This window comes from Streptococcus mitis, from assembly GCF_901542415.1.
GTDB lineage: Bacteria > Bacillota > Bacilli > Lactobacillales > Streptococcaceae > Streptococcus > Streptococcus mitis_BL.
Genome location: NZ_CABEHV010000004.1, coordinates 1,347,501 through 1,405,171 on the forward strand (window position 1 = coordinate 1,347,501; position 57,671 = coordinate 1,405,171).

Sequence of the window (57,671 nt, forward strand, 5' to 3'; positions counted from 1 at the left end):
GTCTGTGCAACCCCACATCCTTTTCCACTTAACAATTATTTTGGGACCTTAGCTGGTGGTCTGGGCTGTTTCCCTTTCGACTACGGATCTTAGCACTCGCAGTCTGACTGCCGACCATAATTCATTGGCATTCGGAGTTTATCTGAGATTGGTAATCCGGGATGGACCCCTCACCCAAACAGTGCTCTACCTCCAAGAATCTTAATGTCGACGCTAGCCCTAAAGCTATTTCGGAGAGAACCAGCTATCTCCAAGTTCGTTTGGAATTTCTCCGCTACCCACAAGTCATCCAAGCACTTTTCAACGTGCCCTGGTTCGGTCCTCCAGTGCGTCTTACCGCACCTTCAACCTGCTCATGGGTAGGTCACATGGTTTCGGGTCTACGTCATGATACTAATTCGCCCTATTCAGACTCGGTTTCCCTACGGCTCCGTCTCTTCAACTTAACCTCGCATCATAACGTAACTCGCCGGTTCATTCTACAAAAGGCACGCTCTCACCCATTAACGGGCTCGAACTTGTTGTAGGCACACGGTTTCAGGTTCTATTTCACTCCCCTCCCGGGGTGCTTTTCACCTTTCCCTCACGGTACTGGTTCACTATCGGTCACTAGGGAGTATTTAGGGTTGGGAGATGGTCCTCCCAGATTCCGACGGGATTTCGCGTGTCCCGCCGTACTCAGGATACTGCTAGGTACAAAGACTATTTTAAATACGAGGCTATTACTCTCTTTGGCTGATCTTCCCAAATCATTCTTCTATAATCTTTGAGTCCACATTGCAGTCCTACAACCCCGAAGAGTAAACTCTTCGGTTTGCCCTCCTGCCGTTTCGCTCGCCGCTACTAAGGCAATCGCTTTTGCTTTCTCTTCCTGCAGCTACTTAGATGTTTCAGTTCACTGCGTCTTCCTCCTCACATCCTTAACAGATGCGGGTAACAGGTAGTACCTGTTGGGTTCCCCCATTCGGAAATCCCTGGATCATCGCTTACTTACAGCTACCCAAGGCATATCGTCGTTTGTCACGTCCTTCTTCGGCTCCTAGTGCCAAGGCATCCACCGTGCGCCCTTATTAACTTAACCTTATTTTTTGACCTTTCAGTCATAAACTCTTATTAATACTACAGCGTTTTCGGTTTATTTTCTTGTTACTATTTGATATAGATATTCAATTTTCAATGTGCATTACTTGGTGATCTCTCACCAATGGAGCCTAGCGGGATCGAACCGCTGACCTCCTGCGTGCAAAGCAGGCGCTCTCCCAGCTGAGCTAAGGCCCCACAAGACCTCTCAAGACTAAACAAGACCAATGCGCAGTTCCTTATCCTTAGAAAGGAGGTGATCCAGCCGCACCTTCCGATACGGCTACCTTGTTACGACTTCACCCCAATCATCTATCCCACCTTAGGCGGCTGGCTCCTAAAAGGTTACCTCACCGACTTCGGGTGTTACAAACTCTCGTGGTGTGACGGGCGGTGTGTACAAGGCCCGGGAACGTATTCACCGCGGCGTGCTGATCCGCGATTACTAGCGATTCCGACTTCATGTAGGCGAGTTGCAGCCTACAATCCGAACTGAGACTGGCTTTAAGAGATTAGCTTGCCGTCACCGGCTTGCGACTCGTTGTACCAGCCATTGTAGCACGTGTGTAGCCCAGGTCATAAGGGGCATGATGATTTGACGTCATCCCCACCTTCCTCCGGTTTATTACCAGCAGTCTCGCTAGAGTGCCCAACTGAATGATGGCAACTAACAATAGGGGTTGCGCTCGTTGCGGGACTTAACCCAACATCTCACGACACGAGCTGACGACAACCATGCACCACCTGTCACCTCTGTCCCGAAGGAAAGCTCTATCTCTAGAGCGGTCAGAGGGATGTCAAGACCTGGTAAGGTTCTTCGCGTTGCTTCGAATTAAACCACATGCTCCACCGCTTGTGCGGGCCCCCGTCAATTCCTTTGAGTTTCAACCTTGCGGTCGTACTCCCCAGGCGGAGTGCTTAATGCGTTAGCTGCGGCACTAAACCCCGGAAAGGGTCTAACACCTAGCACTCATCGTTTACGGCGTGGACTACCAGGGTATCTAATCCTGTTTGCTCCCCACGCTTTCGAGCCTCAGCGTCAGTTACAAGCCAGAGAGCCGCTTTCGCCACCGGTGTTCCTCCATATATCTACGCATTTCACCGCTACACATGGAATTCCACTCTCCCCTCTTGCACTCAAGTTAAACAGTTTCCAAAGCGTACTATGGTTAAGCCACAGCCTTTAACTTCAGACTTATCTAACCGCCTGCGCTCGCTTTACGCCCAATAAATCCGGACAACGCTTGGGACCTACGTATTACCGCGGCTGCTGGCACGTAGTTAGCCGTCCCTTTCTGGTAAGATACCGTCACAGTGTGAACTTTCCACTCTCACACTCGTTCTTCTCTTACAACAGAGCTTTACGATCCGAAAACCTTCTTCACTCACGCGGCGTTGCTCGGTCAGACTTCCGTCCATTGCCGAAGATTCCCTACTGCTGCCTCCCGTAGGAGTCTGGGCCGTGTCTCAGTCCCAGTGTGGCCGATCACCCTCTCAGGTCGGCTATGTATCGTCGCCTTGGTGAGCCGTTACCCCACCAACTAGCTAATACAACGCAGGTCCATCTGGTAGTGATGCAATTGCACCTTTTAAGCAAATGTCATGCAACATCTACTTTTATGCGGTATTAGCTATCGTTTCCAATAGTTATCCCCCGCTACCAGGCAGGTTACCTACGCGTTACTCACCCGTTCGCAACTCATCCGGAGAAGCAAGCTCCTCCTTCAGCGTTCTACTTGCATGTATTAGGCACGCCGCCAGCGTTCGTCCTGAGCCAGGATCAAACTCTCATTAAAAGTTTGAGTTCTCACTCATTTCTGTCACTGACAGATTTATTGTTTTTTTCATTGTTCAGTACTACAACCTTAGTTGTAGTGCCCTGCACATTGGTTCGTCTTGTTCAGTTTTCAAAGGTCTTTGTCACTTACTTCTCTCAAGCGACAACTATATTAGTATATCACAGTCGCTTTCGCTTGTCAACACTTTTTTGAAACTTTTTTAAAACTTTTTTCATCAAGTGTTCCAACCGCAACATACCATAGTCCGTACGGGATTCGAACCCGTGTTACCGCCGTGAAAAGGCGGTGTCTTAACCCCTTGACCAACGGACCTGAGTTGTTATTTTCAACTCTTACTATTATACCGACTTTTCAAACTTTGTCAACACTTTTTTTAAACTTTTTACAAATTTTTCAATTCTGGTAACTTCTCAAAGTAACTTCCACTTGCCTGACCAAAGTGGAAATTAGTCTAAAACGGATTTTTATGGTGGAATTAAGTGTGAGACGTTTGAGTTAGAAATGAGGCTCACTATGACAAAACATAAACACCTTACCCTTTCAGACCGTAATGATATCCAATTAGGCTTAGAGCGCAGTGAAACCTTCAAAGCTATTGGACAATCCATTCTAAAAGACCCGACTACTGTTTCTAAAGAAGTCAAACGAAACAGACAAATCCGAGAGTCTACATGCCATAACCTTCCTTGCCCTCTACTCGACAAAGCTCCCTTTGTCTGTAACGGCTGCCCTAAAAGAAGACAAAATTGTGGCTATAAGAAGATTTTCTACCTCGCTAAGCAAGCTCAAAAACAGTACGAACAAACTCTTATCGAAGCTCGTGAAGGAACTCCTCTCAATTCCAAGACCTTCTGGGACATGGACAAAGTCATTTCTGATGGTGTTAAAAAGGGCCAACACATCTATCATATCCTCAAAACTCACAACCTTGATGTCAGCTCCTCAACCGTCTATCGACACATCCGAAAAGGATACCTATCTATCGCTCCTATTGACCTAGCCAGAGCCGTTAAATTCAAAGAAAGACGGAAAAGTAAGCTACCTTCCATCCCTAAAGAAGCTAAAAAAGGCCGTTCCTATGAGGATTTCCAAAATTATTTGGCTCTTAAGCAACTGAACTCTTGGCTGGAAATGGACACCGTTATGGGCAGGATGGGAGGTAAAGTCCTACTCACCTTCAACCTGTCTTTCTGTAACTTTATCTTCGCTAGACTTCTGGATAATAAAACTACCCTTGAGGTTACCAAACACCTCTATGACATCAAGAACACTCTTCACCAAGCGGACAAAGATTTCTTCCAACTCTTCCCTGTCATCCTGACAGATAATGGTGGAGAGTTTGCCAGGGTTGATGACATCGAAATGGATGTGCGAGGAGAGAGTAAACTCTTCTTTTGTGACCCTAATCGCTCTGACCAGAAAGGGAGAATTGAGAAAAATCACACGCTGATTCGCGACATTCTACCTAAGGAAACTTCTTTTGACAACTTAACTCAAGAGGACATCAATCTCGTTTGTTCGCATGTCAACAGTGTCAAACGTGCTGCTTTGAATGGAAAGTCAGCCTATGAACTCTTTGCCTTTACTTACGGAGAAGAGATTCCTAAACTTCTAGGTATTTCTAAAATACCTGCAGAAGACGTCTGTCAGTCGTCTAAATTACTCCAACATAAGTTCTAAAAACTAACCTTTAACCGCATTCAAACGTCTCACACTAACTTCCACCATAGCGGAACTTAATCTGAAACGCTTTCAGATGAGGGGATTTTGTGCGCTCTTTTTTCTATTCATTTTGGCTACAAAAACGATGAAATCAAGTATTAGTAAAACCAGTGGAACTTACCCTGACACGGATTTCCACTGGTTTTTACGATTTTTATCAGACTAACTTCCACTTGGATTAACGGTGGAAGTTAGTTTGGGAATTTAGCATTTTTCAATTCTTTTTCAAGTAAAGTTTTTCAAATTATAGTAAAAAGAGCCAGAATTGTACTGACCCTTCTATTGCTCTTTAAACTTAGAAGCACGTTCTTCTCCCCACCAATAGGGTATTAATTCTGCGACTTTCACTGTCTTTCTTGTATCATAGTCCATCATGAATTCTGCATCTTTATTTTCAGCATTAAGCTCTAAAAGGAATTCTCTGCAAGCGCCACAAGGCATACCCGAACTTCCACCATAAGGTGGTTTGTCTCGAAAGGCTAATACTTTCTTAACCTTAGTTTGTCCCGAGAATTGATACATATTGAAGAGGGCCGCCCGTTCTGCGCAAAGATGGAAAACACCACAGGTTCCCTCCATACAGAATCCTGTAAATATTTGTCCATCTTCTGCTTCTACTGCAGCTACAACATGATTGGCATAAACAAAGCCTGATACTTCATGTGGATTGTATAGTTTCTGTGCTTCTTCGTACATCTTTTCCCAGATGTCCATTATTACATCCTTCTTATTTAGAGATTTCTTTTAACATATTTTCGATATGCTGAATTGATTTTTCACGACCTAACAAGAAGATCGTATCTGGTAATTCTGGTCCATGCATTTCACCTGAAACAGCGATACGAATAGGCATGAAAAGATTTTTCCCTTTAATACCTGTTTCTTTTTGAACAGCTTTGATTTGCGGGAAGATATTTTCTGTCACAAATTCATCATCTGTCATCGCTTCAAGTTTTGCTTTGAAGGCTTCAAGAACTGTTGGGACTGTTTCTCCCGCCATGACTTCGCGCTCTGCTTCTGTCAATTCTGGAAAATCTGAGAAGAAGAGATCTGTCAATGGGATAATCTCATCTACTGATTTCATTTGTGGTTTATAGAGCTCAACTAATTTTTCAGCCTTGTCAGTTAAACGGCCTGCTTCCTCTAAGAATGGTTTTGCCATTTCAAAGATAGTTTCTAGGTTTGCATTCTTGATATAATCATTGCTCATCCAGTCGAGTTTCTTCTGATCGAAGGCTGCTGGAGACTTGCTGAGGCGGTTTTCATCGAAAAGTTTAATGAGTTCTTCACGAGAGAAGATTTCTTCTTCGCCACCTGGGTTCCAACCAAGAAGAGCAATAAAGTTAAAGACTGCTTCTGGAAGGTAACCTTTTTTACGGTAGTCTTCGATAAACTGAAGGGTATTGGTATCGCGTTTAGACAATTTTTTCCCAGTTTCAGAGTTGATAATCAAAGTCATGTGACCAAACTCTGGAGCTTCCCAACCAAGTGCTTCATAAACCATAAGCTGTTTTGGTGTATTAGCAATGTGGTCGTCTCCACGGATTACGTGAGAAATTTGCATATCATGGTCATCGATGACAACGGCAAAGTTATATGTTGGGTAACCATCTTTCTTTTGGATAACCCAGTCACCACCGATATTGCCACCTTCAAATTCGATATCGCCTTTGACCATATCATGCCACTTGTAGATACCTGACTCATTGACAGCCAAACGAACCGTTGGGATGACCCCAGCTGCTTCACGTTCTGCGATATATGCTGCTTTCTCCTCTTCACTCATACCAAGATATTCATTGATGTAACGAGGTGTTTCCCCAGCTGCTTCTTGGCGTTCGCGTTCAGCTGCCAACTCTTCTTCTGTAACGTAAGATTTGTAGGCTTTTCCTTCAGCTAATAGTTGGTCAATGTATTTTTGATACAAGTCCAAACGCTCAGACTGGCGGTAATTTTCATGTGTTTCTGGGCTTTCATCCCAATCCATGCCCAACCAACGAAGATTTTCAAGCTGTGAACGTTCTCCATCCTCGACATGACGTTTACGGTCAGTATCTTCGATACGAATGATAAATGTTCCACCATGATGGCGTGCATACAAATAGTTAAACAATGCTGTACGGGCATTCCCGATGTGTAGTAATCCTGTTGGACTTGGTGCGTAACGTACGCGGATATCTTTTGACATAGTTTCTCCTATAAAGTCTCTAGGCATCTGCCTTTTTGCTCTCTATATTATATCACAAGTCTTGGCTAAGTCCAATTTCTATGAATAAAGAGAGTAAAAAGAGTGGGCAAACCACTCTTTTCTTCTATTTATAGACGTGCGTTAAGTTCTTTGCTTAATTCTTCAAATCCTGGTTTTCCAAGAAGGGCAAACATGTTACGTTTATAAGCTTCAACACCTGGTTGGTCAAATGGGTTGATGGCATTCAAGTAACCTGAAAGAGCGATAGCCAATTCGAAGAAGTAGATAGTGTAACCAAGAGTGAAAGCATCTTGCTCTGGAAGAGTCACATACATGTTTGGTACATCACCATCTGTGTGGGCAAGAAGAACACCATCAGTTGCTTTTTTGTTTACAAAGTCAACGTCTTTTCCTTGAAGGTAACCAAGTCCATCAAGGTCTTCTTCCAAGCTAGGGATAATCACGTTCTTACGAGGTTTGTCAACACGGACAACTGTTTCAAACATGATACGAGTTCCTTCTTGGATAAATTGACCCAATGAGTGCAAGTCAGTTGAGAAGTTGGCTGAAGTTGGGTAGATACCTTTTTGGTCTTTTCCTTCTGATTCACCAGCCAATTGTTTCCACCACTCTGAGAAGTATTGAAGTGATGGCTCATAGTTTACCAAGATTTCAGTTGCATAGCCTTTACGGTAAAGAATGTTACGAACTGCTGCGTATTGGTAAGCTTCGTTTTCAGAGATTTTGTCTGAAGTGTAGTCTTTGCGAGCTGCATTCGCGCCTTCCATAAGGGCTTTGATGTCAGCTCCTGATGCTGCGATTGGAAGCAAACCAACGGCTGTTAATACAGAGAAGCGTCCACCGATGTCATCTGGAACAACAAATATTTCCCAACCGTTAGCATCTGCTTCAACCTTAACAGCACCTTTTTGTCGGTCAGTTGTTGCATAGATACGTTTGTTGGCTTCTTCTTGACCGTATTTCTTAACCAAAAGTTCTTTGAAGACACGGAAAGCGATAGCTGGTTCAGTTGTTGTACCTGATTTAGAAATCACGTTTACTGAGAAGTCTTTGTCTGCAACATACTCCACCAAGTCAGCAAGGTAAGTAGATGAGATTGAGTTTCCTGCGTAAAGGATTTGTGGAGCTTTGCGTTCTTCTTTTGTTTGCAAGTTTGCAAAGTGGTGATTCAAGAAGTCGATTGCTGCTTTAGCACCAAGGTAAGATCCACCGATACCAATAACAACTAAAACATCACTGTCTGACTTGATTTGCTCAGCAGCTTTCAAGATGCGGTCAAATTCTTCGCGGTCATAGTTTTCAGGAAGATCCAACCATCCTAGGAAGTCGCTACCAGCACCAGTTCCTTTACGAATCATTTCGTCAGCAGCTGTAACTTGTGCTTGCATGTATTCCACTTCATGTGGTGCAACAAATTTGTCTAAAACTTTTGAATAATCAAATTTAATATGTGACATGTTATTCCTCCAATATTTCTTCTTTTCTATCATAACGCTTGCCTTCGTTTTTTTCAAGTTTTTTTGTCGAATTTCTCCAATTTTTATCAGAATTCAAACGTTTGCGTAAAAATCCCATATTCAAAAAATTGAAAAAATAAAAGAAAGAACGACTAGATACACCAGTCGTTACAGTTCATTCAATAAATACTCAAATAATTCTAAATTGCCATCTTCTTCATTAACCAGAAACTCTGGATGCCACTGCAAACCGATAATGTGGTGCTCATCTATAGACTCAATCGCTTCGATGGTTTGGTCTCTTGGATCAATAGCAGTTACACGGAAATTAGGTGCCAAATCTTTAATACTTTGACGATGGACCGAGTTAACCTGACTTTCTTTTCCAAATAGCTTGGCCACCACACTTCCTTCTACTGTCTCAATAGAGTGAGATGTTCCGAAAGGCAGTCCTTGCCAGTGACCTTCGATTTCTTGATTGAGGGTTCCCCCAAAGGCAACATTGACAAGTTGGACACCGCGACAGATTGCCATAATTGGTTTATTCTGACGAAGAGCTTCTTTCAAGAGCGCCAATTCAAATTCATCACGGACCAAATTGTAATCATCGCTCTCGATGGTCTTTTTCTCTCCATAAAACTGAGGATGGACATTTTGACCGCCTGTCAAAATCAATTTATCAATCATTTCTACATAATCGCGTACAACTGACTCATCACCAACAGGAATGACTAAAGGGAGACCACCGACTTGACGAATGCTCTCTGCGAATCTACAAGATACAGATGAATGAATGTTTTTGCCTTCTGCGTCTACGGGACATAGATTTGCAGCAACTCCTACAACCGTTCTAGCCATAATGCCTCTCCTTTCAAATGTTAATACTCTTCGAAAATCTCTTCAAACCACGTCAGCGTCGCCTTACCGTATATATGTTACTGACTTCGTCAGTTCTATCTACAACCTCAAAGCAGTGCTTTGAGCAACCTACGGCTAGCTTCCTAGTTTGCTCTTTGATTTTCATTGAGTATAACGATAGTCCTATCATATCACTCAAAATGACTTTCGTCTAATATGTTTTTTTTAAGGCTGTGATAAATATTTTTTATGGATAAGAAAAAACTGCCCGCATAGGACAACTTTTTTCTTATTCAAAGACAAATTGATTGTAATAGAGTTCTGAGTAGAATCCACCTAGTTTTAAGAGTTCATGGTGATTACCACGTTCAATGACTTCTCCATCTTTGAGGACAATAATCTGGTCTGCATTAAGGATGGTCTTCAAACGATGGGCAATGACAAAACTGGTTCTGCCTGCTACAACCGCCTCCATGGCATGCTGAATCTTGCTTTCTGTCACCGTATCTACGTTTGAAGTTGCTTCATCGAGAATGAGAACTTCTGGATCTGTCATCAGGGTTCGAGCGATAGAAATCAATTGTTTCTGCCCTGTCGAGAAGATGCTTTGATCATCATCGATAAGAGTATCGTACTTATCAGGCAAGCTTTCGATATAGTCGTGAATGTGGGTTGCCTTGGCGGCTGCCTCAACCATTTCTTGACTAGCATCTGGCACACCAAAACGGATATTGTCTCGAATCGTTCCACTAAATAAGACCGAATCTTGCAAGACAATCCCCACCTTGCTTCTGAGACTATCCAAGTCATAGTCACGAATGTCTTTGCCGTCAAAATAAATACCACCAGCATCAACATCATAAAAGCGATTGATAAGGTTCATAATAGTCGTTTTCCCTGAACCTGTCGGACCAACAACTGCTGTCATCTGGCCTTTAGGGGCAGAGATACTGACATCTTTCAAAATTGGTTTATCAGGCAAGTATGAAAAATCAATATGACTGATTTCAACACCTTCTTGCAACTGAGTGAAGATTGGAGCTTTTTCAGGTCGGATTTCTTCCTCTGCATCAAACATTTCCTGAATTCGTTCAGCCCCAGTAAAGGCTAACTGAAGACTTCCCCAACTAGCTGCAACTTGAATAATAGGCTGGTAGTACTGCTGAGAAAATTGGGCAAACATAACAATCAAACCTAGGGCTGTACTTGTTTCAATAGCCTTATCATTCAAAAGTACAGCTGAACCAGCAAAGATGACGATGGCTGTATTAACCAGACTCATCCCATTCATGACAGGGAAAAGAATTCCTGAGAACATTCTTCCTTTAAAGGTTGCCTTGCGCACGCGCTCATTTTGTTCAAGAAATCCTGCCATCATATCCTCTTGAATCCCTTGCACAATCACGGCTTTTTGACCTGAGATACTCTCATCCATATAGGCATTGAGCTTTCCTACCTCTTTCTGCTGGAGGTTGGTGTATTTCCGTGCCATTTTCACGATGAAAATCAGCATAAGGAAGGTCACTGGTGTGCTGGCAATAGTGATAAGGGCCAGCGTCACATTTCTCGAAAACATGACAAGAATCAGACCAATGTATAAAACAATATTGCTCATGACCTGAATCAAGCTTTCATTAAAGGCTTGGAGGATATTATCCAAATCACTAGTAAAACGAGACAGAATATCGCCATCTTGTCGGCGGTCAAAGAAAGAAACCGTCAAACGAGCAAGCTTACCAAAGAGACCTTTGCGCATCTCGTTGGTCGATTCTGCAATCACGCGCGTCATGAGACACATGTATATCACACTAGAGATAAATAGAACCAAAACCAGCAGACCAAGATTGACCATGATTCCTGATAAACTTTGCCATACAAGTTCTGGATTGCCATTTTGATAAGCTTGAACTAAATTAGCTAGCTGCGTCACTGCTTGTCCAGAAAAGACCGGGAAGAGGGCTTGGGCAAGAGTTGCCAGAACAATCGTCAGGATGACAACTACAAATGATAGCTTATAGACTTTAAAATAATTCCAAAAAAATTGAACTGTCTTCATTTTACTCCTCCTTTCCTTTCTGTGTTTCGTAGATTTCACGGTAAACGGCATTGTTGGCAACCAAGTCTGCATGCGTACCTTGACCAATCAATCGTCCTTGATCTAGAACCAAGATCTTGTCTGCATGAACTACCGAGCTAATCTTTTGCGCAATGATAATGGTTGTTGTTCCCTTCAAGTCCTTATTCAAGGCTTCTTGCACTAGGCGCTCTGACTTGGCATCCAAGGCCGAGGTAGAATCGTCAAAAATCAGAATACGTGGATTGCTGACAATTCCACGGGCAATCGACATCCGTTGTTTTTGCCCACCAGAGAAATTGGTTCCCCGTTCCTCAACTGGACTTTCAAAGGTTTTCTCCATACGATGGATGAATTCACTAGCCTGGGCAATATTGGCTGCGCGTTCCATTTCAAATAGAGTAGCATCTCCCTTACCCTGTCTCAAGTTATCTGCAATCGTTCCACTAAAGAGAATGGCACGTTGGAGAACGATAGAGACAGCTTTACGCAGGGTCCCTTCACTCACTTCTCGAATATCCTTTCCTCCAATTTTGATGACCCCTTCCTGTGGGTCAAAGAGACGTGGAATCAATTGAGCCAAGGTTGATTTTCCTGCACCAGTGGCTCCAACGACACCAACCATCTGACCAGGTTCAATAGTAAAGCTCACATCTTTCAGCATCGGTTCCTTATCCATTGGATAGGTAAAGGTCACATTTTCAAAGCTAAGACTGCCAACCAACTCTTCATCTGGGACATCCTTGAAGGTCATGGCTGGCTCTGCGTCAAGAATTTCTCGAATACGACGCATCGAAATCATGGCACGGCTGACAGAATTTCCCAAAAATCCAACCATAACAATGGTAAAGATAATCTGGCTCAGGTAATTGACAAAGGAAGCAATGGAACCAACAACTGACGGATCCGACTGAACCATCCCAGCAACTAGCCAAATCGAGAGGAAAACCGCCCCGTAGCCGACCAACATCATAAAGGGTTCCACTACTGAAAAGGCATAACCGATGTAAAGATTTTGACCGAGAAGCTCGTCTGAAACCTCCGTAAACTTAGCAAACTGCTCTTTTTCTTGGACAAAGGACTTGACCACACGAACACCGCGCAGATTTTCCTTGGCAATGGCATTGATGCGTTCAAGCAGGGTTTGAAACTTGGCAAAACGAGGTCCCATCATCCCCATCATGACAGCAGTCAAGCCAAAAATCAAGACTACCATGAGAACAATTACCCACCACAGAGAAGGTAGGGTTTGAACCGCCAAGATAAACGAACCTATGAACAAGAGGGGAAGTCTGAAAAGAATTTGGAAGGTCATCATGACGACGTTCTGAATCTGGTTGATATCATTTGTCATTCGAACGACTAGATTTCCCGCATTAAATTGTTCAATATTAGCATAAGAAAAGGTTTGGATTTTACGGAAGGCATCCTCCCGAAGGTCAGATGAAACTCCTTGGGCAATATAGGCTGCAAGGACAACATTGAGCCCACCAGCAACCAGACCGACCAAGGCCACACCAATCAACCAAGCCCCGATGCTATAAATAGCTTCATATTTTCCAGCAAGGAGGGCGTCTAAGACTTCCTGCAAATAACGCGGTTGCAGAAGTGAACTAGCAACCATCAAGCCTGTCATCAGGAGCGAAGCCAAGGCCTGCCACTTGTAGGTTTTTATTTTCTGAATCAGCATACTTTCTCCTTAAAAAATAGACAAAAGGGAGCGACAATGCGTCAGATCCTTTTCATTCTGTTTGTGTGATGTTATTCTAGCAAAAAAGTGGGAACTTGTCAAAGAAGTCTCCTTGATATAGCTAGATTAACTAGTGAGTCTTGGCTTTATAGTTTCTGTTTTAACTCGACCAAGACATTCATAGCCTGCATAGGTGTCATATTGTAAACATCTAGTTTAGCTAATTCTGCTAGGATAGGATGGTCTGCTGGCGCATCAAAGAGTGAAATTTGTTCAGTGACAGCACTTGTTTGCCTCATTGGAGCAGGACTTTCTGTACCCTGGCTCTCTAGTTGCGTCAAAATCTTATCCGCCCTTGCTAGGAGGTCTGCTGGTAAGCCAGCAATCTTGGCCACATGGATACCGTAGGATTTGTCAGCTGGGCCTGGTTCAATCTTATGAAGGAAGGTGACCTGCCCATCCTGCTCCAAGGTTGCCACGTGGACATTGACCAAGTGTTGTAAACTAGACTCCAGACTAGTCAACTCATGGTAGTGGGTCGCAAAGAGGGTCTTGGCTCCGATATGCTCATGGATGTATTCGATGATGGACTGAGCAAGAGCCATCCCGTCATAAGTTGCAGTTCCCCGTCCTAACTCATCAAAGAGAATCAAAGAATTCTTAGTCGCATGCGAAATGGCATTGTTGGCCTCCATCATCTCCACCATAAAGGTTGATTGACCTGAAACCAAGTCATCGGCTGCTCCGATACGGGTAAAAATTGCATCAAAAATCGGTAAATGGGCACTTTCTGCTGGCACATAAGAACCCAACTGGGCCATAACTGCCGTCATGGCTAACTGACGCATATAGGTTGACTTCCCACTCATGTTGGGCCCTGTAATCAGTTGAATACTGGTATCTTCTGCCATCTGAATCGTATTTGGAATATAGGTCTGAGCCCCCATGACCTTTTCAACGACAGCATGGCGCCCTTTCTGGATATCAATCCGCGAATCATCTCCGAACTCAGGTCGAATCAAATGCTGGGTTTCAGCCACAACTGCCAGACTCTGTAAGACATCAACCGTCGCAATTCCTTGGGCTAGAGCCTGCAAACGCTGGATGTACTTGCTGACCTCTTCACGAATACGCATAAAAATTTCGTACTCTAGATTGGCTGACTTCTCACGCGCCTCCAGCATGTCGCCTTCGATACGGGCTAATTCTTCGGTTCCAAAACGTTCTGAATTTTTCAGCGTCGCCTTGCGGAAAAAGTGAGCAGGCACATTTCCCAGTTGCGAATTGGTCACATGGAAATAGTAGCCATCCTTTTTATTATAGACAATCTTAAGTGCGCTAATACCAGAGTTTTCTCGCTCCTTGGCCTCAATTTCAGCAATCCAACCAGTCCCTTCTCTGAGAACGCGACGGTACTTGTCTAAAGTCTCATCAAATCCAGTTCGGATAATTCCCCCATCTGTAATCACATGAGGGGCTTCAGGAGCAATCGCTGCGCTAATCAAACTCTCCAACTCAGGGATTCCATCCAATTGTTCGATGAGATAAGCTAGAGTAGGTTGCTCCATTCCTTCTAAAATCGCACGAATCCTTGGCACACTAGACAAGGTGGTCGCCAACTGCAAGAGATCCTTGGGATTGGTTTTTCCAAAAGAAACACGACTAGCCAAGCGTTCGATATCATAGACACCCTTGAGGCTGTCTGTCAAATCACTGCGCTCAAAGAAATGGTCGAGAAAGACCTGCACCACCTCTTGACGTTGGACGATTCGCTCCTTATCAATCAAGGGGCGATGAATCCAAGAACGCAAAAGACGCATCCCCATAGCCGTTTTGGTTTCATCCAAAAGCCAGAAAAGACTACCTTGCTTCTTGCCTGAACGGGCATTCTCAACCAAATCCAGACTAGCCTTGGTCGTATAATCCATCTGCAAGAAATCCTTGATCTCATAGCGGATAACAGGTTTGAGGTGGTTCAATTCCCTCATCTGAGTCCGATGAACATACTGGAGCAGCTTACTAGATGCTGCTTGCTCCACAGATGACAATCGTGAATCCAGTAAATGAAGGTCTTCAAAGCCTTCTTTTTCATAGGAAAGTACCAGATTCATCTGACGACTAAGGATTTGTTCCTCTTCCTCAGACAAGTCATAGCCCAGCACCACTTCGCGCGCCTTGAGATTACGGATTTCCCCACAAACCAGCGTGAAATCCAAAAGACCTGTCACATAAAAGTCACCCGTCACCAGGTCCATATAAGCTAAGCCAAATTGACTGCCATCACGGTCTATAGCAACCAAGAAATTGTTCTGACTATCCGGCTTACTGCTATCGACCACTGTCCCTGGCGTAATGACCTGAACAACCTCTCGTTTCACAACCCCAACTGCTTGTTTAGGATCTTCCATCTGTTCAGCAATGGCTACCTTATAGCCCTGCTCAATCAAGACATCGATGTACTGTTGGGCAGAATGATAGGGGACACCCGCCATAGGAATCGGATTGTCGGCATTCTTGTTGCGACTCGTTAAGGAAATTTCCAGAATCTGCGCAGCATTGACCGCATCCTCATAAAATAATTCATAAAAATCACCCATCCGAAAGAGCAAAAAAGCATCTGGATATTGCTTTTTAATATCCACATACTGTTGCATGCCAGGTGATAGCTTTTCTGTCGCCATTTTCCGTCTCTCCTTGTCAAAAATAAGTCTTGAGAGCAACTCCCAAGACCTTACTTATCTTTCATCAAATCTAGCAAACGATCTTCCATGAGTTTGGCAACGTGCTGGTCTCGACAAATGACCAATAAGGTATTGGCACCAGCAACTGTTCCTAAAATCCATTCATCCTTGTTTGCATCTACAATATTTGCCAAAACAGAGGCTTCTCCTAATTTGGTATGAAGTACCAAGGTAAACTCTGCTCTTGCAACACCTTCTAAATGATGAGACAAAAATTCCACCAAATCAATCTTTTCTGTCTCATTTGCTAGTACATAATACACCATATCATTTTTCTTGACCTTGGTCAAGCCGATTTCGCGCAAATCACGAGACAGGGTTGTCTGCGTCACAAAAACATTGTGCGCCTCCAACCGATCTTGAATTTCTTTTTGTGTACTTAATTTCTCCTCAGTAATCATTTTTTTTATTAACTGATGACGATCTCTTTTTCTCATAAAATCCTCTTATATGAATATTTATAACTATTTTTATAACTATATTATACCAAAAAAACAGGAGATTTCAAAAATTTTTTCTTCTTTCTTTAAAATTATGATAAAATAGTAGAAAAGTCCAAAAAGGAGCTCTTAATGAATACAAAAGAATTGATTGCTAGCGAGTTGGCTAGCGTCATTGATAGCCTGGACCAAGAGGCTATTTTAAATTTACTGGAAACCCCTAAAAACTCAGAAATGGGAGACATCGCCTTCCCTGCTTTTTCTCTTGCCAAAGTCGAACGTAAAGCACCTCAAATGATTGCGGCTGAACTGGCTGAAAAAATTAACAGCCAAGCCTTTGAAAAAGTTGTAGCAACTGGTCCTTACGTTAACTTTTTCCTTGATAAATCTGCTATTTCTGCTCAAGTATTGCAAGCAGTTATCACTGAAAAAGAACACTATGCTGACCAACATATTGGCAAACAAGAAAATGTTGTGATCGATATGTCTAGTCCCAATATCGCTAAACCATTCTCTATCGGTCACCTGCGCTCAACTGTTATCGGAGATAGCTTATCACATATTTTCCAAAAAATCGGTTATCAAACGGTCAAGGTCAACCATTTAGGAGACTGGGGTAAACAGTTTGGGATGTTGATTGTTGCCTACAAAAAATGGGGAGACGAAGAAGCTGTAAAAGCTCATCCAATCGATGAACTTCTTAAACTCTATGTCCGCATCAACGCTGAGGCTGAAAATGACCCTAGCTTGGATGAAGAAGCACGCGAATGGTTCCGTAAACTTGAAAATGGCGACGAGGAAGCTCTCGCTCTTTGGCAATGGTTCCGTGATGAAAGTTTGGTCGAATTTAACCGCCTTTACAATGAATTGCAAGTCGAATTTGACAGCTACAACGGAGAAGCCTTCTACAACGATAAGATGGATGCAGTTGTAGACATTCTTTCTGAAAAAGGCCTTCTTGTTGAGTCAGAAGGGGCCCAAGTTGTCAATCTTGAAAAATATGGAATTGAACATCCAGCCCTTATCAAAAAATCTGATGGAGCAACTCTCTATATCACTCGTGACTTGGCTGCAGCCCTTTACCGTAAAAACGAATACCAATTTGCTAAATCTATCTACGTCGTTGGTCAAGAGCAATCTGCCCACTTTAAACAACTCAAAGCTGTCTTGCAAGAAATGGGCTACGATTGGAGTGACGACATTACTCACGTTCCTTTTGGTTTGGTTACAAAAGAAGGGAAAAAACTCTCTACCCGTAAAGGGAATGTCATCTTGCTAGAGCCTACAGTTGCAGAGGCTGTTAGCCGTGCCAAAGCCCAAATTGAAGCTAAAAATCCTGAACTTGAAAATAAAGACCAAGTAGCGCATGCTGTTGGGGTTGGAGCCATTAAATTCTATGACCTCAAAACCGACCGTACAAATGGATACGACTTCGACCTAGAAGCTATGGTATCCTTCGAGGGTGAAACTGGACCTTACGTTCAATATGCCTACGCTCGTATCCAATCTATCTTACGCAAAGCAAACTTCAAACCAGAAACAGAGGCTAATTACAGCTTAAATGATGCAGAAAGCTGGGAAATCATTAAACTCATCCAAGATTTCCCACGTATTATCAACCGTGCTGCGGATAACTTTGAACCTTCTATCATTGCTAAATTTGCAATTAGCTTGGCTCAAGCCTTTAACAAGTACTATGCACATACACGTATCCTAGACGAAAATCCTGAACGCGACAGCCGTCTAGCTCTCAGCTACGCAACCGCAGTCGTTCTCAAAGAAGCCCTTCGCTTGCTTGGAGTAGAAGCGCCAGAGAAGATGTAAATCGCCAAATCCTATCAGAGATTTGGCTAGGCGCTTCACTAGTTTTAGGACATAAATATGATCGATTTATGTCCTAAAACGTCGTAATCTTAAGGTTATTGGAACTAAAGTTCCTAATTGTTAGACGCTAGCCGCTTATATGCGGACTAGCTAACTGCTTCACTAGTATTGTAATAGAAATAATATCGATTTCTATTACAATACGTCGTAACTATGTGGCGCATTGCCTAAACGATTTACTAATTCACCTAACCAAATAATATCGATTTGGTTAAGAGACTTATCAAGTTTTGCTGACTTGCTCTACTATTTTAAGTCCACTAAATCGATTTATTCACTACTACTTCTACCATACAGGGAGATTTTCTATGAGCCAATATGCTTATATCCTCGTTGTAATTAGCTTGGTGTTCCTTTTTCTGCTCAATAAGTACGAGAAGGAGAGACTGCAAAGGCTCTACCAAGAACAACTTTTAAAGGATGAAACATTTAGGGCTGATATCAAAGAGAAAATTCACACGACTGAAAATATCAATGATGTCATTGCTTACATCAATAAAACTTATCATCTGGGAATGTTGCTATCAAAAGACATTACAGATCAATTGAAATAAACCGAGCTATTCTTTAAGGAATATCAAAACCGAGACTAAGAGTTTAATACTGAGTCTCGGTTTTTGTGTATTTTTTTAAGTAATAAAGCCACCACTCCCCCAGCAATGCAAGTGCAAAATCCCCTAGAATGTGATAAAATAAAAAGAGAACTCTATCAAGGAGGAAAACATGGAAAAACAAACCGTCGCCGTCTTGGGGCCTGGTTCTTGGGGAACTGCCCTTTCACAAGTCTTAAATGACAATGGACACGAGGTACGTATTTGGGGAAATCTGCCCGAGCAAATCAATGAAATTAATACCTATCATACTAACAAGCACTACTTTAAAGATGTCGTTCTAGACGGAAATATCATTGCCTACACTGACTTAGCAGAGGCATTAAAAGATGTAGATGCGATTTTGTTTGTTGTCCCAACAAAAGTGACACGACTTGTTGCCCAACAAGTTGCAAAAACCTTAGACCATAAGGCTATCATCATGCACGCATCAAAGGGATTAGAGCCTGATAGCCATAAACGATTATCAACTATCCTTGAAGAAGAAATTCCTGAACATCTCCGCAGTGATATTGTCGTTGTTTCAGGACCTAGTCATGCGGAAGAAACCATTGTACGTGACCTGACTTTAATCACTGCTGCTTCTAAAGATTTACAAACAGCTCAATATGTTCAGGAACTCTTTAGTAATCACTACTTTCGACTTTATACCAATACGGATGTTATCGGAGTTGAAACTGCTGGTGCTCTTAAAAATATTATTGCTGTCGGTGCTGGAGCTTTACATGGTTTGGGATTTGGTGACAATGCCAAGGCAGCCATCATCGCTCGAGGCTTGGCAGAAATTACCCGCCTAGGAGTAGCACTTGGGGCCAGTCCATTGACCTATAGTGGCTTATCCGGTGTAGGAGACTTGATCGTAACGGGAACCTCCATCCACTCTCGTAACTGGAGAGCCGGAGATGCTCTTGGTCGTGGAGAATCTCTAGCTGATATCGAAGCCAATATGGGCATGGTGATTGAAGGAATCTCAACAACTCGAGCAGCCTATGAACTAGCGCAAGAACTTGGAGTCTATATGCCAATTACACAAGCCATTTACCAAGTTATTTACCACGGAACCAATATTAAAGATGCCATTTACGACATCATGAACAATGAATTTAAAGCAGAAAATGAGTGGTCTTAACCCTCTAGAGAAAGGATTCTTATGACATCAAAAGTTAGAAAGGCAGTCATCCCTGCCGCTGGACTTGGAACTCGATTTTTACCAGCAACCAAAGCACTTGCTAAAGAGATGTTGCCAATTGTGGACAAACCAACTATCCAATTTATCGTAGAAGAAGCTCTTAAATCAGGTATTGAAGATATTCTGGTTGTCACTGGTAAATCAAAACGTTCTATTGAAGACCACTTTGACTCAAACTTTGAGCTTGAGTACAACCTCAAAGAAAAAGGCAAACATGACTTGTTAAAATTGGTAGACGAAACAACTGGCATTCGCCTTCACTTTATCCGTCAAAGCCATCCTCGTGGGCTTGGAGATGCTGTCTTACAAGCCAAAGCTTTTGTAGGGAATGAGCCCTTCGTTGTCATGCTTGGTGATGACCTAATGGATATTACAGATGACCATGCTGTCCCTTTGACAAAACAATTGATGAACGATTACGAGACGACTCACGCATCAACAATTGCTGTTATGCCTGTCCCTCATGCAGACGTTTCAGCATATGGAGTTATAGCTCCTCAGGGTGAAGGGATTAATGGTCTCTACAGTGTCGAAACCTTCGTTGAAAAACCAGCTCCAGAAGATGCTCCAAGTGATTTGGCAATCATCGGACGCTATCTGCTCACACCAGAAATTTTTGATATCCTCGAAAATCAAGCTCCTGGCGCTGGAAATGAAATCCAACTTACCGACGCTATTGATACGCTTAATAAAACACAACGTGTTTTCGCCCGCGAATTTACAGGAGCTCGTTACGACGTTGGGGATAAGTTTGGCTTTATGAAAACATCTATTGACTATGCCCTCAAGCACCCACAAGTCAAAGATGACTTGAAAGATTACCTCATCCAACTAGGAAAAGAATTAGCTGAGAAGGAATAAAATAAAAAAGATAAGGTTCAAAAATGCCTTATCTTTTTTCATTACACAACTATTATTATAAGCTCTCACAACCCCATTCCCCTGTAGAGAAGCAAGACTGCGAGTCCTACAAACAAGACTACCGCTCCTAACCTCTGGCTGGTACTATACATCCGTCTTTCTCCTCGAACTGGAAAGATAATTGCTAGAAATGCTCCACCAACTGCACCACCGATATGGCCTGCTAGGCTGATTCCTGGAATCAGAACACTTCCAATAATGTTAACCACAAAAAGTGTCAGATAAGATTGCCCTAGCTGTTGGATATAAGGATTACGCGTTGCATAGCGGAGAATGATAATCGCAGCAAATAGCCCATAGAGAGAAGTAGAAGCTCCTGCTGCTAAGGATTTTGGACTAAATACAAAAACAAAGATATTACCCATCATTCCTGATAAAAGATAGAGAAAGAAAAACTTCTTGGATCCGAAAATTTCCTCTACTTGCCTACCAAGATAATAAAGGGAAAGCATATTAACAATGAAATGCTCCCAACCAATATGAACAAAAATGGCAGAAAAGAGACGCCAAATTTGCTCAGGAAAGAGGCGAATAGCTGGCCCATACATGGCTCCAAATCGAAATAATGTATCCGCCCTGTCAAAGTTTCCTCCTGTAGTCACCAACATTAGTAAAAACACCAAGGCCGTCACTAAGAGGAAGAAACTCGTCACAGGGTAACGTCTATCAAAGATTTCCTTCATCAATCAGAACCTCCTGAACAGGAATATCATGGTTTTCAGGGATAAAGTCCTGAATTTGACAAGGATATATCGTACTCAAAGTATGACCAGAAAAATGTTTCAGATAGCGATCATAATAACCTCCACCGTATCCTATCCGATATCCTTTCGTCGTAAAAACCAAGCCCGGAACATGAATCAAATCAATCTGAGAGGCATCCACCACTTCCAAATCTCCCTGTGGTTCCAGTAAGCCAAAGGAAGTTTTTACCAACTGTTGCGGATCATAGACTACAAAGTTCATGCGTCCCTTGGGATAAGTTTTGGGTATCAGAACCTTCTTGCCGTCCTTCAGCGCCTGCTCAATCAGTTCCTGCGTTTGAAACTCATGAGGAAAAGAGAGGTAGGTTGCGATGATCTTAGCTTCTTGGTAAAAGGGGTGTTGTAAAAGTCTTTCGGTTAAAGTTTGATCTATAAACTGTTTTTGCTCTAGAGGTAAAGCCTTCATTTCTTGCAATACTTGCTTCCGTAATTCCGATTTCATAGACACCACCTCTACTCTGCTGCTTTCTTTTTCAGGAAACTAGAGACCGCGTCCACCCCAATAGCTAAGGCTTCTTCCTTAGGATTCATCTGAGGGTGATGAAGGGCATAGGGACTACCTACACCAAGCCAGAACATAACGCCATCAACCTTTGAAAGGAGATAACCAAAGTCCTCACCTGTCATAGCAGGTTCAATATCAATCAGCTCGATTCCGTCTTTTTTTTCAAAGAAGTCCATCAGTTCACGCGCCAAGGCTGGATGGTTCTCAACAGGCAGGTAACCACCTTGTTTGAGTTCCACTTCGACTTCCATATCGAAGGCAGCTGCAACTCCTTCTGCAACTGTTTTGACCCGCTTTTGTACCAAGAGACTCATATCCTGTGTCAAAGCCCGAATAGTTCCATGTAAAAAGGCTGTGTCTGTGATGACATTGTTTGTTGTTCCGGCTTGGAAAAGACCAAAGGTCACCACTGCTCCCTCGATTGGGTTGACATTGCGGCTGACAACTGACTGCACCTGGGTCACAAAGTAACTAGCCGCCACCAAGGCGTCATTGGCTTCATGAGGAAAGGCTGCGTGTCCTCCTTTGCCTTTGAAACGGATTTTCACCTCGCAAGTACCTGCAAAGAGTGTATGAGTATTGGTCGCAATCTGACCAACCTTCAAATCTGGTCGAACATGAAGGCCATAAAACTGGTCTGGTAACCAGTCTCCAAAAGCGCCATCCTCATACATGAGCATGCCACCAGCTTCATTTTCTTCAGCAGGTTGAAACAGAAAGAGCAGATTGTTCTTTGGTTGCTCCTCAAGTGCTCGCTCAAGACAGCCCAAGGCAATAGTCATGTGGAAATCATGTCCACAGGCGTGCATGCGACCTTGGTGCTGAGAAGCAAAAGGAAGTCCTGTTTGTTCGACAATAGGCAGGCCATCAATATCTGTTCTCCAACCAATGGTACGCTCTGGCTGACTTCCCTGCAAATAGACCAAAATACCTGTCCGCCAAGTACGAACTTGAACAAACTCCTTGCCCGCAGTCAATTTCTCAATCACATCCAACAGATAAGCTTGAGTCTTGAACTCCTCCAAGCCAATCTCTGGAATCTGGTGCAAATCTCGTCTAGTCTGAATCAAATCTAACATCTATCTATCCTCCGATATAGCAGAAAGAGGCTGGAAGAAGGGTTCCGCCTCTTTATTACTTTTACAATTATAAGGTACGAAGCGCATCCTCTAGCGCTGTTTTTTGTTGGGTTTGGGCATCAATCTCTTTAATGATACGAGCTGGAACACCTGCTACCACCACGTTTTCTGGGACATCTTGGGTAACAATAGCTCCTGCTGCGACAACTGAACCACTACCGATTTGGACCCCTTCGATAACCACTGCATTGGCACCGATGAGAACATTATCTCCAACACGGACTGGTTCTGCGCTAGCTGGCTCAATCACACCTGCAAGAACGGCACCTGCACCAACGTGGCTGTTTTTCCCCACGATAGCACGGCCACCAAGGATAGCACCCATGTCAATCATGGTTCCTGCACCAATTTCAGCACCGATATTGATAACCGCTCCCATCATGATAACAGCATTGTCACCAATTTCAACCTGATCACGGATAATAGCACCCGGCTCAATACGAGCATTGATAGCACGTTTATCTAGCAAAGGAACTGCAGAATTACGAGCGTCTTGCTCAACAACATAGTCTTGGTTTTCTACCAAACCATCGAGAAGCGGAGCCACATCTTTCCAGTCTCCAAATAGGACATTCCCTAGTTTGACAACAGAGCTTGGTACAGCAGTTGCGAGTTGTCCCTCAAAGGTTACTTTCACACTGGTTTTCTTTTCAGCATTGGCGATAAATTGGATAATTTCTTGAGCGTTCATTTTTGTAGCAGTCATAGGCGCCTCCTAGTTCATTTTAATGATACCTATTCTACCAAAAAAGGCCTCAAATTTGAAGCCTTTTTGTTTGTTTTTAGGTATGATTTTTAGGGATGTGAGATAAAACGTGCTGTCGGTAAAAGCAAGCCCCTACCGATACAACCTAAAAACACTCTTCACAACTATCTCCCCGTGTTTTATTGACTATTCTAGTATAGCACACTTTTAGAATTAAGAAAAGACTTTTTATTTACTTTCTTTCGCTTCTTCTATCGATAGGAAAATCATGGGTAAAATAATCAGAGCCATAGCTAGAAGGAGGGACCAATCCACTACCAAGCCTAAAAATAAAACACTCAAAAGGGCAGAAGAGAGAGGTTCACTGGCACTAATAACAGAAACCACCAAGGGAGAAACCAAGGACACAGCCTTCATGGAAATGAAAAAGGCAAAAGCCGTCCCAAAGAAAGCGATAATGAGGCAAATCAAGATACTCCAAATATCCGGAGTAAAGGAAAGCTGATAAACCGGCGAGAGGACATTGCTAAATAAACCTGCCAAAATCATCCCCCACCCAACCGTGGGTACAAAACCATAGCGCTTCGCAAAAGGTTGAGGCAAGATAACATTAAACATGACCCCCATGGCACTCAGCAAACCCGTCACAAGCGCTAGTGGTGTCATAGATAATTGAGAGAGATCTCCCTTTGTCGCCATCAGGCAAACACCCAACATGGCAATCAAAACATAGAAAATAGCACTTTTGGACGCTCGTTTTTTATAAATTAAGCGATTGTAAAAGAGGATAAAGACTGGACTAATAAACTGTAAAATAGTTGCTGTCGCTGCATTTGAGTATTCTACACAGAGATAGAAAAAATACTGAACTGAAAAAATCCCCAAAATAGCATAGGCTAAAAAGGGTAGGTAATTTTTCTTATCTCGCCAGATATCTAACACTTGCAATTTTAATTGCATCGCAGACCAAATGAGCACAAGACTCCCTGCTAGTGTCAAACGCATAGAGGTAATCCAGCCCGAAGACACCTGGTAATGAGTAAAGAAATATTCTCCTAAAATTCCACAGATTCCCCATATTAAGCCGGATAGGAGCGAATAAATGGTTCCTTTAACAATCTTTTTCTGATACTGATTCATACCTTTATTGTAACACGAAAGGAAAAAAGAAAAAAGTGGCAATCAATGCCACTTTCCTATCTTCTACTATTTGATTGTGTTGATGATGAACTTGATGTACTGCTAGAACTACTACTTGAGCTACTACTTGAACTTGGTGTAGATGAGAAACTACCAATAATACTTGACCAAGCATTTTGGTAATCTGCTTCACTTCCTCCAATAGCAAAGTGATAGCTTGTTGTAGGAGCTCCCGCCTTATTAGCCCAATAGCTCGTTACAGTAGAACCTGAAAGATCAACTGTTTTTCCATTAACGGATACTTTGCCTGGCTTCTGTCCTGTAGATCTGAGGACCTGAGATTGGGTCACACTAGAATCAAGATTAAAGCGTTCATTGCCCCAAACACCAGACTCAGCCTGTTGGATAGCATTGACCAAGTAAGCCATATATTTGGCATTTCGATAATGCCCAGCCCCCTTAGCCATCGGGCGGTTGTCATCATGCCCTAGCCAACCACCTAGAGTCAATCTTGGTGTTGACAGCATGAGCCACATGTTTTCATCTTCATTGGTTGTACCAGTCTTACCAATCCAGTCTGCACGAGCTAAGCTTGAATTGATAGAAGCCAAATCCGTTTGGAAACTTGAAGTGATTCGAGATGAAATCACCTCACGAAGCAAACTCTGCATAATTGTTGCCGTTGCCTTCGAGTACACTTGAACTGGTTTGTCTTGGAATTCATAGATTACTCTACCGTCAGGTGATTCAATCTTAGAAATCACATGTTTCTGATGATAAACACCGTTATTAGCAATTGTTTGATAACCATTGGTATGCTGGGCAACTGTGACTTCAATCCCACCACCCATAGGCAGACTTTCGATACCGTACTCCGGAATCTCGTAACCCATTTTCTCCATGTAGCCCTTGACATCAACACCCTTCTCACGAAGCATACGATAGGTCCAATAGGCTGGGATATTCCATGAATAGTTCAAGGCTTCACCCAAAGTCATCATGCCCGTACCTGGACTATTTACATACATGATAGGATTTCCATTAGAGAATTTTGTCGGATAATTGGACAAGATACTAGCGCTTCCCATCAAACCTTGGTCAATGGCAATACCGTAGGCCAGCAAAGGCTTAGTTGTAGAGGCTGGCGAACGCTTGGTATCAAAGGCGTGATTGTTTTGGTTTGTCTGGTAATTACGACCACCAACGAAGCCTAGAACAGCCCCCGTTTTATTGTCCATCAAAACATTCCCTACTTCAGGCTGCCCAGTCGAATCATCTACCAAACGACCATAGTTAGCAACAGCATTTTGCATGGCGTTATGGATTTTTTTATTGATTGTTGTCGTGATTTTATAGCCACCGTTACTTAGTTCCTGCTCAGCTCGCTCATGATAGGCCTTTTGAACCGCTTCCTTTTTCAACTCCTGACTAGAGACATTGTCCTGTTGAACTAAATAATCATACATACGGTCTGTCGCTTCAGCCATAGCCGTAAAGTAAAGGTAATCTCTTGAAACAGCATTAACAGTTCCCGATGGCAAGAAGTCTTGTTTTATATTATAATCCTTGTACTGGTCGTATTCTTCCTGAGTCAAAGCACCCGTACGATACATGTTATAGAGAACTCCCTTGGCCCGCTTCAAACCAAGTTCTAAGTCTTCATCACTCTTTAACTCTCCAGTATTTTCATAAGGGGAATAAGTAATCGGACTCTGTGGCAAACCTGCTAGGAAAGCGGCTTGAGGAATACTCAACTTGTTGGCATCGATACCGAAAATTCCTTCAGCAGCTTGCTGGGCACCTGCAATATTCTGTCCTTTATGATTCCGACCAAAGGGAGCAACATTGAGATAAGTAGTCAAGATTTCATCCTTACTCATGCTGCGTTCCAAGGCAAGGGCATCAACAATTTCTGTAGCCTTACGAGCCAAGGTCGGAGCATCTCCGACCACTTGTTGCTTGATTAACTGTTGGGTCAAGGTCGAGCCCCCGCTAGATGAGCCCAAACCTGCAAAGGTTCCCAAAGTCGCCCGAATCACAGCTTTTGGCACAACCCCTTTATGTTCAAGAAAATGTTCGTCCTCAGTTGCAACGATAGCCTTTTTGAGATTCTCTGATATTTCCTCAGATGAAACAGAAGTTCGCAGTAGGTCACTCTCGATAGAAGCAATGACACTCCCATCTGCATAAACAATTTCTGAGATGGAAGAAATATTTTTAACCTGCTTGACCAAGTCCTCCGATTGGGGAACCTTAGCCTTGTCAAACAAAGCAACTCCATAACCAAGAGCTACACCAGCACCAAAAAGTCCACCGATAAAGCCTAGAATAAAGAGAGTATTCAAAATTCCCTTAATAGCAACTAAAATGCTACCTAGGATAGCCAGAACTTTCCCACTTGTCCCATCCGACTGCTTCTCTTCTGAGACTTTCTCTGATTTTCTATGATTTATTTTTGATTTTACTAGCTGGAAAAATTCCAGCATTTTTCGTTTTAATTCATTTAATTGATTTTGCATGGATTTCCTCACTCTATCTATTGTACCATAAAAGGTAAACTTTCAATAAAATGGTAAATTCGCAAACTAAGTTCCACCGCTAGTAGAAGTGGAAGTTAGTCTGATAAAAATCCTAAAAACCAGTGGAAATCCGTGTCAGGGTAAGTTCCACTGGTTTTACTAATGCTTGATTTCATCGCTTTTGTAACCAAAAGGAATCGAAAAAAAGAGCGCACAAAATCCCCTCATCTGAAAGCGTTTCAGATTAAGTTCCGCTATGGTGGAAGTTAGTGTGAGACGTTTGAATGCGGTTAAAGGTTAGTTTTTAGAACTTATGTTGGAGTAATTTCGAAGACTGACAGACGTCTTCTGCAGGTATTTTAGAAATACCTAGAAGCTTAGGAATCTCTTCTCCATAGGTAAAGGCAAAGAGCTCATAGGCTGACTTTCCATTCAAAGCAGCACGTTTGACACTGTTGACATGAGAGCAGACGAGATTGATGTCCTCTTGAGTTAAGTTGTCAAAAGCAGTTCCCTTAGGTAGAATGTCTCGAATCAGTGTGTGGTTTTTCTCAATTCTCCCTTTCTGGTCAGAGCGATTAGGGTCACAAAAGAAGAGTTTACTCTCTCCTCGCACATCCATTTCGATATCATCAACCCTGGCAAACTCTCCACCATTATCGGTAAGAATGACAGGAAAGAGTTGGAAGAAATCTTTATCAGCTTCATGAAGAGTGTTCTTGATGGTATAGAGGTGTTTGGTAACCTCAAGGGCAGTTTTATTATCCAGAAGCCTAGCGAAGATAAAGTTACAGAAAGACAGGTTGAAGGTAAGTAGGACTTTACCTCCCATCCTCCCCAGAACTGTGTCCATTTCCAGCCAAGAGTCTAGTTGATTAAGGACTAAATAGTTTTGGAAATCCTCATAGGAACGGCCTTTTTTAGCTTCTTTAGGGATGGAAGGTAGTTTCCTTTTCCGTCTTTCTTTGAATTTAACGGCTCTGGCTAGGTCAATATGAGCGATAGATAGGTATCCTTTTCGGATGTGTCGATAGACGGTTGAGGAACTGACATCAAGGTTATGAGTTTTGAGGATATGATAGATGTGTTGTCCCTTTTTAACACCATCAGAAATGACTTTGTCCATGTCCCAGAAGGCCTTGGAATTAAGGGGAGTTCCTTCACGAGCTTCGACAAGAGTTTGTTCGTACTGTTTTTGAGCTTGTTTAGCAAGGTAGAAGATTTTTTTAAATCCACAATTTTGTCTTCTTTTAGGGCATCCATTACAGACAAAGGGAGCCTTATCGAGTAAAGGGCAAGGAAGGTTATCGCATGTAGACTCTCGGACTTGTCTGTTTCGTTTGACTTCTTTGGAAACAGTAGTTGGGTCTTTTAGAATGGATTGTCCGATAGCTTTGAAGGTTTCACCGCGCTCTAAGCCTAATTGGATATCATTACGGTCTGAAAGGGTAAGGTGTTTATGTTTTGTCATAGTAGACCTCATTTCTAACTCAAACGTCTCACACTTAATTCCACCATAAAAATCCGTTTTAGACTAATTTCCACTTTGGTTGGGCAAGTGGAAGTTACTTTGAGAAATTAGCCTTTCAATAAAATAGCCACTTTCTTCCTTATTCTACTAGGCTATTGCCCAAGTTTGTGATACAATAGGTAGAAACAATATTTTTAAAAAGGAGAAAAGACACATGCACATTTTTGATGAGCTAAAAGAGCGTGGTTTGATTTTTCAAACGACTGATGAAGAAGCTTTGCGTAAAGCCCTAGAAGAAGGTCAAGTTTCTTATTATACTGGCTACGATCCAACTGCTGACAGCCTTCACCTAGGCCACCTTGTCGCAATCTTGACAAGTCGTCGCTTGCAGCTAGCAGGTCACAAACCTTATGCGCTCGTTGGCGGTGCTACAGGTCTCATTGGAGATCCGTCCTTCAAAGATGCTGAACGTAGTCTCCAAACAAAAGACACAGTAGATGGCTGGGTCAAGTCTATCCAAGGACAACTTTCTCGTTTTCTTGACTTTGAAAATGGTGAAAACAAGGCTGTCATGGTCAACAACTACGACTGGTTTGGCAGCATCAGCTTCATTGACTTCCTCCGTGATATCGGAAAATACTTCACTGTCAACTACATGATGAGCAAGGAGTCTGTGAAAAAACGGATCGAAACAGGAATTTCATACACTGAGTTTGCTTACCAAATCATGCAAGGTTACGACTTCTTCGTTCTTAACCAAGATCACAACGTAACACTACAAATCGGTGGTTCTGACCAGTGGGGAAATATGACAGCTGGTACTGAGTTGCTTCGTCGTAAGGCTGACAAGACTGGCCACGTTATCACTGTTCCATTGATCACCGATGCAACTGGTAAGAAATTTGGTAAATCAGAAGGAAACGCAGTCTGGCTCAATCCTGAAAAGACTTCTCCATACGAAATGTACCAATTCTGGATGAACGTTATGGACGCTGACGCTGTTCGCTTCTTGAAAATCTTTACTTTCTTGTCACTTGATGAGATTGAAGACATCCGTAAACAATTTGAAGCGGCTCCACACGAACGCTTGGCTCAAAAAGTCTTGGCTCGTGAAGTCGTTACACTTGTTCACGGCGAAGAAGCTTACAAAGAAGCCCTCAACATCACTGAGCAACTCTTTGCAGGAAACATCAAAAACCTTTCTGTTAAAGAGCTTAAACAAGGACTTCGTGGAGTGCCAAACTACCAAGTTCAAGCAGATGAAAATCACAATATCGTGGAACTGCTCGTCTCATCTGGTGTGGTTAACTCAAAACGTCAAGCCCGTGAAGACGTCCAAAACGGAGCTATCTACGTAAATGGCGACCGTATCCAAGACCTTGACTATGTCTTAAGTGACGCAGATAAGCTTGAGAACGAACTGACTGTTATCCGTCGCGGTAAGAAAAAATACTTTGTATTGACTTACTAAACTATTCAATATTTATCTATAAACAAAGGAGTTAACCTCGAGAAAGGTAACTCCTTTTTGCTGTTAATAACTCTCATCTATCTATTTTTAATAGACAGGCTACGCAGTACAATGCGCAAGGTTGTTAGATTATGTAAGATAGAGAGATTTGAAGGACTGAGCCAATTAAACAAGCCAAAGCCAATCAAACTACTATTTACGACAACGGTATCTTGAATATTCTTCTTGATGAGTGTTTGCAAAGATGATGATAGCGAATCCAACTCTTGGAAGAAATCCAAACGATTATCTAACAATAAGATATCACTCATCTGCTTAGAAATATCTGCACTCTCATTCATCACCACACCGATATCTGATAGGGTTAGAGCAGCTGAGTCATTCAAGCCATCTCCAACCATCAAAATAGTGTGACCTGCTTTCTGCAGTTCCTCTACTAACTCAAATTTTCCATCAGGTTTCAAGTCTGTATAGACCTGATCAAAGGGCAAATCTTTGACTAATTCCTCTGTTCTAACCAGGGTGTCCCCTGTTGCCAGAATCAATTTTTTCCCTTGTGCCTTAAGTTTCTCCAAGGCTGCTTTTGCTTCTTTTCTCAAAGGAGTATGAATGCAGAACATTCCAATCAATTCATTCTGATAAGCCAAGAATAAGAGATTGTAGTGACTCTTGTACTCTTCAATTAAAGCATTTTGTTCTGAACTGATATGAATCTGCTCATCCTGCATCAAGACATAATTCCCAATAAGAACTGGTTGGCCGTCTATATGAGATTTGATCCCCTTGCTTGCGATATATTGGAGTTTCCCATGCATTTCCTCATGTTCAATCCCCTCTATCTCAGCTTGCTTGACGATAGCATTAGCAATAGGATGATAAATGTGTTCCTCAAGACAGGCACTGATTCTGAGAATATCTTCCTCACTATAGTCCCCAAAAGGTAACACCTTTTCAACTATAGGATAACTAGTTGTGATTGTTCCCGTCTTATCAAACAAGAAAGTATCAACTTCCAGGTATTTCTCCAGAACATCCCCATCCTTAATCACCATTTCACGGTTCAACCCCTCCTTGATAGCTGTCAAATAAGCTACAGGAGTAGAGATTTTCAAAGCGCAGGAGAAATCGACCAATAGGAAAGAGATAGCCTTAGAAAAAGAACCTGTTAATAGGTAAGTCAGCCCAGCTCCCAAGAAATTATATTTGACGACCTTGTCCGCCATTTTGATGAAATAGCGTTGTTTCGTTTTCTTGTTTTCTTCAGATTTCTTCATTAACTCAATCAGTTGTAAAATCCGGCTGTTCATCTGATTATCGGTTACACGAATGCGTAACTCTCCAGTTTCTAATACTGTATTTGCACAAACCAAATCAGACTCTCTTTTTTCAACTGGAAAACTCTCTCCCGTCAAGGAACTTTCATTGACCATACCTAAACCTGAAACTACTTGTCCATCAAACAGAATTTCATTTCCTTGAGATAGGACCAAGACATCTCCTATTTGAACATCAGAACTCTTGATACTAACAACCGTATCGCCCTGTACTAGGAATACATCGCTCTCTTTTGCAAGAAGGCTTTGTTCTAAATCTGTTGCAGTTTTTTTCAAGGACCACTGATCTAAATGATTCCCCAAATCAAGCATAAACATGATATTGCTAGCTGTCTTGGATTGGTTCATAAACAAGGACAATAAAATCGCCGAGCAGTCCAAGACCTCCATCGTTAGTTCCTTACGCGCTAGTGTTTGATAGGCTTCTCTAATATAGGCAAAAGCCTGATAACAAGTCCATAGATAGCGAATAGGATACGGCACAAAACTACGAAAAAGTATACGCTTAATCGCTGCACCTGAAACAATAGAATAAGCACTCTCTTCTCTACGAATGGGAAGAGTCATCAACTCAGAAACTTTCCCTTTATCAATTCTTTTTAAAAAGGCTTCTGCATTATCTAATACAGAAAAGCCTTCTTTTATGCGTAGAGTAAAGTGCTGTTGATCCATGTAAAACTGGATAGACTCAATCCCCTTTTCATCTCTCGCCAAGGAACGAAGATAGTCTTGAATATCCAAGGTGAGTGAAAAAGAAGATGATAGTCGGATATGTTGGTATCCTCTATGTAGCACTTTAAAAGACATATTATTCCCCTATAAGGCTATCTAATTGCTCTTCTTTTTTCTCTTGCTCGTACAAATATTTGGCATCTTGCAAGACATCGTCTCCATGTTGTTTCACAACAGAAACAGATGCATCTAGCCCGTCTTTCAACTTGTAAGCCTTAGCCAAAGCTTTAGAATAACCTTTTTTAGCTTCCTTACTTGCCAAGATTTTCAAACCAAGGGTACCAAATGCGACACCACCCAAAAAGAGTGATGATTTTTTCGCAACTTTTGCAACGGTTAGTACTTCTTTTAACATACTTATTTCCTCCTTATCATTATTATATAGCAATTTAGATATAAAAGCAATTTCATTCTATAAATTGGAGAATTAGTTTTATTTCTACTGAATCTCCCATCTACTTATTCCTAAGGTTGCTTTCATTTGCCTCTTTTGATACACTTAAACTATGAATACAAATCTCAAACCCAAACTTCAGCGTTTTGCTTCTGCTACTGCCTTTGCCTGTCCTATCTGCCAAGAAAAGCTGACTCTGGTTGAGAGCAGTCTCAAATGTAGCAATCGCCATTCTTTTGACTTGGCTAAATTCGGCTATGTCAATCTAGCTCCTCAAATCAAGCAATCTACCAACTACGATAAGGAAAATTTTCAAAACCGCCAACAAATCCTAGAGGCTGGATTTTATCAGGCTATCTTAGAGGCTGTATCTGACTTGCTAGCCAGTTCAGAAACTAGCACCACAGTCTTAGATATCGGCTGTGGCGAAGGATTCTATTCTCGCAAACTCCAAGAAAGGCATCCTGACAAAACCTTCTATGCTTTTGATATTTCCAAAGATTCCGTCCAAATCGCTGCCAAGAGCGAACCCAACTGGGCAGTCAATTGGTTCGTTGGTGACTTAGCTCGTCTTCCTATAAAAGACGCTAGCATGGATATCCTGCTTGATATCTTCTCACCTGCCAACTATGGAGAATTTCATCGCGTTTTATCCAAAGACGGTATCTTGATAAAGGTTATCCCAACTGAAAATCACCTCAAGGAAATCCGTCAGAAGGTACAAGACCAGCTAACAAACAAGGATTATTCTAACCAAGATATCAAAAATCATTTCCAAGAACACTTTACCATCCTATCTAGTCAAACTGCCTCTCTGACTAAAACTATCACAGCAGAGCAGCTCAAAGCCCTACTCAGCATGACGCCCCTACTCTTTCACATCGACCAGACTAAGATTGACTGGAGCCAACTGACAGAGATTACCATTGAAGCAGAGATTCTGGTCGGGAAAGCATTCTAAACTAGACTTTGCAAAAGTAGAAAACTTACTAAGAATCTTCAATATTACGAAAACGCATAAGAACAGGTACTCAAAAACCTTAATCTTATGCGTTTTGTTATAGTTTCCATACATATTAAGTGGAAATATTGGAAACCAGTTCTTTTAATAACCATTGAATACCATATAGTACATTTACCCCAAATATGATATAGGCCGTATAAATCAAGTATTTCGATTTCTCCCGTCTCAAAGAATAGATCTTGTACAAGATAAACAAATTTAAAATAATAAATAATAGAGACAAAATCTTCCTCCAAAAATCAATCCTAAAGGTACACAGCTAAGCATAGCCCTAAACTTTATTTTCGATTCGAGATAACAAACTTATCAATAAATAGCAATTGATATAAGGCAAGTACAAATCCCCAGAAACTCCCTCGAAGCGAGATTTCTTGATGATTGAGAGGAAACAAATCATGGTTACCTATATAGAGGCAGATCAAAATAACAAATAAAATCCAAAATAAATCAGTCCATCTATATTTTGAAAAATATTTTTTCAACATAATAACACCTTCTTTCTTTACTACAATAACATTATATGATAAAATGTAAGCGAATACAAATAAAAAGAAATTGCCTTATTCAATTAATATTTTTATAAGAAAGTAGATGATTCCAATGTGCAAACTATAATTATCAACTCTTAATATCCAACTTAGTTATGAAAGAATGGTAGGTGATTGTCATGAAAAAACACCAATTACTCTATTATTTAGTTGTTTAGCATTATTTTGTTTACCTATTTCTGTAAATGCCGACACTAATAATAATCTTGTCATAAAATTCAATGAACTAACATTTACTGTTGAGGATTATAATATCCCTAATCCAGAAGTAGTATATTCAAAATCAGGATTCAACGAAGTTGCAACTGTTATTGATATTGATACTGGAAAGGTTGTTGAAACTATCGAACTTATCCCAGATCTTTCTCGCGCTACAGTTACTTCACATACATTAAAAAGAAGTGCAACATTTGCTAGAACTACAGTTCAATTAAGCGTAAATATTGAGCTATATAATGAGGGTTCTTTCCGTCAGATTAACTCAGTTCAAGATTATTACTTAGGAATAACAAATTCTATTACAAACACATCTATTGAAGACAAAACTGTTAATGTTTGGTCTACAAATGGATACCCTACAACAAAAATTAAGTATGCTTATAATGGCACTTTAACAGCAGTTATAGAAACTAGTGATTCAGCTCAAGTTAAAGCAGAGTTGTTAGGAGCTGGATTTACATTTGGAGGTAGTATGGCAGGCAAATCTTATTATAGAGTCCCATTTAATCAAAACGGAACTATTAGTCTATACTAACTTAGGAGATAATCGATATTATGAATGAAAAAAAACGTACATATTTTATTTGTGCAAGTATTATTATTTCATCTATAATTTTAGGACTCTTTATTTATAAAGGAATTTATGACGGATTTGACGTTTTGGGTCAATTTATAAACGATGGCCTCAGGGTAATTAGTACTAATATTAGTAATATTGGTAGTAGTAGTATTAGGTAGTTAATAGCAATAGAATTCAAATAAAAAACGGTAATTTAGTGAATGCTGATTGCCGTTTTTTCCATAAGTGAGACGTTGTGATATAATATCTAAAAAGCAGTGGTAGATATGTTAGCAGAAAACAATGAACTAGAATACTTGTTGAATGTTAAAGATATTTGGGAGGATGAAGAAGATAACCAAGTATCTATCAATGCATATTGGAATTGGCTTGGCCCAATCTATCTATGATGTTATAAAAAAGAGGACTCTCTTTCTTTTTTTATTTATCTTACGATAACTAGTATACTGTCATCAATAAAAAAAAAACAAGACATAAATGTCAGTAGACATTTATGTCTTGTTTTTAAATTGAAATTACGGAAAATCCTTATTTTTTTCCTCTATCACTCTATCTCTAAATGATTTATCATTTAATAGTTCCGCACCATTTATTGCTTTATTATAGTAGTCTAAAGCAAAATCTTGTATTTCATCTATTATTTCTCGTACAGCACTTAGCGTTTGGGGCATTAAATCATAATATTCAATATTAAAGTGATATAAAACAATTGATACAATAACCCTTTGAATCAAATGAATATTGTTGGCATCAGAGAAATTATTTTGCTCCAAGATGTTAGCATAGATATTTTCAAATACATTATCAATTGCCTTAGCATTCAAAGTACATTTTAAGAAATACAAGTGTAAAATTAATAAATCATTAGTATCATAATTTGTTTTTAAAAGTAATTGCTCAAAATACTCCTCAATCAAGCCCTCTCCAAATTCTAATTTGACATTCAAACAACCACTTGTATACGTTTCCATTTTAACACACTTTCCTACAATTTTCAGAAAAAATAATTATAACGAATAGTTTTAAGTCACTACCCTATATAAGTGACCCATTTAAATATAGTATCTGAGATCTATTTCTACTCAAGCATTCAAAAAAGCGAATTTCAACCGAAACTCGCTTTTTTACAAGATGTATTAGTATAAATTTGTATCTTAGTCTAAGTGCCAGATATCTTCGTTGTACTGAGCGATTGTACGGTCAGATGAGAAGAATCCTGCTTTAGAGATGTTAACAATGACTTTATCCAACCATGCGTCACGGTCTTCGTAGTCAGCCAACATTTGTTCTTTAACCTTGATGTAGTCTTCCAAGTCAAGAAGAGTCATGAACCAGTCTTTGTTGATCAATTCATTGTAAAGACGTTCCAAGCGCTCTTTGTTTCCAGCTGCAAGAACTGCATCGCTAACGATGAAGTCAACCAATGGTTTGATAGCTTCACGAGCGTAGAATTCGCTTGATTTGTAAGCTGCTTTTGCGTAAAGGTCGATAACAGTTTCTGAATCTTCACCAAAGATATAGATGTTTTCGTCACCAACCAACTCAGCGATTTCCACGTTAGCACCATCCATAGTACCAAGAGTCAAAGCTCCGTTCAACATGAATTTCATGTTACCAGTACCTGAAGCTTCTTTAGAAGCAAGTGAGATTTGCTCTGAGATATCACATGCTGGGATAAGGAAGCTTGCTGCAGTAACGTTGTAGTTTTCAACCATAACTACTTGCAAGTGTGGAGCTACTGCTGGATCGTTAGCAATAACTTCTGACATGCAAAGGATCAAGTGGATGATGTCTTGAGCGATTGTGTAGGCTGGGGCTGCTTTACCACCAAAGAAGATTGTGATTGGGCGAGCAGGGATGTTACCAGCTTTGATGTCAAGGTATTTGTGGATCACGTACAAAGCGTTCATTTGTTGGCGTTTGTACTCGTGAAGACGTTTGATTTGGATATCAAAGATAGAGTTTGTATTGATTTCCACACCTTGGTGTTCTTTCAAGTGACGTGCCAATTTACGTTTGTTGTGAGCCTTGATGCTTTCCAATTTTTCTTTGACAGCTGCTTTGTCTTCATAAGACAAGAGTTTCTCAAGCTCATCTGCTTCATGGTGCCAACCTTCTCCAATAATCTCATCCAAGTAGTGAGACAATCTTGGGTTGGCATGCATGAGCCAACGACGGAATGTAATACCGTTTGTTTTGTTGTTGAATTTTTCTGGGTAAAGGTCGTAGAAGGCTTTCAACTCAGAGTTCTTCAAGATTTCAGTGTGGAGTGCCGCTACCCCGTTAACGCTGTATCCGTAGTGGATATCCATGTGGGCCATGTGAACACGTCCACTCTCGTCGATAATTTGAACAGCTGGATCTTTGTATTCCGCTTTCACACGACGATCCAATTCTTCGATGATTGGTACCAAGTGAGGAACCACTTCTTGCAAGAATTCAAGAGGCCATTTTTCAAGGGCTTCAGCAAGGATTGTGTGGTTAGTGTAGGCAGTCATGCTACGAACGATTGAGATTGCTTCGTCAAGCTCGATACCACGTGCGGTCAAAAGACGAATCAATTCAGGGATAACCATTGATGGGTGAGTATCGTTGATTTGTACAACTGCGTAGTCAGCAAGGTCATGCAAGTTGCTTCCTTTTTCGATTGCTTCGTCGATGATCAATTGCGCACCATTTGAAACCATGAAGTATTGTTGGAAAATACGGAGCAATTCACCTTGACGATCACTATCATCTGGGTAAAGGAAGAGAGTCAAGTTGCGAGCGATATCTGTCTTGTCAAAGTTGATACCATCTTTAATGATAGAAGAATCAACTGAATCCAAGTCAAACAAACGCAAGCGGTTTTTAGTTGCTGTCTCATAACCAGTAACATCAATATCATAAAGAGTTGATGTCAAAGTAAAGTCTGCAAATGGCACTTGGTAGCTACGGCTTGAGCGAACCAACCAGTTTTGTTCTGTCAACCATGCATTTGGAATTGTTTCTTGTTGGTTGTTTTTAAGAACTTGTTGGAAAAGACCAAAGTGGTAGTTAAGACCAACACCGTCACCGTTCAAACCAAGAGTAGCAATTGAGTCGATAAAGCAGGCAGCCAAGCGTCCCAAACCACCATTACCAAGAGATGGTTCCAATTCAACTTCTTCTACTTCGATCAAGTCTTTACCTGCAGCTGCAAGTTCTTTTTTTACATCGTCGTAAAGACCAAGGTTGATCAAGTTGTTTGACAAAAGTTTACCAATCAAGAACTCAGCTGAGATATAGTAAACTTTTTTCTTACCAGTGTTAACTGGTTTTTTGCTGCTTGCAAGCTTGCTGTAGTTAAGAAGAGCAAGGTATAGCTCTTCATTGCTACATTCTGCAATGGTTTTATTGTAACGATTTTGTACAAATTCTTGTAGTGATAACATGTTTAAGGTGTCTCCTGATGTTGTATTATTTCTTTAATTCTACCAAATTTTCATTAATTCGTCGATAGATTGTTGTCAAGTCAAGCAAACCTTCCTCGACAGCTGGTGTCAATTGATCTTCAGTCATACGCCAAGACCAGTTTCCACCAAGGGTAGATGGGAAGTTCATACGAGCTGTCTCATCCAATTCTAGCAAATCTTGCATAGTTGCAATTGCCATGAAGCTAACTGATGAAAAGACTGTACGAAGCATAGCGTGTGGAACTGTTTCGTATTCTTTACGGTTAGTATAGCGAGCCATGTACTCACGAGTCGCATCATCGATCTCGTTACGGTACCAACCAAGGACCGTATTGTTATCGTGTGTTCCTGTGTACATAACTGAGTTAGCAGGTGCCAAGTGTGGGCTATCGATACTTTCGTCTTCTGGATTGAAAGCAAATTGAAGAATCTTCATTCCTGGGAAGCCAGTACGTTCACGCAACTCAATAACTTCATCTGTCATGAAGCCAAGGTCTTCAGCGATGATGTTTAGCTCACCAAGTTCTTCCTTAACGGCTGCAAAAAGCTTGTAGCCCGGACCTTTCACCCACTCACCAGGTGCTGCTGTATCGGAACCAGCAGGGATTTCCCAGTAAGATTCGAAACCACGGAAGTGGTCGATACGAACGATATCGTAGATTTTGAAGCTTTCACGCAAGCGTTCAATCCACCATTTGTAGCCGTCTTTATCCATTGCTTCCCAGTCATAGATTGGGTTACCCCAAAGCTGACCAGTTGCAGAAAACTCATCTGGTGGGCATCCTGCGATGCAAGTCGCCTTACCGTTGACATCTGTCTTGAAGAGGTGTGGATTAGCCCACATATCGCTTGAATCTTCCGCTACGTAGATTGGCATGTCCCCAACGATTTCGATGTGGTTGTCGTTAGCATAAGCTTTCAATTTCAACCATTGTTGGAAGAAGAAGTATTGAGTCACACGGTGGTAAACCAACTTGTCTGCCAATTGCTCACGGTAACTTTCAAGTGCTGAAGCTTTACGAGTACGAGCATCTGCATCTGGCCATTCAGTCCAAGCAAGATTGTCAAAATGCTCTTTGATAGCCATATACTCAGCAAAGAGCTCAAGCCATGATTGGTTGTCTTGAGCAAATTTCTCAAAATCTTTAACATCTCCTACTTCCAAGAAACGTTTTACCGCTTTTTCTAAAAGAGGACGACGTGCATAGTAGATTTTAGCATAGTCAACTTCAGACGCATCGCTACCAAAGTCAACTCCTTCAAGGTCACTTGCTTTCAACAAGCCTTGCTCCACCAAGATATCTAAATCGATAAAATGAGTGTTCCCTGCGAAGGCTGAGAAAGATTGGTAAGGAGAATCTCCGTAACTAGTTGTTCCTAATGGAAGGATTTGCCAGTAACGTTGTTTTGTACGAACCAAGAAATCAACGAAGTCATAAGCACTCTGACCAAACGATCCGATTCCGTAGGCTCCTGGGAGAGAAGAGATGTGCATCAACACACCACTTTGACGTTTTTTCATAAACAACACCTCGTGTATTTGTAGTTTAATTTTTCATTTTTGGGCGCAAACGTTTGCGTTAATATAAGTATACTTCATTTTTGGAAGAATTGCAAGCGGTTTTAAAAAAACTTTTTGATTATTTTTTAAAAAAACTTGTCCTTATTTATGTATACATATACATTTTTCTTTTCTATTTGCAAAATCTTCTTCAACTACAAATGGAAGGCTCAACTTAGTCTACTTTTGGTCTAGAGCAATTTATTTTTTGTTCAAAATTTAGGCAATCGTTTCCCTAAATAATTTCAGTAAAATAGTGAAAATATATTTTCTGACTTTTCTTCTATTATAAACAAATAAAACGCTTACCCTTTTCGTGAAATTTTTTTAAAATTTTTACAAAAAACACTTGCAACCGTTTTCTATTTGTGCTATACTAGTCCCATAAAGGAAAACGTTTGCGTTTCCTCATTATAAAATTTGTTATTCTTTAGGAGGAATACACTATGTCATCTAAATTCATGAAGAGCGCTGCTGTGCTTGGAACTGCTACACTTGCTAGCTTGCTTTTGGTAGCTTGCGGAAGCAAAACTGCTGATAAACCTGCTGATTCTGGTTCATCTGAAGCGAAAGAAATCACTCTTTACGTTGAGGACCAATACAAAGCTTATGCTGAAACAGTAGCTAAAGCTTATAAAGAACAATCAGGAACAACAGTTAACATCAAATCTGGTGACCAAATGGGTGGGCTTGACAAACTTTCTCTTGACAACCAATCAGGTCAAGCTCCTGACGTTATGATGGCTCCATACGACCGTGTAGGTAGCCTTGGTACTGACGGACAACTTTCAGAAGTGAAATTGAGCGACGGTGCTAAAACAGATGATAAAACTAAATCTCTTGTAACAGCTGCTGACGGTAAAGTTTACGGTGCTCCTGCCGTTATCGAGTCACTTGTTATGTACTACAACAAAGACTTGGTAAAAGAAGCTCCAAAAACATTTGCTGACTTGGAAAACCTTGCTAAAGATAGCAAATACGCATTCGCTGGAGAAGATGGAAAAACTTCTGCTTTCCTAGCTGACTGGACAAACTTCTACTTTGCATACGGACTTCTTGCTGGTAACGGCGGTTACGTATTCGGACAAAACGGTAAAGACGCTAAAGACATCGGTCTTGCAAACGACGGCGCTATCAAAGGTGTAGAATACGCTAAAACTTGGTATGAAAAATGGCCTAAAGGTATGCAAGATACGGAAGGAGCTGGAAACCTAATCCAAACTCAATTCCAAGAAGGTAAAACAGCTGCTATCATCGATGGACCTTGGAAAGCTCAAGCCTTCAAAGACGCTAAAGTAAACTACGGTGTTGCAACTATCCCAACTCTTCCAAACGGAAAAGACTACGCAGCATTTGGTGGTGGTAAAGCTTGGATCATCCCATCAAGCACTAAGAACCTTGAAGCTGCTCAAAAATTTGTAGACTTCCTTGTTTCAACTGAACAACAAAAAGCCTTCTACGATAAAACTAATGAAATCCCAGCTAACACTGAAGCTCGTTCATACGCTGAAGGTAAAAATGATGAGTTGACAACAGCTGTTATCAAACAGTTCAAGAACGCTCAACCAATGCCAAACATCTCTCAAATGTCAGCTGTTTGGGACCCAGCTAAAACAATGTTGTTTGAAGCTGTGAGCGGTAAGAAAGATGCTAAGACAGCTGCAAACGATGCTGTAACATTGATCAAAGAAACAATCAAACAAAAATTTGGTGAATAAAAAATTTGTTCAAGGGGGGTGGAAATCAAATCCCCCTTTGAATTTATCAATAGAAACACAAATAATTTAGCTTTCTTATAAAAAGCGGTATCCTATGAAAGGAGTTATTATGGAAAAGCAACAACCTAGTAAAGCAGCCCTGCTGTCTATCATTCCTGGGTTAGGACAGATTTACAATAAACAAAAAGCCAAAGGTTTTATCTTCCTTGGTGTAACCATCGTATTTGTCCTTTATTTCCTAGCACTTGCAGCCCCTGAATTGAGCAATCTCATCACTCTTGGTGACAAGCCAGGTCGTGACAATTCCCTCTTTATGCTGATTCGTGGCGCCTTCCATTTAATCTTTGTAGTTGTTTATGTACTCTTTTATTTCTCAAATATTAAAGATGCTCATACAACTGCCAAACACATTAATAATGGTATTCCAGTAGCACTTACCTTTAAAGAAATGGTCAAAGGAATCTATGAAAATGGTTTCCCTTACCTCTTGATCATTCCATCTTATGTTGCCATGACCTTCGCGATTATCTTCCCAGTTATCGTAACCTTGATGATCGCCTTTACCAACTATGACTTCCAACACTTACCACCAAACAAATTGTTGGACTGGGTTGGTTTGACGAACTTTACGAACATCTGGAGTTTGAGTACCTTCCGTTCTGCCTTCGGTGCCGTTCTTTCTTGGACTATCATCTGGGCTTTGGCTGCCTCAACTTTACAAATCGTAATCGGTATCTTCACAGCTATCATTGCTAACCAACCATTTATCAAAGGAAAACGTATCTTTGGTGTTATTTTCCTTCTTCCTTGGGCTGTCCCAGCCTTCATCACTATCTTGACATTCTCAAACATGTTTAACGATAGTGTCGGAGCTATCAACACTCAAGTTTTGCCAATCTTTGCTAAATTCCTTCCTTTCCTTGATGGGGCTCTTATCCCTTGGAAAACAGACCCAACTTGGACTAAGATTGCCTTGATTATGATGCAAGGTTGGCTTGGATTCCCATACATCTACGTTTTGACCTTGGGTATCTTGCAATCTATTCCTAACGACCTTTACGAAGCAGCTTATATTGACGGTGCTAATGCTTGGCAAAAATTCCGCAACATCACTTTCCCAATGATCTTGGCCGTTGCAGCACCTACTTTGATTAGCCAATACACCTTCAACTTTAACAACTTCTCTATCATGTACCTCTTCAATGGTGGAGGACCTGGTAGTGTCGGAGGTGGAGCTGGTTCAACCGATATCTTGATCTCATGGATCTACCGTTTGACAACAGGTACATCTCCTCAATACTCAATGGCGGCAGCTGTTACCTTGATTATCTCTATCATTGTCATCTCAATCTCTATGATTGCATTCAAGAAACTACACGCATTTGATATGGAGGATGTCTAAGATGAATAACTCAATTAAACTCAAACGTAGACTGACTCAAACCCTTACTTACCTCTACTTAATTGGCCTATCAATCGTGATTATCTATCCACTTTTGATTACCATCATGTCAGCCTTTAAAGCAGGTAACGTCTCAGCCTTTAAACTAGATACTAATATCGACCTCAATTTTGATAACTTTAAAGGCCTCTTCACTGAAACCTTGTACGGTACTTGGTACCTCAACACTTTGATTATCGCCTTGATTACCATGGTTGTTCAAACAAGTATCATCGTACTTGCTGGTTATGCCTACAGCCGTTACAACTTCTTGGCTCGTAAACAAAGTTTGGTCTTCTTCTTGATTATCCAAATGGTGCCAACCATGGCCGCTTTGACTGCCTTCTTCGTTATGGCACTTATGTTGAACGCCCTTAACCACAGCTGGTTCCTCATCTTCCTTTATGTTGGTGGAGGTATCCCAATGAATGCTTGGCTCATGAAAGGCTACTTCGATACAGTGCCAATGTCTCTAGACGAATCTGCAAAACTAGATGGTGCAGGACACTTCCGCCGCTTCTGGCAAATTGTTCTTCCACTTGTTCGCCCAATGGTTGCCGTACAAGCTCTCTGGGCCTTCATGGGACCTTTCGGGGACTACATCCTCTCTAGTTTCTTGCTTCGTGAGAAAGAATACTTTACTGTTGCCGTAGGTCTCCAAACCTTCGTTAGCAATGTGAAAAACATGAAGATCGCCTACTTCTCAGCAGGTGCTATCCTCATCGCCCTTCCAATCTGTATTCTCTTCTTCTTCCTACAAAAGAACTTTGTTTCAGGACTTACAAGTGGTGGCGACAAGGGATAATATATCCCCGCCACCCTTTTTCATTTTGAAGCTTGTGACTATAAAACTATCCTTGTAGCAAGCAATTTTTCTCCTAGACTTGAAATAAAGCACATTTCTCTATATAATAATACTCATATAGAAAACACCTTTTAGAAAGATACCTATGCTTCCATATCCATTTTCTTATTTTTCAAGTATTTGGGGATTTCGTAAGCCCCTGTCCAAACGGTTCGGACTCAACTGGTTTCAACTTCTCTTTACCAGTATCTTCCTTATCAGCTTGTCTATGGTACCCATTGCCATCCAAAACAGCTCGCAGGAGACTTATCCGCTAGAAACCTTTATCGATAATGTCTATGAACCATTGACAGATAAGGTTGTCCAGGATCTCTCTGAACATGCTAGAATTATCGATGGCAAATTAACTTATACTGGAACAGCTAGTCAAGCGCCTTCTATTGTGATCGGTCCAAGTCAAAGCAAGGAGTTACCTAAGGACTTGCAACTGCATTTCGATACAAAAGAACTGGTTATCAGCAAGGAAAGTAAGGAACTGACTCGTATCTCTTACCGGGCGATTGAGACTGAGAGTTTCAAAAGTAAAGACAGCTTGACCCAAGCTATTTCTAAAGACTGGTACCAGCAGAATCGTGTCTATATCAGTCTCTTTCTGGTTCTCGGTGCGAGCTTCCTCTTTGGTTTGAATTTCTTCATTGTCTCTCTAGGAGCTAGTCTTCTCCTTTATATCACTAAGAAATCACGCCTCTTTTCATTTAGGACCTTTAAAGAGTGCTACCATTTTATCTTGAACTGTTTAGGATTACCTACTCTAATTACGCTTATTTTGGGACTCTTTGGCCAAAATATGTCAAATCTCATCACTGTACAAAACATTCTTTTTGTTCTGTATCTAGTCACTATCTTTTATAAAACGCATTTCCGTGATCCAGATTACCATAAATAGGAGATTTTTATGCCCGTTACGATTAAAGACGTGGCCAAGGCTGCTGGTGTTTCGCCTTCAACCGTAACCCGTGTTATTCAAAACAAATCAACCATTAGCGACGAAACAAAAAAACGTGTTCGCAAGGCGATGAAGGAGCTTAATTACCACCCCAACCTCAACGCTCGTAGCTTGGTGAGTAGCTATACGCAAGTTATCGGCTTAGTTCTTCCTGATGACTCAGATGCCTTCTACCAGAATCCTTTCTTTCCATCAGTCCTACGCGGCATCTCTCAAGTCGCATCTGAAAACCACTATGCCATTCAGATAGCAACAGGGAAAGATGAGAAGGAGCGTCTTACTGCCATCTCACAAATGGTCTATGGTAAACGTGTAGACGGTTTAATTTTCCTTTATGCCGAAGAGGAAGATCCTTTAGTCAAACTGGTGGCTGATGAGCAGTTTCCCTTCCTCATCCTCGGAAAATCTCTGTCCCCCTTCATTCCACTTGTCGATAATGACAATGTTCAAGCTGGCTTTGATGCGACTGAATATTTCATCAAAAAAGGCTGCAAACGAATTGCCTTTATTGGAGGGACTAAGAGACTCTTCGTAACACAAGACCGTTTAACAGGCTATGAGTCAGCACTCAAACAGTACCAACTGCCTCTTGATAGTAACTTGACCTATTTTGCGAACGAATTTCTAGAAGAAAAAGGTTATCAATTTAGTAAGCGTTTGTTTAAACACGATCCTATGATTGATGCTATCATTACAACCGATAGTCTCCTAGCTGAAGGGGTCTGTGACTACATCGCTAAGCACCAACTGGATGTCCCTGTTCTCAGCTTCGACTCTGTCAATCCCAAGCTCAACTTGGCAGCCTATGTCGATATCAATAGCCTAGAACTTGGTCGAACATCATTTGAAACGATTCTTCAGATTATCAACGATGCTAAGAGCAATAAACAAATTTGTTACCGTCAGTTAATCGCCCACAAAATTATCGAAAAATAAAAACCAGCTCGCGCTGGTTTTTTTGATTACTAATTTTCTGTTTCAACGAACCGTCCCAGAATATGAACATTCTCAGATACAGAGACAAAAGCGCCTGGATCCACCTGTTTCATAATCTGTTTAAATTCATTAAACTCTGCACGTGTAATGACAGTGATTAAAACTGCCTTTCTCTCGTGATTATAGGTTCCTTCTGCATCGTGGATCATGGTTGCTCCGCGGTGCAATTTTTTATGGATTTTCTCAATTACTTTATCTGGATGATTGGTCACAATCATGGCCTGCATTCGTTTTTGCTTGGTAAAGACCGCATCTGTCACACGGCTAGAGACAAAGATGGTAATCATTGAGTAGAGAGCGTACTTCCAACCAAAGGTCAAACCTGCTATCAGCATGATAGTCCCATTTACCAAGAAAGAAATACTACCGACATTCTTACCTGTTTTCTTGCGAATAGTCAGGCTGACGATATCCGTCCCACCACTGGAGATATTGTTGCGAAGAGCAAAACCAATCCCCAAGCCCATGACAACACCCCCAAAAAGGGCATTGATAATGGGATCCTCCGTCAAGGTCGCCACAGGGACGAACTGGATAAAGAAGGAACTCATGGATACCGTGATAAAGGTAAAGACGGTGAACTTATGGCCAATCTGATACCAAGCCAAGACCATCAAAGGAAAATTAATGGCATAGAAGGTTAGCGAAATCGGGATATGAAAACCAAACCAGTGATTACTCAAGGCAGAGATAATCTGTGCCAGACCTGTCGCACCACTCGAATACACATGCCCCGGTTGGAAAAAGAAATTGACCGCTACTGCTGATAAAAAGCCATAGACCAGAGAAGCCGAAATCTTCTCATCATATTTTTCCCGAGAGATGCTTTGTAAGACACGTAAAATTTTTATCTGATAAGCAAAGCGGCGCAGATAATAGCGCCACCGCTTAATTCGTTTTGCTTGTTTCATCTTCTTCTACTTGTAAGCTGAGTTCCTCTAGTTGTTTAAGAGCTACTGTTGAAGGAGCTTGTGTCATTGGGTCAGTTGCCTTGTTGTTCTTAGGAAAGGCAATAACTTCACGGATATTTTCTTCTCCAGCAAGCAACATAACAAAACGGTCAAGCCCGATAGCCAAACCACCGTGTGGTGGGAAACCATAGTCCATGGCTTCAAGAAGGAAACCAAACTGGTCATTTGCTTCTTCGGCTGAGAAACCAAGAGCCTTGAACATACGTTCTTGAAGGTCTTTTTGGTTGATACGAAGGCTACCACCACCAAGTTCATAACCGTTCAAGACAATATCGTAAGCAATGGCACGAACCTTCGCCAAATCACCTTCTAATTCGTGAGCAGTCTCTTCCTGTGGTAGAGTAAATGGATGGTGGGCGCTCATGTAACGACCTTCTTCTTCAGACCATTCAAACATTGGCCAGTCAACTACCCAAAGGAAGTTGAATTTATCATTGTCAATCAAGCCAAGCTCCTTTGCAATACGTCCACGAAGGGCCCCAAGTGTTGCATTAGCTACCTCAAGCGTATCTGCCACAAAGAGAACCAAGTCCTTATCTTCAAGAGCAAGAGCTGTTGTCAATTCTGCTTGGATACCAGTCAAGAACTTAGCAACTGGTCCGTTTAATTCTCCATCCACAACCTTGACCCAAGCAAGACCTTTGGCACCGTACTGTTTGGCTACTTCGGTCATCTTGTCGATGTCTTTACGTGAATAGTTGTCCGCAGCTCCTTTGACCACAATGGCTTTCACAGCAGGTGCTTCTGAGAAGACTTTAAAGTCCACACCTTTGACCACTTCGGTCAAGTCCTGAAGCAACATGTCAAAACGGGTATCAGGTTTATCAGAACCGTAAAGAGCCATGGCATCGTCATACTTCATACGTGGGAAAGGCAGAGTGACTTCAATGCCTTTTGTTTCCTTCATGACACGCGCAATCAAGCCTTCTGTGATATCTTGGATTTCTTGCTCAGTAAGGAAAGATGTTTCCAAGTCAACCTGTGTGAACTCAGGCTGGCGGTCACCACGCAAGTCCTCGTCACGGAAACATTTAACGATTTGGTAGTAACGGTCAAAACCAGCATTCATCAATAACTGCTTAGTGATTTGCGGACTTTGAGGAAGCGCGTAAAAATGCCCTTTATTAACACGAGATGGCACCAAATAGTCACGCGCCCCTTCAGGCGTTGACTTAGAAAGGAATGGTGTCTCCACGTCGATAAACTCCAACTCATCCAAGTAGTTGCGGATAGAGTGGGTCACCTTAGCACGAAGTTTAAGATTTTCCAACATTTCTGGACGACGAAGGTCAAGGTAACGGTAACGCAAACGTGTATCGTCATTGGCCTCAATGCCATCCTTAATCTCAAATGGGGTTGTCTTAGCTGTATTCAGCACTGTCAGAGCTGTCACGTTTAACTCAACTGCACCAGTTGGTAACTTATCATTGGCTTGCTCACGCGCAGCGACCTGACCAGTCACCTCGATAACAAATTCACTACGAAGGCTTTCAGCTGTTGCCATGACCTCTGCAGAGACTTTTTCAGGGTTGATAACCAACTGCATGATTCCTTCACGGTCACGAAGGTCGATAAAGATCAAACCACCAAGGTCACGACGACGGCCAACCCATCCTTTCAAGGTCATTTCTTGTCCGATGTGTTCCTCACGAACACGACCAGCATACATACTACGTTTCATTGTTTCTCTCCTCTTTTATTCTGTTACTATTTTACCATAAAAGCGCAGGCTCTTCATGAAAATCAGCAGAAAAGTTTGCCTGACTTTAAAAATCAAGTGAATCCTCTAAAAATTAACGTCCATACAAAAATCCGATGAACTTCACCGGACTCTTTTATTTTGAATTTTTGCCTGCTTTACGCTTTTCAGCAATTTCGGCTGCCTTTCGAGGCAAGACAATTTCCGTTGTGTAGGCTGTCCCAAAGCGCAAGACACCTGCAATAGGGGCAAAGACAACTGCTAGATAGTTGTAGAAGAAATCGCCCTTGAAGGCATAAGCTAGCGCTCCAATGATGAAAAATAGAACGACTGCTTGAATCACTGCTAATAAAATTACTCGTTTCATGTGACCTCCTGACTCTATTATAGCATGAGAATCATCAAAAAGCTGACTAAATTATTCAAAGCGTGGAGAGAAATACTGTAGACCAGACCTTTTCTGCTAATATAAGCCAAGCCCAAGCTAAAACCAAGACTAGTATAGACTAAAAATTGTTGCACATCACCTGGGAAATGAATCAAGGCAAACAGAACACTGGATACCAGAAGAAAAATCAGAGTTTGTTTCCTATTGTCCTGCTTAGGAAAGAGGTAGCGTGCTAACATCCCTCTAAAGATAAGTTCTTCCGTCAAAGGAGCAAAAATAACGACCGCAAAGAATGAGAAAAGTGGTTGAGACAAGGTCAAGTCTATCGCTGTTTGCTGATTTACTGAAGGATCATTTGGCAAGAAAAACTGGACAACCAGAGATAGGAACCAAACCAAGGCAGGAAGCCAAATAAATCGGTTGAAGCCACTCTTCTCAATACGAACAGGAGCTTTCTGATACCATTTGTAAATGCCGTACACATAAACTCCAGCCAAGGCTACATAGAGTAGGGTAACAGCATAGGGTGAACCGCCTAAGGCAAGCGACGTAGTCGCGAGCACCTGAATGAAGCCATAGATGAATAAAAAGGATAGAATGGCTAGAAGAAACCAGCCAAGGTTTTTAAGTAGTTTCATAAAGTTCTCCTATCTTGCTTTATAGCTGTTTTTCAATACAAAGAGGTTTGCTATTCCTAACACAAATACCCAGGCAAGTAACATACCAATGTTAGAAAAAGATATTTCTCCACCTTTTTTATTTAAAAGATTTACAATAGGACCAACGAACGAGTAATCCAACACTTTTTGAGCCGTATCATTTTGAAGAGCAATTATGGGTAAAAAAGATACGATTAGCATAGGGAAGATACTATAAACTTGCGCTTTAGATTGAGTATCTGACACCGCACCGATTAGAAGGTTGAGAAAAATAACACTAATAGTTGCTAAGACCAAATAGATAACGTAGGCAACTAAATAACCAGATACATCTACTCTAAGATAGATGGGAAGTACAATCATAGCAAGTAACATTATCAGAATAGGGAGAACAAGCATACTGAAAGTATATTCTGTTGCTGTCACACCACTTAGGATGAGTGATTTCAGATTTCGTTTTTCCTTATCTTCTGCCATCATAATCGATACCATATAACCACTTCCCATACTCAAGACCATGGTCAAACTCGTAGAGAGGAGAAACATACTCAATTCTCCATTCTTATTCATGAATTCATTATATAAAACAGCAATACCAAAAGGCATCAATAAAGTCGCCAACAAAGATGAATTGCTAATAAGGACTTGTAATCTTAACCATAGTAGGGCATTTAATTTTCTAAACATCTAACTTTTCTCCTGTTAATCTGATAAAGATCTCTTCTAAAGTCGGCTCACAAGAGTGAACCACCATCAAATCTGTCGTGTCTAAATGTGGTAATTCTTCAAATGGGACTATCTGTTCTCGTCCATCATTATAAACCACACGTACTTTCTTATCCACATGGTACTTCTGGATAATATCTTGTGGACTTCCATACTCTATTAAGTTTCCCTTATTCAAAAGAGATAAGCGATCACAAAGCAGAGTTGCTTCATTCATATCATGCGTGGTCAGAAAGATAGTTGTCCCCGCCTGCTTTAATTCTTGAAGTAGGGTATGAATCATCTTAGATGTTGTAGGGTCTAAACCACTAGTTGGCTCATCTAGGAAGAGAATCTTAGGAGCATTCAGAAGGGCACGAGCCAAGAACATTCGTTGTTTCATTCCAGTAGATAACTTTTCTGCGATAATATCTTTAGCATCTGCCAATCCAACCTGTTGGAGCACCTGATTTACTCTATCTGACTTGAGACCATATAGCTTAGCATAGATGAGAAGATTTTTGTAAAGACTCATCTTTTCATAAAAACCACTTCCATCACTAACAATACCAATTTGTTCCAAATCATTTGAGGTTAAATCTTGAGAATTCTTGCCTAACAAAATTGTTTTACCTTGATCTGCAGCCAACTGACCTGTTAAGACATTGATCATGGTTGTTTTACCTGAACCAGAAGGCCCAAGAAAACCAAAGATTTCCCCCTCCTTAATCTCAAAAGAAATCTGATGAAGAGCTTTTTTGCTCCCAAAACTTTTGCTTACATTTTCAACACGAATCATAGAAACTCCTTTATTTAAAATAACGTTTCACCATAGGCAACTGCATCACACCGATATAAATATGGATCACTCCTACCAGCAAGAAAGCTAGTAACTGAATCTCTCCTGTCAGCAAGGAAAAGAGAGCAATCAAAAAGTAGAGACCTGGCAAGACATATTGGTTTAATTGGAATAAAATTCGAAAACTCTGTTCCAAATTAGCCTGGCGCTCCCCCTCATCGTAAGAATTGACATAGTCTAAATAATCCTTTGGTGTAGAGAAAAATGCCAAATCAAACTGACGAACAATCGCAATAGTCTTATAAAAATATTTTTGAGCATTAAAAATCAACACTAATCCCAAAAAAGAAAGAGGTAAGATTAGATTGCTTCTATCTAGTACAATCACTTCACTTCCTGAAATAAAGAGAGCCAATAAAATCGCTACACTTGTAATATGAAAAGCAATGGTTCCAAACTCAAGATTACGATTCATTTGCACATAATAGGTTTCATTCAGATCATCGTCCATTTCCTCTTGATACAAGGAGTGAAATTTTCTGCTTTTCTTTAAGAAATTGAAAGTCAAAAGAATGCTAATGAAACCTATCAATAAACAAATAGCTGATATCCATGGTATCAAGACTTTTACATCTAAAATAATTTCGTGGGATTCGGTAGCAGCCTTAAACATCCCTACAAAACCGCCCAAGAAACCTCCAAAGACAACAGACATTAAAAATAACAATCCACCTTTATTTTTCTTTTTCATTTTCATTCTCCTTTTTCACTTGCTAGATTTTTGGATTTCTTTTCAATCCATTCAATTACTGGGATGAGAGCAAAGTAGGCCCAAATAAATTGGTCACTTTGATAGGGACTAAACCAACCTAAGTCTATCCCAATCAGTAGAAATACGCTGACTAACAGAGCTACGACAACGACATAATAAATCACTTTATACTTGTTCATCACTCATCCTCCTCCAAGCGAAATACCGATTCGACTGTTTCGTTGAAAATCTGAGATATTTTCAAGGCAATCACAACGGATGGGGTGTATTCGTCCCGTTCTAATAGGCTAATGGTCTGTCTGGAAACCTCTGCTAGCTTGGCTAGTTCGGTTTGATTGAGGCCATCGCGAGCCCGCAGCTCTTTTAGACGATTTTTTAATTGCATGTTACACACCTACTCTCCGTCAAATTCAACTGTCTGGATATCCTCAATGCGTTGTAGTTTGAATTTTTCTTTTCCTTTTTTATTAACACGACGTAGCTTGACCCATTCCTCATCTACATCTACAACTTCCCAGTTATCTGTTCCAAAAACTTGTCCAACGATTGTCGGTGTTTTCCCAATCAATTCTTTTAATAATCTTGACATTTCTTTATTTCCTTTCTGTTTTTGCTCAATTCTTTTGATTTTATTCTCTAATTTCTTGACCCTTTGGGTATGATAGAGATAAAACATAATCACAAGAGGTACAAATCCTAATGCCCACATAATCGTTCCCTGCTCCTTTTCTCTTAACTTGATTATATTGTAACACATCTTTTTCTTTTTGACAAGCATATTTGTCAAAAAGTTTATGATTTTTGTCATTTTGCAAAAGAAAAAGGTCAGGAGTGGGTTCCTGACCAGTTTATCTATCATTAATACTCTTCGAAACTCTCTTCAAACCACGTCAGCTTCACCTTGCCGTAGATATGGTTACTGACTTCGTCAGTTCTATCCACAACCTCAAAACACTGTTTTGAGCAACCTGCGGCTAGCTTCCTAGTTTGCTCTTTGATTTTCATTGAGTATAAAAACCTAGTTTTTCAAAAATTTCTGAGAAGTTTTTGCTGATTGTCTCAAGCGACACTTGCACTTCTTCTCTTGTTTGGTTGTTCTTGACTGTCACTTGTCCACTTTCGACTTCACTCTCTCCTAGGGTGATGAGGGTTTTAGCAGCAAAGACATCGGCTGACTTGAATTGAGCTTTGAGTTTACGGTTGAGGTAATCACGCTCTGCTTTGAAACCTTGTTGGCGAAGAGCTTGTACCAACTCCAAGGCCTTGACATTTGCTCCTTGACCCAAGACTGCGATATAAACATCTAGGGCGTTTTCGATAGGGAGGGCCACACCTTGCTTTTCAAGGATGAGAAGTAGGCGCTCTACACCAAGTCCAAAACCAAATCCAGCAGTTTCCGGGCCTCCAAAGTAAGAAACCAAACCATCGTAACGACCACCCGCACAGACTGTCAGGTCATTGCCCTCAATCTCAGTGATAAACTCGAAAATGGTATGGTTGTAGTAGTCCAGACCACGCACCATATTGGTATCGATGATATAGTCTACTCCAAGATTTTCCAACATCTGACGCACAGCATCAAAGTGTGCTTGGCTTTCTTCATCAAGGAAGTCCAAGATAGAAGGCGCATTCTCTACTGCTACCTTGTCTTCTTTTTCCTTAGAGTCCAAGACACGGAGAGGATTTTCCTCCAAACGACGTTGGCTATCCTTAGACAAGGTCTCCTTAAGCGGTGTCAAATAGTCAATCAAGGCTTGACGGTAGGCTGCACGGCTCTCAGGATTTCCAAGAGTGTTAAGATGCAATTTGACACCTTGGATACCGATTTCTTTCAAGAAATGGGCTGCCATCGCGATTGTTTCCACATCGGTAGCTGGATTGCTAGAGCCAAAACACTCAACACCAATCTGGTGGAATTGGCGCAAACGTCCTGCCTGTGGACGCTCATAACGGAACATAGGGCCCATGTAGTAGAACTTACTTGGCTTTTGCACTTCTGGGGCAAAGAGTTTATTTTCCACATAGGAACGGACAACTGGCGCTGTTCCTTCTGGACGGAGGGTAATATGACGGTCACCCTTGTCATAGAAATCGTACATTTCCTTGGTTACGATATCCGTTGTATCTCCGACAGAGCGACTGATGACCTCATAATGTTCAAAAATAGGCGTGCGCACTTCTGCATAGTTATAGCGCTTGAAAATCTCACGGGCAAAGTCTTCAACGTACTGCCATTTGGCAGATTCAGCAGGTAAAATATCCTGCGTTCCTTTTGGTTTTTGTAATTTCATAGGGAATCCTCTTTAAACTTAATAGTCTTATTTTACCATAAATAGAGGGATTAAAACAGTGAGAGAAGAAAATCTCAAGAGAGTCTTTTCAGAAAATTCATCAAAAACTTGCCAAATTGTCAGAATTATGAGAAAATAGAGGATATTTATCACGTGGAGGGACTGTAATGAGAGACGATATCAAAATCAATGACCGTGCTTTGGCCTTAAAAGACCAAATTATCGAAAAACTAGAGAAGGTTTTTGATACAGATGTGGAATTGGATGTTTACAATCTAGGACTGATTTATGAAATCAATCTGGACGAAACAGGTCTCTGTAAGATTGTCATGACCTTCACTGACACAGCCTGCGATTGTGCCGAAAGCCTGCCTATCGAAATCGTGGCAGGTCTGAAACAAATCGAGGGTATCGAAGATGTCAAGGTTGAAGTTACCTGGTCGCCTGCTTGGAAGATCACACGAATCAGTCGCTACGGCCGCATTGCCCTTGGACTGCCACCTCGTTAATACTCTTCAAAAATCTCTTCAAACCACGTCAGCGTCGGCTTGTCGTAGTACGATTACTGACTTCGTCAGTTCTATCCACAACCTCAAAACAGTGTTTTGAGCAACCTGCGCCTAGCTTTCTAGTTTGCTCTTTGATTTTTATTGAGTATAAGCAAGCAAATCACTTTTGAAGATGAAAATAAGCAAGCCTAAGTTGGCTTGCTTTTTCAATTTACTTTTTACCTGACTTGTCCATATTCCAGAAGTCTGTTACGGCTCCGCGTGAAGCAGATGATACGATGTGAGCGTATTTACCGAGGACACCACGACTGTAAAGTGGTGGTAAGGTTGTTTCTGCCTTGCGTTTTTCAAGTTCTTCTTCAGATACGGCCATGGAAATTTCTTTGGTATCTTGGTCAACCGTAACGATATCGCCTGTACGAAGGTAGGCAATTGGTCCACCATCCTGAGCTTCAGGAGCGATATGTCCCACAACCAGACCGTAAGTACCACCAGAGAAACGACCATCCGTCAAGAGGGCAACCTTGTCTCCTTGACCTTTACCAACAATCATTGATGAAAGTGACAGCATCTCAGGCATACCAGGACCACCTTTAGGTCCAACGAAACGAACAACGACTACATCGCCATCAACGATTTCATCTGTCAAAACGGCCTGGATAGCATCTTCTTCTGAGTCAAAGACCTTAGCTGGACCAACGTGACGACGTACTTTAACACCTGATACCTTGGCAACCGCACCATCAGGAGCAAGGTTCCCGTTCAAGATAATCAATGGACCGTCCGCACGTTTTGGATTTTCAAGAGGCATGATAACTTTTTGACCTGGTGTAAGGTCTGCAAAGTCAGCCAAGTTCTCAGCTACAGTCTTACCAGTACATGTAATGCGGTCTCCATGAAGGAAACCATTTGCCAAGAGATATCTCATAACCGCAGGCACACCACCGACTTCGTAGAGGTCTTGGAAGACATACTGACCAGATGGTTTCAAGTCAGCCAAGTGAGGCACACGCTCTTGAATCGTATTGAAGTCCTCAAGTGACAAGTCAACATTGGCAGCATGGGCAATGGCAAGCAAGTGAAGAGTGGCATTTGTAGAACCACCGAGAGCCATAGTCACAGTGATGGCATCTTCAAAGGCTTCACGAGTCAAGATATCTGATGGTTTGAGACCAAGTTCCAACATCTTAACAACAGCACGTCCTGCTGCTTCGATATCTTCTTTCTTATCAGCTGATTCAGCTGGGTGAGATGAAGATCCTGGTAAACTCATACCGAGAACTTCGATAGCAGTCGCCATGGTATTAGCAGTATACATACCACCACAGCCACCAGGTCCAGGGCAGGCATTACATTCAAGACGTTTCACGTCCTCAGCTGTCATATCACCGTGGTTCCATTTCCCGATCCCCTCAAAGACAGAAACCAAGTCGATGTCTTTGCCATCAAGATTTCCCGGTGCAATGGTTCCACCATATGCGAAAATAGCTGGAATATCCATATTAGCAATAGCAATCATAGAACCCGGCATGTTCTTATCACAGCCACCGATAGCAACAAAGGCATCCACATTGTGGCCTCCCATAGCTGCCTCGATTGAGTCCGCAATAATATCACGAGATGTCAAAGAGAAACGCATACCAGGCGTTCCCATGGCAATCCCGTCCGCTACAGTGATAGTCCCAAACTGCACAGGCCAAGCACCTGCTGATTTTACACCTTCTTTAGCCAATTTCCCAAAATCATGCAAGTGAATGTTACATGGTGTATTTTCCGCCCAAGTCGAAATGACCCCAACAATCGGTGTTTCAAAGTCCTTATCTGTCATACCAGTCGCACGAAGCATGGCACGGTTTGGTGATTTTACCATGCTGTCATAAATGCTACTGCGGTGACGTTTATCTAATTCAGTCATTTGTTCCCTCCCATTTCAGTTTTTACTATTATAGCACATTTTAAAAGCAATGAACAGAAGAAAATTCTTGAATTTTCAGAAAATTCTATACACATATAAACATTTTAAATTAAAAACAACAAAGCGGATCAGGGCACTTTCTGATTACCAGAATATGCTTTTAATCCGCTCGCTTTAAATAACGTAATGTAATTTTTACAGAAGTTCTTTCAGATAAGTGTATTTAACATCTATCTTGCATTATAAAACGCTAAAACTTTCTCTTTTATATTCGATTCACTCAAACCATACTCATTAAGAAGATAATCCATTTTCCCTACTTGACCGAATCTTTCTTGAACACCCATCCGATGAATTTTTGTTATTCCATCATCAGAGAATAATTCACATAAAGCACTGCCAATTCCACCTATCTGATTGTGGTTTTCTACAGTAAATATAGTTTTTCCGCTTAACATTGTTTTTATCTGTTCTGGTATCGGTTTGATTCTAAATAAATCTATCACACCTACTGAATAACCTAATTTAGACAGTTCATCCGCAACTCGAATACTTGGAGCAACCATTATGCCAGAAGCAACTATTACAACATCTTCACCGTGTCTTAACTCAATGTAGCCTTTAGAAAAATCTTCTCCACCTTGATATACAGCCTCTGGAGCTTTTCTAATTGTTCGAATATATTTTAGTCCTTTTAATTCTAATGTCTGGTTCAAGATTTCACGAAATTGGATATCATCAGTTGCTTCAAAAATGATTGATTTAGGAATTAAACGTAACA

The 57,671-nt window shown here is 41.3% G+C and carries 49 protein-coding genes, 2 tRNA genes and 2 rRNA genes (2 of these 53 cut by a window edge); 15 read left to right on the forward strand and 38 right to left on the reverse strand.

Translation table 11 applies throughout. The features are described from left to right. The 4 genes from FQT24_RS07100 to FQT24_RS07120 all read right to left on the reverse strand — a co-directional run. Positions 1–1,081: ribosomal RNA gene (locus tag FQT24_RS07100) — 23S ribosomal RNA — on the reverse strand (it extends 1,820 nt beyond the left edge of the window). Between the two features lie 124 nt (positions 1,082–1,205). Next, positions 1,206–1,278, reverse strand: a tRNA-Ala gene (locus FQT24_RS07105). A 51-nt stretch (positions 1,279–1,329) separates the two neighbouring features. Then, positions 1,330–2,876, reverse strand: a 16S ribosomal RNA gene (locus FQT24_RS07110). The 16S and 23S rRNA genes sit together here with 2 tRNA genes alongside, the layout of an rRNA operon. 243 nt (positions 2,877–3,119) lie before the next feature. Next, positions 3,120–3,191, reverse strand: a tRNA-Glu gene (locus FQT24_RS07120). A 201-nt stretch (positions 3,192–3,392) separates the two neighbouring features. Here FQT24_RS07120 and FQT24_RS07125 point away from each other — a divergent pair. After that, entirely contained in the window at positions 3,393–4,559 is a 1,167-nt protein-coding gene (locus FQT24_RS07125; RefSeq protein ID WP_143952561.1) for an IS30 family transposase, read from the forward strand. 321 nt (positions 4,560–4,880) lie between these two features. Here FQT24_RS07125 and FQT24_RS07130 read toward each other — a convergent pair whose 3' ends face one another. The 8 genes from FQT24_RS07130 to argR form a co-directional block, all read right to left on the reverse strand. Continuing rightward, a complete protein-coding gene (locus tag FQT24_RS07130) occupies positions 4,881–5,315 on the reverse strand; it encodes a cytidine deaminase family protein (protein ID WP_143952562.1) in 435 nt (144 codons plus the stop codon). Between the two features lie 13 nt (positions 5,316–5,328). Then, the gene (gene gltX, locus FQT24_RS07135; protein ID WP_143952563.1) at positions 5,329–6,789 is read right to left on the reverse strand and encodes a glutamate--tRNA ligase; all 1,461 of its coding nucleotides are present in this window, start codon (positions 6,787–6,789) and stop codon (positions 5,329–5,331) included. A gap of 128 nt (positions 6,790–6,917) precedes the next feature. Further along, on the reverse strand, positions 6,918–8,267 hold the full coding sequence (locus FQT24_RS07140; protein ID WP_143952564.1) for a glucose-6-phosphate isomerase: 1,350 nt from the start codon (positions 8,265–8,267) through the stop codon (positions 6,918–6,920). Positions 8,268–8,435: 168 nt separating this feature from the next. Then, positions 8,436–9,125 (reverse strand): gamma-glutamyl-gamma-aminobutyrate hydrolase family protein, encoded by a 690-nt coding sequence (locus FQT24_RS07150; protein ID WP_143952565.1) that lies wholly within the window; start codon positions 9,123–9,125, stop codon positions 8,436–8,438. A gap of 289 nt (positions 9,126–9,414) precedes the next feature. After that, positions 9,415–11,181, reverse strand: a complete 1,767-nt coding sequence (gene patB, locus FQT24_RS07155) for a multidrug efflux ABC transporter subunit PatB (protein ID WP_143952566.1) — start codon at positions 11,179–11,181, stop codon at positions 9,415–9,417. A 1-nt stretch (position 11,182) separates the two neighbouring features. Further along, positions 11,183–12,889: a multidrug efflux ABC transporter subunit PatA gene (patA, locus tag FQT24_RS07160; RefSeq protein ID WP_143952567.1), complete on the reverse strand. Its 1,707-nt coding sequence runs from the start codon at positions 12,887–12,889 to the stop codon at positions 11,183–11,185. 146 nt (positions 12,890–13,035) lie between these two features. Then, complete coding sequence (gene mutS / locus FQT24_RS07165) at positions 13,036–15,570, reverse strand: DNA mismatch repair protein MutS (protein WP_143952568.1); 2,535 nt, start codon at positions 15,568–15,570, stop codon at positions 13,036–13,038. A 50-nt stretch (positions 15,571–15,620) separates the two neighbouring features. After that, on the reverse strand, positions 15,621–16,067 hold the full coding sequence (argR, locus tag FQT24_RS07170; RefSeq protein ID WP_001231476.1) for an arginine repressor: 447 nt from the start codon (positions 16,065–16,067) through the stop codon (positions 15,621–15,623). Between the two features lie 135 nt (positions 16,068–16,202). Between argR and argS the strand changes: the two genes are divergently transcribed. The 4 genes from argS to galU all read left to right on the forward strand — a co-directional run bounded on the left by argS (position 16,203) and on the right by galU (position 20,615). Further along, on the forward strand, positions 16,203–17,894 hold the full coding sequence (gene argS / locus FQT24_RS07175) for an arginine--tRNA ligase (RefSeq protein ID WP_143952569.1): 1,692 nt from the start codon (positions 16,203–16,205) through the stop codon (positions 17,892–17,894). A gap of 368 nt (positions 17,895–18,262) precedes the next feature. After that, a complete protein-coding gene (locus FQT24_RS07180; protein ID WP_000084859.1) occupies positions 18,263–18,508 on the forward strand; it encodes a hypothetical protein in 246 nt (81 codons plus the stop codon). Positions 18,509–18,677: 169 nt separating this feature from the next. Then, the gene (locus FQT24_RS07185; RefSeq protein WP_143952570.1) at positions 18,678–19,694 is read left to right on the forward strand and encodes an NAD(P)H-dependent glycerol-3-phosphate dehydrogenase; all 1,017 of its coding nucleotides are present in this window, start codon (positions 18,678–18,680) and stop codon (positions 19,692–19,694) included. A 21-nt stretch (positions 19,695–19,715) separates the two neighbouring features. After that, positions 19,716–20,615 carry a UTP--glucose-1-phosphate uridylyltransferase GalU gene (gene galU / locus FQT24_RS07190; RefSeq protein ID WP_143952571.1) on the forward strand — a complete coding sequence of 300 codons (900 nt, stop codon included), beginning with the start codon at positions 19,716–19,718 and terminating at the stop codon, positions 20,613–20,615. A gap of 65 nt (positions 20,616–20,680) precedes the next feature. Here galU and FQT24_RS07195 read toward each other — a convergent pair whose 3' ends face one another. The 7 genes from FQT24_RS07195 to FQT24_RS07225 all read right to left on the reverse strand — a co-directional run bounded on the left by FQT24_RS07195 (position 20,681) and on the right by FQT24_RS07225 (position 28,919). Continuing rightward, positions 20,681–21,358 (reverse strand): rhomboid family intramembrane serine protease, encoded by a 678-nt coding sequence (locus tag FQT24_RS07195; protein ID WP_143952572.1) that lies wholly within the window; start codon positions 21,356–21,358, stop codon positions 20,681–20,683. Further along, positions 21,342–21,881, reverse strand: a complete 540-nt coding sequence (locus FQT24_RS07200) for a 5-formyltetrahydrofolate cyclo-ligase (protein ID WP_143952573.1) — start codon at positions 21,879–21,881, stop codon at positions 21,342–21,344. Before FQT24_RS07200 ends, FQT24_RS07195 begins: the two co-directional genes overlap by 17 nt. An 11-nt stretch (positions 21,882–21,892) precedes the next feature. Beyond that, positions 21,893–23,023: an N-acetyldiaminopimelate deacetylase gene (locus FQT24_RS07205; RefSeq protein ID WP_143952574.1), complete on the reverse strand. Its 1,131-nt coding sequence runs from the start codon at positions 23,021–23,023 to the stop codon at positions 21,893–21,895. A gap of 67 nt (positions 23,024–23,090) precedes the next feature. Then, positions 23,091–23,789, reverse strand: coding sequence for a 2,3,4,5-tetrahydropyridine-2,6-dicarboxylate N-acetyltransferase (gene dapD / locus FQT24_RS07210; RefSeq protein WP_000127460.1), 699 nt, complete (start codon positions 23,787–23,789; stop codon positions 23,091–23,093). 228 nt (positions 23,790–24,017) lie between these two features. Then, complete coding sequence (locus FQT24_RS07215) at positions 24,018–24,929, reverse strand: DMT family transporter (protein ID WP_143952575.1); 912 nt, start codon at positions 24,927–24,929, stop codon at positions 24,018–24,020. Between the two features lie 56 nt (positions 24,930–24,985). After that, positions 24,986–27,448: a penicillin-binding protein PBP1B gene (pbp1b, locus tag FQT24_RS07220; RefSeq protein WP_143952576.1), complete on the reverse strand. Its 2,463-nt coding sequence runs from the start codon at positions 27,446–27,448 to the stop codon at positions 24,986–24,988. A 304-nt stretch (positions 27,449–27,752) separates the two neighbouring features. Further along, complete coding sequence (locus tag FQT24_RS07225) at positions 27,753–28,919, reverse strand: IS30 family transposase (protein WP_143951979.1); 1,167 nt, start codon at positions 28,917–28,919, stop codon at positions 27,753–27,755. Between the two features lie 214 nt (positions 28,920–29,133). On the opposite strand from FQT24_RS07225, the gene tyrS reads away from it, so the two are divergent. Next, positions 29,134–30,390, forward strand: coding sequence for a tyrosine--tRNA ligase (gene tyrS, locus FQT24_RS07230; protein WP_000546884.1), 1,257 nt, complete (start codon positions 29,134–29,136; stop codon positions 30,388–30,390). Between the two features lie 77 nt (positions 30,391–30,467). Here tyrS and FQT24_RS07235 read toward each other — a convergent pair whose 3' ends face one another. Further along, entirely contained in the window at positions 30,468–32,531 is a 2,064-nt protein-coding gene (locus FQT24_RS07235) for a heavy metal translocating P-type ATPase (RefSeq protein ID WP_143952577.1), read from the reverse strand. A 1-nt stretch (position 32,532) separates the two neighbouring features. Beyond that, positions 32,533–32,811, reverse strand: a complete 279-nt coding sequence (locus FQT24_RS07240; protein WP_000910910.1) for a DUF6110 family protein — start codon at positions 32,809–32,811, stop codon at positions 32,533–32,535. A gap of 151 nt (positions 32,812–32,962) precedes the next feature. Here FQT24_RS07240 and FQT24_RS07245 point away from each other — a divergent pair, with 151 nt between their 5' ends. After that, positions 32,963–33,811 (forward strand): putative RNA methyltransferase, encoded by an 849-nt coding sequence (locus FQT24_RS07245; protein ID WP_143952578.1) that lies wholly within the window; start codon positions 32,963–32,965, stop codon positions 33,809–33,811. Positions 33,812–34,152: 341 nt separating this feature from the next. Here the strand turns inward: FQT24_RS07245 and FQT24_RS11190 are convergent, their stop codons facing one another. Further along, positions 34,153–34,359 carry a hypothetical protein gene (locus FQT24_RS11190; protein WP_143952579.1) on the reverse strand — a complete coding sequence of 69 codons (207 nt, stop codon included), beginning with the start codon at positions 34,357–34,359 and terminating at the stop codon, positions 34,153–34,155. A gap of 166 nt (positions 34,360–34,525) precedes the next feature. Between FQT24_RS11190 and FQT24_RS07255 the strand changes: the two genes are divergently transcribed. Both FQT24_RS07255 and FQT24_RS11080 read left to right on the forward strand, forming a co-directional pair. Continuing rightward, positions 34,526–35,176, forward strand: coding sequence for a hypothetical protein (locus tag FQT24_RS07255; protein WP_143952580.1), 651 nt, complete (start codon positions 34,526–34,528; stop codon positions 35,174–35,176). Positions 35,177–35,478: 302 nt separating this feature from the next. Beyond that, on the forward strand, positions 35,479–35,610 hold the full coding sequence (locus FQT24_RS11080) for a hypothetical protein (protein WP_260666458.1): 132 nt from the start codon (positions 35,479–35,481) through the stop codon (positions 35,608–35,610). Positions 35,611–35,736: 126 nt separating this feature from the next. Here the strand turns inward: FQT24_RS11080 and FQT24_RS07265 are convergent, their stop codons facing one another. The 3 genes from FQT24_RS07265 to malQ all read right to left on the reverse strand — a co-directional run bounded on the left by FQT24_RS07265 (position 35,737) and on the right by malQ (position 40,177). Further along, entirely contained in the window at positions 35,737–36,192 is a 456-nt protein-coding gene (locus FQT24_RS07265; RefSeq protein WP_143952581.1) for a hypothetical protein, read from the reverse strand. A 183-nt stretch (positions 36,193–36,375) separates the two neighbouring features. After that, positions 36,376–38,634, reverse strand: a complete 2,259-nt coding sequence (gene glgP / locus FQT24_RS07270; RefSeq protein WP_143952582.1) for a glycogen/starch/alpha-glucan family phosphorylase — start codon at positions 38,632–38,634, stop codon at positions 36,376–36,378. A 25-nt stretch (positions 38,635–38,659) separates the two neighbouring features. Continuing rightward, on the reverse strand, positions 38,660–40,177 hold the full coding sequence (gene malQ / locus FQT24_RS07275) for a 4-alpha-glucanotransferase (RefSeq protein ID WP_143952583.1): 1,518 nt from the start codon (positions 40,175–40,177) through the stop codon (positions 38,660–38,662). Between the two features lie 485 nt (positions 40,178–40,662). Here malQ and FQT24_RS07280 point away from each other — a divergent pair, with 485 nt between their 5' ends. The 5 genes from FQT24_RS07280 to FQT24_RS07300 all read left to right on the forward strand — a co-directional run bounded on the left by FQT24_RS07280 (position 40,663) and on the right by FQT24_RS07300 (position 46,122). Continuing rightward, positions 40,663–41,934: an extracellular solute-binding protein gene (locus FQT24_RS07280; RefSeq protein ID WP_000095466.1), complete on the forward strand. Its 1,272-nt coding sequence runs from the start codon at positions 40,663–40,665 to the stop codon at positions 41,932–41,934. A 109-nt stretch (positions 41,935–42,043) separates the two neighbouring features. Next, entirely contained in the window at positions 42,044–43,336 is a 1,293-nt protein-coding gene (locus FQT24_RS07285; RefSeq protein ID WP_185952555.1) for a sugar ABC transporter permease, read from the forward strand. 1 nt (position 43,337) lies between these two features. Then, positions 43,338–44,180 (forward strand): sugar ABC transporter permease, encoded by an 843-nt coding sequence (locus tag FQT24_RS07290; RefSeq protein ID WP_001065648.1) that lies wholly within the window; start codon positions 43,338–43,340, stop codon positions 44,178–44,180. 145 nt (positions 44,181–44,325) lie between these two features. Next, positions 44,326–45,126 (forward strand): DUF1189 domain-containing protein, encoded by an 801-nt coding sequence (locus FQT24_RS07295; RefSeq protein ID WP_143952585.1) that lies wholly within the window; start codon positions 44,326–44,328, stop codon positions 45,124–45,126. A 9-nt stretch (positions 45,127–45,135) separates the two neighbouring features. Beyond that, positions 45,136–46,122 (forward strand): LacI family DNA-binding transcriptional regulator, encoded by a 987-nt coding sequence (locus FQT24_RS07300; protein ID WP_120719255.1) that lies wholly within the window; start codon positions 45,136–45,138, stop codon positions 46,120–46,122. Between the two features lie 29 nt (positions 46,123–46,151). Here FQT24_RS07300 and FQT24_RS07305 read toward each other — a convergent pair whose 3' ends face one another. The 11 genes from FQT24_RS07305 to hisS form a co-directional block, all read right to left on the reverse strand. Beyond that, positions 46,152–47,093 (reverse strand): YitT family protein, encoded by a 942-nt coding sequence (locus tag FQT24_RS07305; RefSeq protein WP_000806291.1) that lies wholly within the window; start codon positions 47,091–47,093, stop codon positions 46,152–46,154. After that, complete coding sequence (gene aspS / locus FQT24_RS07310; protein WP_033681065.1) at positions 47,071–48,834, reverse strand: aspartate--tRNA ligase; 1,764 nt, start codon at positions 48,832–48,834, stop codon at positions 47,071–47,073. The genes FQT24_RS07305 and aspS overlap by 23 nt, the downstream gene beginning before the upstream one ends. A 154-nt stretch (positions 48,835–48,988) precedes the next feature. Next, on the reverse strand, positions 48,989–49,219 hold the full coding sequence (locus FQT24_RS07315; RefSeq protein ID WP_000832184.1) for a hypothetical protein: 231 nt from the start codon (positions 49,217–49,219) through the stop codon (positions 48,989–48,991). A gap of 17 nt (positions 49,220–49,236) precedes the next feature. After that, positions 49,237–49,878, reverse strand: coding sequence for a CPBP family intramembrane glutamic endopeptidase (locus tag FQT24_RS07320; RefSeq protein WP_000771204.1), 642 nt, complete (start codon positions 49,876–49,878; stop codon positions 49,237–49,239). A 9-nt stretch (positions 49,879–49,887) separates the two neighbouring features. Continuing rightward, entirely contained in the window at positions 49,888–50,586 is a 699-nt protein-coding gene (locus FQT24_RS07325) for an ABC transporter permease (protein ID WP_000488844.1), read from the reverse strand. After that, complete coding sequence (locus tag FQT24_RS07330) at positions 50,579–51,403, reverse strand: ABC transporter ATP-binding protein (protein WP_000621673.1); 825 nt, start codon at positions 51,401–51,403, stop codon at positions 50,579–50,581. Before FQT24_RS07330 ends, FQT24_RS07325 begins: the two co-directional genes overlap by 8 nt. 10 nt (positions 51,404–51,413) lie before the next feature. After that, a complete protein-coding gene (locus FQT24_RS07335) occupies positions 51,414–52,154 on the reverse strand; it encodes a DUF3169 family protein (RefSeq protein ID WP_049500506.1) in 741 nt (246 codons plus the stop codon). Between the two features lie 2 nt (positions 52,155–52,156). Beyond that, positions 52,157–52,354, reverse strand: coding sequence for a hypothetical protein (locus tag FQT24_RS07340; RefSeq protein WP_143952586.1), 198 nt, complete (start codon positions 52,352–52,354; stop codon positions 52,157–52,159). Further along, positions 52,354–52,560, reverse strand: a complete 207-nt coding sequence (locus FQT24_RS07345; RefSeq protein WP_001176233.1) for a helix-turn-helix transcriptional regulator — start codon at positions 52,558–52,560, stop codon at positions 52,354–52,356. Before FQT24_RS07345 ends, FQT24_RS07340 begins: the two co-directional genes overlap by 1 nt. A gap of 9 nt (positions 52,561–52,569) precedes the next feature. Beyond that, the gene (locus FQT24_RS07350) at positions 52,570–53,034 is read right to left on the reverse strand and encodes a hypothetical protein (RefSeq protein ID WP_143952587.1); all 465 of its coding nucleotides are present in this window, start codon (positions 53,032–53,034) and stop codon (positions 52,570–52,572) included. Between the two features lie 142 nt (positions 53,035–53,176). Further along, positions 53,177–54,466 (reverse strand): histidine--tRNA ligase, encoded by a 1,290-nt coding sequence (gene hisS / locus FQT24_RS07355; RefSeq protein WP_143952588.1) that lies wholly within the window; start codon positions 54,464–54,466, stop codon positions 53,177–53,179. Between the two features lie 167 nt (positions 54,467–54,633). Between hisS and FQT24_RS07360 the strand changes: the two genes are divergently transcribed. Continuing rightward, on the forward strand, positions 54,634–54,975 hold the full coding sequence (locus FQT24_RS07360; RefSeq protein ID WP_033681053.1) for a metal-sulfur cluster assembly factor: 342 nt from the start codon (positions 54,634–54,636) through the stop codon (positions 54,973–54,975). Positions 54,976–55,186: 211 nt separating this feature from the next. Here FQT24_RS07360 and ilvD read toward each other — a convergent pair whose 3' ends face one another. Then, positions 55,187–56,890, reverse strand: coding sequence for a dihydroxy-acid dehydratase (gene ilvD, locus FQT24_RS07365; protein WP_000137346.1), 1,704 nt, complete (start codon positions 56,888–56,890; stop codon positions 55,187–55,189). A 230-nt stretch (positions 56,891–57,120) separates the two neighbouring features. Continuing rightward, positions 57,121–57,671, reverse strand: the 3' portion of a protein-coding gene (locus FQT24_RS07370; RefSeq protein WP_023947581.1) for a transketolase family protein. Its footprint extends 382 nt past the window's final position; 551 of the gene's 933 nt are visible here — the last part of the coding sequence; the start codon falls outside the window, past its right edge — the gene reads right to left on this strand; its stop codon occupies positions 57,121–57,123.

Coding starts and splice junctions, on each gene's coding strand:
- FQT24_RS07125 (WP_143952561.1), top strand. CDS start 3,393: ATGACAAAACATAAACACCTTACCCTTTCAGACCGTAATGATATCCAA.
- FQT24_RS07130 (WP_143952562.1), bottom strand. CDS start 5,315: ATGGACATCTGGGAAAAGATGTACGAAGAAGCACAGAAACTATACAAT.
- gltX (WP_143952563.1), bottom strand. CDS start 6,789: ATGTCAAAAGATATCCGCGTACGTTACGCACCAAGTCCAACAGGATTA.
- FQT24_RS07140 (WP_143952564.1), bottom strand. CDS start 8,267: ATGTCACATATTAAATTTGATTATTCAAAAGTTTTAGACAAATTTGTT.
- FQT24_RS07150 (WP_143952565.1), bottom strand. CDS start 9,125: ATGGCTAGAACGGTTGTAGGAGTTGCTGCAAATCTATGTCCCGTAGAC.
- patB (WP_143952566.1), bottom strand. CDS start 11,181: ATGAAGACAGTTCAATTTTTTTGGAATTATTTTAAAGTCTATAAGCTA.
- patA (WP_143952567.1), bottom strand. CDS start 12,889: ATGCTGATTCAGAAAATAAAAACCTACAAGTGGCAGGCCTTGGCTTCG.
- mutS (WP_143952568.1), bottom strand. CDS start 15,570: ATGGCGACAGAAAAGCTATCACCTGGCATGCAACAGTATGTGGATATT.
- argR (WP_001231476.1), bottom strand. CDS start 16,067: ATGAGAAAAAGAGATCGTCATCAGTTAATAAAAAAAATGATTACTGAG.
- argS (WP_143952569.1), top strand. CDS start 16,203: ATGAATACAAAAGAATTGATTGCTAGCGAGTTGGCTAGCGTCATTGAT.
- FQT24_RS07180 (WP_000084859.1), top strand. CDS start 18,263: ATGAGCCAATATGCTTATATCCTCGTTGTAATTAGCTTGGTGTTCCTT.
- FQT24_RS07185 (WP_143952570.1), top strand. CDS start 18,678: ATGGAAAAACAAACCGTCGCCGTCTTGGGGCCTGGTTCTTGGGGAACT.
- galU (WP_143952571.1), top strand. CDS start 19,716: ATGACATCAAAAGTTAGAAAGGCAGTCATCCCTGCCGCTGGACTTGGA.
- FQT24_RS07195 (WP_143952572.1), bottom strand. CDS start 21,358: ATGAAGGAAATCTTTGATAGACGTTACCCTGTGACGAGTTTCTTCCTC.
- FQT24_RS07200 (WP_143952573.1), bottom strand. CDS start 21,881: ATGAAATCGGAATTACGGAAGCAAGTATTGCAAGAAATGAAGGCTTTA.
- FQT24_RS07205 (WP_143952574.1), bottom strand. CDS start 23,023: ATGTTAGATTTGATTCAGACTAGACGAGATTTGCACCAGATTCCAGAG.
- dapD (WP_000127460.1), bottom strand. CDS start 23,789: ATGACTGCTACAAAAATGAACGCTCAAGAAATTATCCAATTTATCGCC.
- FQT24_RS07215 (WP_143952575.1), bottom strand. CDS start 24,929: ATGAATCAGTATCAGAAAAAGATTGTTAAAGGAACCATTTATTCGCTC.
- pbp1b (WP_143952576.1), bottom strand. CDS start 27,448: ATGCAAAATCAATTAAATGAATTAAAACGAAAAATGCTGGAATTTTTC.
- FQT24_RS07225 (WP_143951979.1), bottom strand. CDS start 28,919: ATGACAAAACATAAACACCTTACCCTTTCAGACCGTAATGATATCCAA.
- tyrS (WP_000546884.1), top strand. CDS start 29,134: ATGCACATTTTTGATGAGCTAAAAGAGCGTGGTTTGATTTTTCAAACG.
- FQT24_RS07235 (WP_143952577.1), bottom strand. CDS start 32,531: ATGTCTTTTAAAGTGCTACATAGAGGATACCAACATATCCGACTATCA.
- FQT24_RS07240 (WP_000910910.1), bottom strand. CDS start 32,811: ATGTTAAAAGAAGTACTAACCGTTGCAAAAGTTGCGAAAAAATCATCA.
- FQT24_RS07245 (WP_143952578.1), top strand. CDS start 32,963: ATGAATACAAATCTCAAACCCAAACTTCAGCGTTTTGCTTCTGCTACT.
- FQT24_RS11190 (WP_143952579.1), bottom strand. CDS start 34,359: ATGTTGAAAAAATATTTTTCAAAATATAGATGGACTGATTTATTTTGG.
- FQT24_RS07255 (WP_143952580.1), top strand. CDS start 34,526: ATGGTAGGTGATTGTCATGAAAAAACACCAATTACTCTATTATTTAGT.
- FQT24_RS07265 (WP_143952581.1), bottom strand. CDS start 36,192: ATGGAAACGTATACAAGTGGTTGTTTGAATGTCAAATTAGAATTTGGA.
- glgP (WP_143952582.1), bottom strand. CDS start 38,634: ATGTTATCACTACAAGAATTTGTACAAAATCGTTACAATAAAACCATT.
- malQ (WP_143952583.1), bottom strand. CDS start 40,177: ATGAAAAAACGTCAAAGTGGTGTGTTGATGCACATCTCTTCTCTCCCA.
- FQT24_RS07280 (WP_000095466.1), top strand. CDS start 40,663: ATGTCATCTAAATTCATGAAGAGCGCTGCTGTGCTTGGAACTGCTACA.
- FQT24_RS07285 (WP_185952555.1), top strand. CDS start 42,044: ATGGAAAAGCAACAACCTAGTAAAGCAGCCCTGCTGTCTATCATTCCT.
- FQT24_RS07290 (WP_001065648.1), top strand. CDS start 43,338: ATGAATAACTCAATTAAACTCAAACGTAGACTGACTCAAACCCTTACT.
- FQT24_RS07295 (WP_143952585.1), top strand. CDS start 44,326: ATGCTTCCATATCCATTTTCTTATTTTTCAAGTATTTGGGGATTTCGT.
- FQT24_RS07300 (WP_120719255.1), top strand. CDS start 45,136: ATGCCCGTTACGATTAAAGACGTGGCCAAGGCTGCTGGTGTTTCGCCT.
- FQT24_RS07305 (WP_000806291.1), bottom strand. CDS start 47,093: ATGAAACAAGCAAAACGAATTAAGCGGTGGCGCTATTATCTGCGCCGC.
- aspS (WP_033681065.1), bottom strand. CDS start 48,834: ATGAAACGTAGTATGTATGCTGGTCGTGTTCGTGAGGAACACATCGGA.
- FQT24_RS07315 (WP_000832184.1), bottom strand. CDS start 49,219: ATGAAACGAGTAATTTTATTAGCAGTGATTCAAGCAGTCGTTCTATTT.
- FQT24_RS07320 (WP_000771204.1), bottom strand. CDS start 49,878: ATGAAACTACTTAAAAACCTTGGCTGGTTTCTTCTAGCCATTCTATCC.
- FQT24_RS07325 (WP_000488844.1), bottom strand. CDS start 50,586: ATGTTTAGAAAATTAAATGCCCTACTATGGTTAAGATTACAAGTCCTT.
- FQT24_RS07330 (WP_000621673.1), bottom strand. CDS start 51,403: ATGATTCGTGTTGAAAATGTAAGCAAAAGTTTTGGGAGCAAAAAAGCT.
- FQT24_RS07335 (WP_049500506.1), bottom strand. CDS start 52,154: ATGAAAAAGAAAAATAAAGGTGGATTGTTATTTTTAATGTCTGTTGTC.
- FQT24_RS07340 (WP_143952586.1), bottom strand. CDS start 52,354: ATGAACAAGTATAAAGTGATTTATTATGTCGTTGTCGTAGCTCTGTTA.
- FQT24_RS07345 (WP_001176233.1), bottom strand. CDS start 52,560: ATGCAATTAAAAAATCGTCTAAAAGAGCTGCGGGCTCGCGATGGCCTC.
- FQT24_RS07350 (WP_143952587.1), bottom strand. CDS start 53,034: ATGATAGATAAACTGGTCAGGAACCCACTCCTGACCTTTTTCTTTTGC.
- hisS (WP_143952588.1), bottom strand. CDS start 54,466: ATGAAATTACAAAAACCAAAAGGAACGCAGGATATTTTACCTGCTGAA.
- FQT24_RS07360 (WP_033681053.1), top strand. CDS start 54,634: ATGAGAGACGATATCAAAATCAATGACCGTGCTTTGGCCTTAAAAGAC.
- ilvD (WP_000137346.1), bottom strand. CDS start 56,890: ATGACTGAATTAGATAAACGTCACCGCAGTAGCATTTATGACAGCATG.